This is a genomic window from Acidovorax sp. 1608163, assembly GCF_003669015.1.
Classification (GTDB): Bacteria; Pseudomonadota; Gammaproteobacteria; order Burkholderiales; family Burkholderiaceae_C; genus Acidovorax.
Genome location: NZ_CP033069.1, coordinates 4,952,414 through 5,010,084, shown reverse-complemented (window position 1 = coordinate 5,010,084; position 57,671 = coordinate 4,952,414). Strand labels below are relative to the sequence as shown.

The following is a 57,671-nucleotide window of genomic DNA, read 5'->3' as shown; positions in this document are numbered from 1 at the left end:
TACGCCTTCGCCCCCGCCCTGGGCGTGGCCTGGGTCGAAGCCCACTTCCCCCGCATCTACCTGGACGCCAACCGCGACACGCTGGAACTGGACACCACCCTGCTAGACGCCCCCTGGCCCGACGCCGTGGCCACCGACCCCACCGTGCTGAACAAAGTGCGCCTGGGCAAGGGCCTGATCTGGAAGTTCACAGACGAAGGCGAGGCCATCTACAAACGCCTGCTCACCGTGGACGAGGTGCGCGCCCGCATTGACCGCTGCTGGCGCCCCTACCACGCCGCCGTGGCCCAGGCCATTGACGCAGCCCACGCCCGCCACGGCTACAGCATCCACATCAACTGCCACTCCATGCCCGCCATATCGGCCAGCCACGCCACCGACTTTCCGGGCCTCGTGCACGCCGATTTTGTGGTGGGCGACCGCGACGGCACCACCGCCAGCCCCGCCCTGTCGGCATTGGTGTGCGAGCACCTGCGCGCCTGTGGCTACAGCGTGGAATACAACTACCCCTACAAAGGCGTAGAGCTGGTGCGCCGCTACAGCAACCCCGCCCAGCACCGCCACAGCATCCAGCTGGAGATCAACCGCAAGCTGTACATGGATGAAGACACGCTGGCTGAGCACCCAGAGGGCATGGCACGGCTGCAGGGGGATTTGAAGGCGTTGACGGAGAAGTTGTTGGGGACGGATCCGCGCGGCGGATGACTTGAAAATGCCTGCGCAACAACTCAGTCCGGAATGACCTCAAAGACGATGAACTGATTAGCCTGGGTATTGACCGTAAAGTTGTTGTCTGCCGCCAGCACGATGGTCCGGTGCCCGTTCGGCAAGGTTTTCCCCCAGGTGATGGCTTCAATGTTGTCGAGCTTCACACCCTGGTAGTTGATGGGCATCTCCAGCAGCAGCTTCCGACTCATGGGTGTGTAAGTTGCTGCGCCCGTGAGGCTCACCATGCTGGTCACGTTGGTCGTGCCATCGGTGATTTCGGTGAGCACCAGACGGATGGTGTTGCCAATACCTGAGGCAAAAGCGCGCTCCACCGCGATGAACTTCTTGTTGCCAATGGCGAGGAAGTCCGAGAGGCCATTGTCCGGGCCGAAAGGCGCGCCCGCCGGAGCATCCACCGGAATCTTCGGCAACTGGTACGCATACTGCGCCTTGGCTGAGCCCGTGGCCGGGTCAAGGGCCGTCACACGCACCACGCTGCCCGCCTGCAGGGTGGTGATGGGGCCGTCCTGAATCAGCGCGTCCTCATTGGCCACGAACACGGTGCCATCGGGTGCCACGGTCAACGCTTCAAACAGCTTATTGCTGCGCCCGCCCGTGGTGGTGTTGTCCACGTAGTTGTAGATCGCCGGTGTCTTGAACTCGCGCACAAACTTGCCCGCAGTGGTCATCTCTCGCACAAAAGGCTGGAACAAAGTAGCAGCCGTCGTGCCCCAATTGCCCTCAGACGACCAGTACAGGTTGCCATTGGGTGCCAGGCGAATCGCCTCTGGGTCCACCGTGCGTGCAGTGGCGGGGAAAGAAGATCCATCCTCGCGCTGCATGTACGTCTGGCGGTTGATCTTGACGGTGACAGAGCCGGTGTCGGCATAGTCAATGCTCAGGTTGTAAAAGCGCGGCGTGCCCCGCTCGCCGCCCCGGTCGTCCGAAATGGCCCAGAAACTGCCATCCGTGGCCTGGTCCAGCCCCGAGATACCACCAAATTCCACCCCCTCAAACAGCGTGCCCGTAGGAATGGAGGCTGTGCCGATCAATTTGAGCGAGGCGACGCGGGATTCGCCCGCGTGATTGCCATCGTCGCTACCGCCGCACGCGACCAAGGCGACCGACAGGGCGGTGAAGGCAGAAGCCGCAGCCAAGCGACCCCAGAAGGAGTGGAGTACGGAGCCCATATCAAGTCTTTACACGGTGATGGAGGAAGCCCGGAAGTTTGGGTGGGGAGTGCGTCAAAGGTATGACACCCCAGCCAGCCAAGCAGACACCAGGCGGGTGTTGCTGTGGGGGCCTCTGGGCGGCCAGCCACGGCTTGCCTCCATGCAGCGCCCTAGAATCAGCAAGAAACCACGCCGCACCAGGAGACCTTTTTCATGCGCATCCTTATCGCCGAAGACGACCAAGTGCTGGCCGATGGCCTGCTGCGCACGCTGCGGGCCTCGGGGGCGGTGGTGGACCATGTGGCCAGTGGCAGCGAGGCGGATGCGGCGCTGATGACCAACAACGAGTTTGACCTGCTGATCCTGGACCTGGGCCTGCCCAAGTTGCATGGGCTGGAGGTGCTCAAGAAGCTGCGCGGCCGGGGCTCGGCGCTGCCGGTGCTGATCCTCACGGCGGCCGACAGTGTGGAAGAGCGGGTGAAGGGGCTGGACTACGGCGCGGACGACTACATGGCCAAGCCCTTCAGCCTGCAAGAGCTGGAGGCGCGGGTGCGCGCCCTCACACGCCGGGGCATGGGCGGGGCCAGCAGCGCCATCAAGCACGGGCCGCTGGTGTACGACCAGGCCGGGCGGGTGGCGACGATTGACGGCAAGATGGTGGAGCTGTCGGCCCGCGAGCTGGGCCTGCTGGAGGTGCTGCTGCAGCGCGCCGGCCGCCTGGTGAGCAAGGAGCAGCTGGTGGAGCGCCTGTGCGAGTGGGGCGAAGAGGTGAGCAACAACGCCATCGAGGTCTACATCCACCGCCTGCGCAAGAAGATTGAGAAGGGGCCGATTCGCATTGCTACCGTGCGCGGCCTGGGCTATTGCCTGGAAAAGATTCCGGGCTAGCCGTATCGATTCGGGGCGCATTCACTATGAAATCAATAGCTGCTAGCGCTTATCCATTGGGCGCTAGAGCCTTATTTCACTCAAAACGCCAATCCGCACCGGGGGCGTGGTGAAGATTTTCCAGCGCGAGCAGCGCTCGCTGTTTGGCGAGATCCTCGACTGGATGCTGACGCCGCTGCTGCTGCTGTGGCCGGTGAGCCTGGCACTGACCTGGCTGGTGGCACAGGGCCTGGCCAACAAGCCGTTTGACCGTGCGCTGGAGTACAACGCCCACGCCTTGGCGCAGCTGGTGAGCGTGCAAAAAGACGGCGAAAAGGGAGAGAAGGGCGGCGAGGTGCAGTTCAACCTGCCGCAGCCCGCCAGCGAAATCCTGCGGGCCGATGACTCGGACATCGTCTATTACCAGGTGATGGGGCCGGGGGCGAATTCCTCTCGGGCGAACGCGAGCTGCCCGAGCCCCCGCCGATGAAACCCCCATGTCTGGCGAGGTGCGCCTGCGCGATGCGGAGCTGCGCGGGGTGGAAATCCGCGTGGCCTACATCTGGGTACGGCTGCCGCTGCAGGGCGGCCCGCTGGCGCTGGTGCAGGTGGCCGAAACGCGCGAGAAACGCAGCGTGCTGGCCACCGAAATCATCAAGGGCGTGATGCTGCCTCAGTTCGTCATCTTGCCGCTGGCGGTGCTGCTGGTGTGGCTGGCGCTGGCGCGGGGCATTCAGCCGCTGAACCAGCTGGAGCAGCGCATCCGCGCGCGCAGCCCCGATGACCTCTCGCCACTGGACGACCACGCCGTGCCGCTGGAGGTGGCGCCGCTGGTGTCGTCCGTCAACGACTTGCTCACGCGGCTGAACGAATCGCTGGCCACGCAAAAGCGCTTCCTGGCCGACGCTGCCCACCAGCTCAAGACGCCGCTGGCGGGCCTGCGCATGCAGGCCGACCTGGCGCAGCGCGAAGGCACGAGCACCGAGGAACTCAAACGCTCGCTGCAGCAGATTGGCCGCTCCAGCATCCGCGCCACACACACCGTGAACCAGCTGCTGGCACTGGCGCGGGCCGAGGGCAGCGGCGTGGGCATTGCGCGCCAGCCGTGTGACTTGGCCGAGCTGGCCATTGAGGTGGTGCGCGACTCAGTGCCCCGCGCGCTGGACAAGCACATCGACCTGGGCTACGACGGGGCCGACCCCGGATCGCCCGGCGTGTGGCTGGACGGCAACCCCACGCTGCTCAAGGAGCTGGTGCGCAACCTGGTGGACAACGCGATCAACTACACGCCCTCCACGCCCGACAAGCCCGGCGTGGTCACGGCCCGCGTGCTGGCCGACACCTTTGGCCATGTGCTGATGCTGCAGGTGGAAGACTCGGGCCCCGGCGTGCCCGAGGCCGAGCGCGAGCTGGTCTTCCAGCCCTTTTACCGGGCGCTGGGCAGCGAGGCCGATGGCTCGGGCCTGGGCCTGCCCATCGTGATGGAGATTGCAGCCAAGCACGGCGCCGAAGTGCTGCTGGAAGACGCCCACCCCGGCCAGCAACCGCCGGGGGCGCGGTTCAGCGTGCGGTTTCCGGCGCGCACGGAAGACGCGGGCTGAGGCAGAACATGTGGGCGCGGGCCCGCCGTTTCAGACGACCTTGCGAATGCCCATGAGGGCCATGAACAGGTAGCCGTTGTCGGTGGGTGCGCGGTACACGCCCTGGGCTTCGAGCACGTAGGCGGCCACACCGGCCAGTTCCCAGGCATCGACCACGTCGGCCTTCCACTGCGGCACCACCAGCGGGGCAAAGCCGTTGTCCAGCCCGTACTGGCGCACAGCGCTGATGCGGCCCACCACCTGGGGGTGCAGGCTGAAGTTGGCCCACGACCAGCGCCAGGTGCCGCTGGTGTTGGAGATAGAGCCGATGAACTCCACATCGGCCACCACGGCGGGCACGCCGCCGCTTGAGAAGGTGAGCGTGGCGCTGGCCTGGTCGTAGTCAAAGCGTTCGTGGGTGGACAGGCCGTACGCCTCGGTCAACCGCCCCTGGCGCGTTGCCAGCGCCTGGTGGCACACGGTGACGGTGTCCACCCACAGGGCTTTGACCTCGTCGTCCATGGCCTGCACGCTGGCGGCGCGGGCATCCTGGTAGCAGTGCTGGCACACCAGGCGGATGTTGACCTGCCCCTCGTTCTTCTCGTTCCACTCGCCCTCTTGCTGAAACAGCCGCTCGCACGCGTCGCACCAGGCATCGGGGCAGGGCTCTTCGGCCGTGGGTGGGTTGCAGTGCCAGGTCTGCACGGGCTGCAGCAGCAGGTGGTCACACAGGTAGGCACCTGCCGACGGGCCGTGGGTGTCGCAATGGGGTTCGGTGGCAGCAACGATAGGGGTCGGAGTGGAGGTGGATTCGGTCATCGGAACGGGTTTTCAAGGCGGTCAACGCAGGCCTGCCAGCCACTGCGCGTAGGCGGGGTGCTGCGAGATGGAATTGTGGCCCACACCATCGGCCACCTGCAGCGTGGCCACGCCGGGCGCAAAGCGCGTGTGCAGCAGCCGGGTGCTGGCTTCAGGGATGACTTCGTCGTGCTGCGCCATCAGCACCAGGGTGGGCGCCGTCACGGCAGGGGCGTAGCGGCCCGAATCAAACGGATCGCGCAGCAGCCAGCGCACAGGAAAAAACGGGAATTGCGCGCTGGCAATGCCAAGAATGCTGTCGTAAGGGGTGACCAGCACCAGGCGCTGCACCGGGCGCTGGCTGGCCAAGTGCACGGCCACGCCCGTGCCCAGGCTGCGGCCCACCACGGTGACGTTAGGGTGCTGGACGTGTACGTGGTCGAACAGCGCAGCCGCGTCAGCGAACAGGGCATCTTGTGTGGGCTGGCCGGTGCTGCCGCCATAGCCCCGGTAGTGCAGCAGATACAGCGCATGCCCCGCAAAGGCGGTCTCCAGCTCTGGCAGGCTGGCGGACACATCTTCGGCATTGCCGCCAAAGTACACCAGCGCGGGTGCGCCAGGGCGTGGGCGGTGGGTCACCACCAGTTGAGCCCCCGGCACGGCCAGGCCAAAGCTGGGCACCTGTGGACCCGCGCTGCGCGGCTGAGGGAAGTAGATGAGCGAGCGCTGAAAGCCCCACAGGGCCGCGCACAGGGCCACATACACCAGCGCCCCCACACCCAGGGCCACAGCAAGAGAACGGGGGAAAGAAGGCATGGAGATCGGCTCAAGGGGACGTGAAGAAGACGGAGAGGATCGCACCAGCACCAGCACCAGCACCAGCACCAGCACCAGCACCAGCACCAGCACCAGCACCAGCACCAGCACCAGCACCAGCACCAGCACCAGCACCAGCACCAGCACCAGCACCAACGCCGGACCCGGCGGCGTGGACCACGCCCTGCGCGGTGGTGGCACCGGCGTCGGCAGGCCGCATCACGCCAGCCCGGGCTCCAGCACCACCCGGTTGCGGCCCTGGGCTTTGGCGGCGTACAGGGCCTGGTCGGCACGCTCCAGCGTGTGCGCCAGGGTATCGGCCGGTGGGTGGCGGGCCAGCCCGATGGAGACGGTGATGGCGATGGGATCGCCCCCCTGGGGCAGTGGCACCCGCATGGCCTGCACGGCCAGGCGCACGCGCTCCAGCAGGGCAAGCGCCTCCTCGGCCGGGGTGTCGCACAGCATCAGCACAAATTCTTCTCCGCCCCAACGGGCCAGCACGTCGGTGTCGCGCACGCTGTGGCGCACGGTGTCGGCAAAGGCCCGCAGCACCAGGTCGCCTTTGCCATGGCCGTGGGTGTCGTTGACCACCTTGAAGTGGTCGATGTCCAGTTGCGCCACCAGCAGGGGGTGGCCGGTGCGCAGGCTGCGCCGCTGCTCTAGCTGCATGCGCTCGAACATGGCTCGGCGGTTGAGCAGGCCCGTCAGGTCGTCGTGGGTGGCCAGCTCGCGGATTTGCTCCAGCGCACGGGCGAGTTCGGATTTTTGGCGGCGCAGGTGCTCGCGGGTGCTTTGCACGCGGGTGGTGAGAAAGGTGCTGCTGAGCAACACCACCACCACCATGCCCACGTAGGCCCCGGCCACCACGGGCGGGTAGCCGGGCTCGTCGCGCAACGCAACCACGCCCGAGGCCACGCCAAAGACCACCAGGCCGTACAGCAAGATGCCCAGCATCTGCCGCGTGGTGAGCCCGAAGATGCCAAACATGAGGATGATGGCCAGGATGGGCAAGGTGACGCCCCGCGCAGGCCCGGCGATGACAAAGGCCACGGCGCAGCAGGCGATGGAGTACAGGATTTGCGCCAGCGTGAGGGAGGGGTCTTTGAAGCGGCGCGACCAGCCGCTGCGAATGGCGACGTACACCAGGATGAGGCCGATCACCGAGCACACCGTCCACACCCGCACATGCGCGGCGTTGGCCAGGCCCGCTACGGCCACGGCGTTCATCACCAACAGGCAGCACACCATGAGCAGCGCCGCCAGCCCCGCCATGGCCAGGCGAATGCGCTGGCGCTTGTCGGTGGTCAGCACCCAGTCGGTCCAACGCCGGCAGTACGCGCTCAGATGCAAGTGGTCTCCCCCGCTGTTGTGGTGCATGGCCGCACACCGTGGCGCAGGGCCTTGCAATGTGAGGACGCGCTCGCTATCGCTGTTGTTGGCAAATTCTACGGCGCACAGGCACAACAGCAAGCACTGAATGTGCTGCCGGGCCAGGCGAGCGCCTCCACGCAGCCTCGATACCTGCGCACCAGCGGGCAGGGGGGCGCCCGCCGGGTCCCTGCGTTCAGACCAGTGTGAGTGCGGCCAGGGCCGCCAGGGGGGCGGTTTCGGCCCGCAGCACGCGCGGGCCCAGGGTGGTGGGGGCAAAGCCGTGTTGCACGGCCAGGGCTTCTTCGGCCGCGCTCAGGCCACCTTCGGGGCCCGAGAGAAACCACACCGGCCCCGCCCCTGCGGCCGCCTGCAGCAGGGGGCGGGTGCCTTCACGCAGCGACAGCAGCAGGCGCAGGGCGCTGGGCTGGCCACCAGCGGGCTCAGCCGCAGCAGGCCCAGCGTGGGCGCGCACCCAGGCGGCCAAATCCAGCGCGTCGTGCACCACGGGCACGCGGTTGCGCCCGCATTGCTCGCACGCGGCCACGGCCACGGCCTGCCAGTGGGCAAGCTTTTTGTCGGCGCGCTCGCCCTTGAGCTTGAGCACGCTGCGCTCGGCCACCAGCGGGGTGATGCTGGCCACGCCCAGCTCGGTGGCTTTTTCGACCAGCCAGTCCATGCGCTCGTTGGCGGTGATGCCCGCCAGCAGGTGGATGGCGCGGGGCGCCTCGCGCTCCACCGCATGGTGGGTGCCCACCTGCACGCGCACGTCGCTGCGGCCCATGCGCAGCACGGTGGCCTCAAATTCGCCACCAGGGCCGTCGGCGCCGCCGTGGAACAGGGTGATGCCATCGCCCGGCTGCAGGCGCAGCACCTGCACATGGCGTGCAGCGCCGGGGGGCAGGTCGATTTCGGCACCAGGGGCCAGGTCAGCGGGGCAGTGGAAGCGGGGCATTTGCTACTTAATTGATAGCTGTTTGCGCTTATGAATAAAGCGCTAGAGCCTGTTTTTACATCTACTTTTACATCTACTGCGTACGCGCTTGGCGCGGGGCACAGCCTCGAAACTCTCACAACCCTTTACCAGCGAACGCCGCGCAAGGGTCTATGCCGGCCGCACCGCCCTGCCGCGCTGGCGTTGCCCCCCGCAGCGGGAGCGGGGGAAGGCGCGCAGCGACTCAGGGGGTTTTTACTGCTTTACATGCGCCCGTAAGCGAAGCCGGTGACGGGTGTGGTGCCCTCGATCTCATCCACCAGCTGCAGCAGCGGGCCGAGCTGCCGGTAGCGGTTGGCGGTGGAGCGGATGTAGTGCAGGAAGCGCGGGGCGTCGGCCAGGTACTTGGGCTTGTCGTCGCGCAAGGTGAGGCGGGCAAAGATGCCAGCCACCTTGAGGTGGCGCTGCAGGCCCATCCACTCCACCGCGCGGTAGAACTCGCCAAAGTCCGCACCCCAACCGCTGGCGCTGTTGGCCCCCAGCAGCCCGGCCTTGCGGGCTTTCTCCCAGTAACGCACGGTAACGTCGATGACGAATTCCTCTTCCCAGCTGATGAACGCGTCGCGCAGCAGGCTGGCGATGTCATAGGTGATGGGGCCGTAAACGGCGTCCTGGAAGTCCAGCACCGCCAGCGGGCCGCCTTCTTGCAGCGGCACCATCAGATTGCGGGTCATGAAATCGCGGTGCACAAACACGCTGGGCACGGCCAGGTTGTGCGCCACGATGAGGTTGAAGGCGTTGTCCAGCGTGGCCTGCTGCTTGTCGGTCAGCGCCACGCCCCGGTGGCGGGCCAGGTACCAGTCCGGGAACAGCGACAGCTCGCGGCGCAGCAGGGGTTCGTCGTACACAGGCAGCACGCCGGGGCGCGAGGCTTTTTGCCAGTCCAGCAGCACATCGGCGGCCTGCTGGTACCAAGGCAGCGCCGCCTGGGGGTTTTCGGGCTGCAGCAGCTCGATCAGGGTCTGCTTGCCCAGGTCGGTCAGCAGCATGAAGCCACCCACCTCGTCCCACGCCAGAATTTGCGGCACGTTCAGGCCCGCGCCAGCCATCAGGGCCTGCACCTGCACGAAGGGGCGGCAGTTTTCCTTGTCGGGCGGGGCGTCCATGACGATGCAGCTGGCGCCTTGAGCGGTGTCGATGCGCAGGTAGCGGCGAAAGCTCGCGTCGGCCGAGGCCGGGCGCAGGCTGGCGGGCACCAGCTGGTGGCTGGCCACCAGGGGGGCGAGCCAGGCCTCAAAGGCTTTTTGGCGGGCCGCATCGGGCCAAACCACCGCGCCGGGGGCCGCGGCCCCCGTGGTGTGGGTGGAAGAAACAGGGGATGAGGGGGAAGAGGGGTGGCTCATGGATAATCGGATTTTACAAACCCGCCCCCACCGCCTACCCATGGGCCATCGGCGCGGGTGATTCCATCCGCCCTCGCCCCCTACGCCCCACGTGCCACGCCGCAAGCCCACCACCGTGCAGACCCCCTCCCTCCGGACCCGGCCCGCTACGGCAGCTGCATTGCGGCTGCGCCCCCCCGCGCCCACCGCACTGGCCTACTGCGTGGCGCTGGCCTGGTGCGGCCTGCCCCTGACCGCCCAGGCCCAGGACGCCGCGCCCAGCGCCTGGGATGCCCCCATCACGCTGCGCAAATCCCCCGCGCTGCAAGAGACGATTCCCGAAGCCGTGCGCTCGCAGTTGCCGGTGTTCGTCACGGGCGACCGCATCAGCGGCCAGACCGACTTGAACGCCACCATTGAGGGCAACGCCGAGCTGCGCCGGGGTGACACGGTGATCCGTGCCGACCGACTCGACTACACGGTGCCCGAGGACCTGGCCAAGGCGCGCGGCAATGTGCGCATCAACCGCGCAGGCAACACCTACGAGGGCTCGGCGCTGGACCTGAAGGTGGACGCGTTTGAGGGGTTCTTCACCGAAGCGCGCTACCGCTTCCTGGCCACCCAGGCCCATGGCGAGGCCACGCGCGTGGACTTCATTGACCGCGATCGTGCCCTGGTGCACAGCGCGACCTACACCACCTGCCAGCGCGATGACGAGGCCAGCTGGCGCCCGGCCTGGGTGCTGCGGGCCGACACGATCCGCATCGACAACGAGGAAGAAGTGGGCACGGCCGAAGGCGCGGTGCTCGAATTCCAGGGCGTGCCCATCCTGCCCATTCCGTACATCACCTTCCCGCTGTCGGACAAGCGCAAATCCGGCCTGCTGCCCCCCACCATCGGGCTGGACAGCCGCGACGGCCTGGAATACGCCCAGCCGTACTACTGGAACATTGCCCCCAACCGCGACGCCACCTTGCGCGCAGCGCTGATGAGCAAGCGCGGCGCCAACCTGGGGGGCGAGTTCCGCTACCTGGAGCCCACCTACCAGGGCGCCATCAGCGGCGATGTGATGCCATCGGACAGCCTGCGTGATCGCTCCCGCTGGGGCATCACGGCCAAGCACCAGAGCTCCATTGAATCGAGCATGGGCGGCCTGGGCCTGAACCTGAACCTCAACCGCGTGAGCGACGACAACTATTGGCGCGACTTTGGCCGCGCCTCAGAGCCGCTGCGCCAGCGCCTGCTGCCCAACGACGCCTCGCTGTCCTGGGGCTCGGGCGATATCTCGGCGCAGGTGCGCACGCTCAAGTGGCAAACGCTGCAAGACGCCACCTCGCCCATCGTGCCGCCGTACGACCGCATGCCGCAGCTGAACTGGCGCTACACGCCATCGACCCTGCCTGTGGGGCTGGACGCCAGTGTGGAGCTGGACACCACGCGCTTTGAGGCCGCACGCGCGCTCACGGGCCAGCCCAATGCCGACCGCTCGTACGCCATCGCGCAGATCAGCCGCCCCTTCCTGGCACCGGGCGGCTTCATCACGCCCAAGCTGCAGTTGCACGCCACGCAGTACCAGTTTGACAGTGCGCTGTCCAACGGCTCACGCTCGGCCAGCCGCACGCTGCCCACCTTCAGCCTGGACAGCGGGCTGGTGTTTGAGCGCGATACCAGCTTCTTTGGCCGCTCGTTCCTGCAAACGCTGGAGCCCCGCGCGTTCTACACCTACACGCCGTTCAGCGACCAAAGCCGCCTGCCCGTGTACGACACGGCCGCCAACGACTTCAACTTCGCCACCGTCTACACCGAAAACGCCTACGGCGGCAACGACCGCATTGCCGACAACAACCTGCTGACGCTGGGCATGACCACCCGCCTGCTGGACCCGGACACCGGCGCCGAGAACGTGCGCTTTGGCGTGGCCCAGCGCCTGCGCTTTACCGACCAGAACGTGACGCTGCCAGGCGTGGCCCCGGTGAGCGAGCGGCTGTCGGACGTGCTGGTGGGCGCGGGCATCAACTGGACGCAGCAGTGGGCGTTTGACTCCACCACCCAGTACAACCCCAAGACGCAGCGCTCCATCCGCTCCACCATCAGCGCCCGCTACAGCCCCGGCAACTACCGCACCGTGAGCGCGGCCTACCGTTTCCAGCGCGGCACGAGCGAGCAGGTCGACATTGGCTGGCAGTGGCCGCTGAACGACCTGTGGGGCGACAAGGGCCAGGACCTGGGTGCCGGGCGTGGGCAAGGTGGTGGCCGCTGGTACAGCGTGGCGCGCCTGAACTACAGCATGCAAGACCGCAAGCTGGTGGACACCGTGGTGGGCCTGGAATACGACAGCTGCTGCTGGATTGGCCGCGTGGTGCTGGAGCGCCTGCAAAACAGCACCTCCACCTCCAACACCCGGCTGCTCTTTCAAATCGAATTCGTGGGCTTCTCCCGCCTGAGCCTGGGCTCCAGCCCCCTCGAAACCTTCAAGCAACACGTGCCGCGCTACCAGTACCTGCGAGACCAGGTCGGTACGCCCAGCCGTTTCAGCAACTACGACTAAATCGACACAGCCATGAACCACCGCGTGATGACATTGGCCCTGGCGGCCAGCCTGGCCTGCCTCGCATCCCAAAGCGCTGCGGCGCAAGGGCTGCGCCCCTCCAGCGGCACCAGCAAGGGGCTGGCGCAGCAACCCGCGGCGGCTGCGGCAACGCCTGCCGCCAAACCCGCAGCCAAGCCCACACTGGCGCTGCCCACTCCCTCGGCGGCCGACACCGGCCCACGGTCGGCCGACTACATCGTGGCTATCGTCAACTCCGAGCCCGTCACCAACTACGAAGTGCGCTCGCGCATCGCCCGGGTGGAGCAGCAACTGGCCCAGCAAGGCGGCAACGCCCCCACGCCCCCGCGCGAGCTGATCGCCCGCGAGGTGCTGGAACGCATCATTCTGGAAAAAGCCCAGCTGCAGCTGGCGCGCGAAACCGGCATCCGCGCTGACGACTACGCCGTGAACCAGGCCGAGGCCGCTGTGGCCCAGCAAAACGGGCTCACCGTGAGCGAGTTGCAACGTCGGCTGGTGAGCGAGGGCCTGAACCGCGACCGCTTTCGCGAAGAGCTGCGCAACCAGCTCTTGATGCAGCGCGTGCGCGAGCGCGAAGTGGACGCCAAGGTCAAGGTGAGCGATCTGGACATTGACCAGTTCATCCGCGAACAACAAGGCACCGAAGTGAGTGCCGCCGAGATCAACCTGGCCCACGTGCTGGTGCGCGTGCCCGAAGACGCCAGCCCCGCCGTGGTGGCCGAGCGCCAGGCCCGCGCGCAGCAAGCGGCCGACAAGGCCCGCGCAGGTGAAGACTTTGCCAAGGTGGCCCAGGAATACTCCGACGCGCCCGAAGGCCGCCGCGACGGGGGCCTGCTGGGCCTGCGCCCCACCGACCGATACCCCGAGCTGTTCGTCACCTCGACCCAAGCGCTGGCAGTGGGTGGCATTGCCGGGCCTGTGCGCTCGCCCGCCGGGTTTCACGTCCTGAAGGTGGTGGAGCGCTCTGCGGCAGGCTCTGGCCCCACCGTCGTGCAAACCAACGCGCGCCACATCCTGCTGCGCACCGGCCCCCAGTTGACCGAGGCCGCGGCTGCAGCGCGCCTGAGCGACTACCGCCGCCGCATTCAGGCAGGCCAAGCCGACTTTGCCACGCTGGCGCGCGAGCATTCTCAAGACGGCAGCGCCAAGCAAGGCGGCGACCTGGGCTGGGCCAACCCCGGCCGCTACGTGCCCGAGTTTGAACAGGCCCTGAGCGCCCTGCGCCCCGGCGAAATCAGCGAGCCTCTGGTGTCGCGCTTTGGCGTGCACTTGATCCAGCTGGTGGACCGCCGCGAAGCCAAGCTGAACCAGCGCGAGCAACGCGACATGATGCGCGACGCCGTGCGTGAAAAGAAGCTGGACGAAGCCTACGCCACCTGGGCCCAGGAGCTGCGTGGCCGCGCCTATGTGGAATACCGCGAGCCCCCCCAATGAAGGGCATGAAGCACATCCCGCGCAAGCGCTTCGGACAGCACTTCCTGTCTGACCAGGGCATCATCGAAGGCATCGTCCAGGAAATCGCCCCGCAGCCGGGCGACCCGATGGTGGAAATCGGCCCTGGGCTAGCAGCCCTCACACAGCCCCTGGTCGAGCGCCTGGGCCGCCTCACCGTCATTGAACTGGACCGCGATCTGGCAGCGCGACTGCGCCTGCATGGGCAGCTCGACGTGATCGAGTCGGATGTGCTCAGAGTCGACTTCACGGCCCTGGCCCAGACCTTTCGCGAACGCCTGAACCAACCCGCCCTGCGCCTGCGCGTGGTGGGCAACCTGCCGTACAACATCTCCACCCCCATCCTGTTCCACCTGCTGGAGCACGTGGACGCAATCCGGGACCAGCATTTCATGCTGCAAAAGGAAGTGATCGACCGGATGGTGGCGGGGCCCTCCACCAGCGACTACGGGCGCTTGTCGGTGATGCTGCAGTGGCGTTACGCCATGGAGAACGTGCTGTTCGTGCCCCCCGAGAGCTTTGATCCGCCCCCGCGCGTGGACAGCGCCGTGGTGCGCATGGTGCCGCGCGAGGCCCCTGCCCAGGTCAACGTGAAGCTGCTCGAAGAACTGGTGCAAGTCGCCTTCAGCCAGCGCCGCAAGCTGCTGCGCCACACCCTGGGCCGCTGGCTCGAAGCCCGCCAGTTCACCGGCACCTTCGACACCCAACGCCGCGCCGAAGAAGTGCCTGTGGACGAATACGTGGCACTGGCGCAGGCTTGCTCTTGAGTTGATAGCTGTTAGCGCTTGCGGGACAAGCGGTAGCGGCCAATTTGATCAGTATTGGAAAAGTCTAGGGGCCCAGGCTGGTCGCGCAGCAGGCGCGCCCACCAACATCGCACCGGTCTTGATGCGATGTCAAATCCGTCAGTCAAGCATCAACGGGTGTTAACGAAACAGGCTGGGAGCAGGTCCCGGGCTTCAGTCGCTCGCGCCAATGTCGTCACTCACCTTCGCAACTGGCGCGACCAAGGCAAGAGACACCGCGCAAGGGCCGCCCCGCCGCGCTGGTGTCGTCCCCCTCCTCTCGAATCGCGCCAGCGATTCGAGAGGAGGGGGAAGGCGCAAAGCGCCTCAGGGGGAAGTGCCGAATTCAGGCCGCGCTCAGCCAATAACCAGCATTGAACGGGCTGCTCATGCGCAGCGCCAAGGGGGACACATCGACCAGTTTGTCGGTGGGCATTTTTTCTGCGGGCTCTGCTGCAATCTCGATCCGTTGGACTTTGGGTGCTTCACTGGCCTCGTTCGCCCGTTCTGCTTGGCTGTTGGATGCAGAACGGGCTACAGAAAAGAATAGAAACAGCGGAAGGGTATTTTCCGGTCGCTCCAGTAGTCCGCCGCATCCCGGAAGATATCGAGCAGCTGCTCCCGGGCTTCCTTGTCAAACTTCACGGTGGCCGGAATCTGCTCCAGCACCACGATGAAACCAGGCTGTGGGCCCGATTTGTGCAAGGGGTCTGTCATGCAGTCGTACAGCGCATCGAAGTTCTTGCCAAAGTGCGCCGGGAAGGTGAATTGCCCGGCGATGAGGTCAAGCACGTCCTGCTTGGTCTGTGCGTGGGCCAGGTTGGCATACAGAAAATGGTGGCCCATGGAGGTGGCAGCATCCTGCAGGTCCTGCACGCGGAAGGCGCGAATGGATTGCACGATATTGGCACGCACGCCACGCAGGGGCGTTTCCAGGTCTTTACGAAGTGGCGTCTGCATCTCCGCTACTCTTTCTAAATAAAGTCCACAAACTTCTGGCATTCCGCAGGGCCGGTGCATGCACCTTGCGGGTGGGAGGATTCAAAGGGCATACCGTGCACAGCCAAGATAGGACTGGCACACACGGCATGGAAGGGGTCACTCGACGATTTCGCGGAAACTGGCGTAGTGGTCGCCGGTGTAGTAGCAAGCGTCCGGCGTCCGGGGCTTCTGGCCTCCACACACAATGCGGCGCGCCCCCCGGTTGCGTGCGCCAGGCGTTCTGACGGTGTATTCGCGGTAGTAGCCGCGTTGCTGTGCTGGCAGGATGCGTTCACGGTTGCCAAAGACCGATCCATCTTTGTCGTACGGGAACGGCCCACCCTCCCGGATCAGCGCATAAGTGACCCGCCCCTGGGCAGGCAACTCGGCCAATGCAATGGAGGAAAGAGAACCAGCGGCAGACGGAGTTTGGCGGGCATGGCCCACCACCGGAGCCAACACAAACGCGGCACCCAAAACCCACAAAACCCCTGCTTTGCGAACCTGGGTGGCAAAAGCCTTCAGCATCAACGACACCTTTCAGAAACCACGGGTTAACCCGAAATTTCGAGCCCGTAGTGTGACGCAATACCCCCAAAAAGCAAGCGCCTGCCCAATTATTGGGCAGGCGCTTGGTGTGGGTGGTTGCCAAAAAAGTTGGCAGTTACTATCTTTTGAGGGCTTATCGCGACGCGTTAGCGTCGGCTACCGTCAAAGCCGTCATATTCACAATGCGGCGCACCGTGGTGCTGGCGGTGAGGATGTGCACCGGCTGCGCCGCGCCCAGCAACACAGGGCCAATGGCGATGTTGCCGCCCGCTGCGGTTTTGAGCAGGTTGTAGGAAATATTGGCCGCATCGATGTTGGGCAGCACCAGCAAGTTAGCGTCACCGATCAGGTCGCTGTGCGGCATGATGGCCGCACGGGCCTTGCTGTCCAGGGCCACGTCGCCGTGCATCTCGCCGTCCACTTCCAGCCAGGGCGCCTGCACGCGCAGCAGCTCCAGCGTCTGGCGCATCTTGACGGCGCTGGGCTGGTTGCTGGAGCCAAAGTTGGAGTGCGACAGCAGCGCAGCGCGGGGCTTGATACCAAAGCGCATCATTTCCTCGGCCGCCATCACGGTGATTTCCGCCAGCTGCTCGGCCGTAGGGTCGTAGTTGACGTGGGTATCGACCAGAAACACCTGGCGATCGGGCAGCAGCAGGCCGTTCATGCACGCAAACGTGGTCACGCCAGCGCGCTTGCCAATCACCTGGTCGATGTAATTCAGGTGCAGGTTGGTGTGGCCCCAGGTGCCTGCAATCAGGCCATCGACCTCGCCCTTGTGCAGCAGCATGGCGCCAATCAGCGACAGGCGGCGGCGCATTTCGATCTTGGCAATCGGCACCGTCACGCCCTTGCGCTCGGTCATGCGGTGGTAGGTTTGCCAGAAGTCGCGATAGCGGTGGTCTTGCTCCACGTTCACCACGTCGTAGTCACGCCCTTCCTGCAGGCGCAGGCCGAACTTCTCGATGCGCTCGGCGATCACCGTGGGGCGGCCAATCAGCGTGGGGCGGGCCACGCGCTCATCCACCACGATTTGCGCGGCGCGCAGCACGCGCTCTTCTTCCCCTTCGGCATAGGCCACGCGCTTCTTCGTGGCGCTCTTGGCGGCCGTGAAGATGGGCTTCATCATAGTGCCCGAGGCGTACACAAAGCTTTGCAGCTGGTCGCGGTAGGCATCCATGTCAGCGATGGGGCGCAGGGCCACGCCACTGTCGGCAGCCGCCTGGGCCACGGCGGGCGCAATCATCATCATCAAGCGGGGGTCGAACGGCTTGGGGATGAGGTACTCGGGGCCAAAAGCCAGCTGCTCGCCCACATAGGCCGCAGCCACCACTTCGCTTTGCTCGGCCTGGGCCAGCTCGGCAATGGCGTGCACGGCCGCAATTTCCATCTCCAGGGTGATGGTGGTGGCGCCGCTATCGAGCGCCCCACGGAAGATGTACGGGAAGCACAGGACGTTGTTGACCTGGTTGGGGTAGTCCGTGCGGCCCGTGGCGATGATGGCGTCGTCGCGCACCGCCTTCACGTCTTCGGGCTGGATTTCAGGGTTGGGGTTGGCCAGCGCGAAGATCAAGGGGCGTGCCGCCATCTTCTTGACCATGTCCTGTTTCAGCACGCCGCCTGCCGACAGGCCCAGGAACACGTCCGCGCCCTCGATCACTTCGCTCAGGGTGCGCTGATCGGTCTTCTGAGCGAACTGAATCTTGTCCTCGTCCATCAGCTCGGTGCGGCCTTCGTACACCACACCGGCCAGGTCGGTCACCCAGATGTTTTCGCGGGGGATGCCCAGCTTGACCAGCAGGCCCAGGCAGGCCAGGGCTGCAGCGCCCGCGCCCGAGGTCACCAGCTTCACGCTCTTGGGGTCTTTGCCCGCCACCTTCAGGCCGTTCAAGATGGCTGCGCCCACCACGATGGCCGTGCCGTGCTGGTCGTCATGGAAGACCGGAATCTTCATGCGTTCGCGCAGTTTGCGCTCGATGTAGAAGCAGTCAGGGGCCTTGATGTCTTCGAGGTTGATACCGCCGAAGGTGGGCTCCAGGCTGGCAATGATTTCGACCAGCTTCTCAGGGTCTTTCTCGTTGATTTCGATGTCAAACACATCGATGCCAGAGAACTTCTTGAAGAGGACGCCCTTGCCTTCCATCACCGGCTTGCCCGCCAGCGGGCCGATATCGCCCAGGCCCAGCACAGCGGTGCCGTTGGTCACCACGCCCACCAAGTTGCCACGGCTGGTGTACTTGAAGGCCGCGTTCGGGTCTTTGACGATTTCTTCACAAGGAGCAGCCACACCCGGCGAATAAGCCAACGCCAGATCGTGCTGGTTGACCATCTGCTTGGTGGCTGCGATGGCGATCTTGCCGGGCTTGGGAAACTCGTGGTATTCGAGTGCCGCGCGGCGCAGCTGGGCACGTTTGTCTGGGTTGTTGTTCTGGGCCGTGGTGTTCTCGGGCATGCAGTGTCTCCAGCTTGGGGTAAGGCGAAAGGAACACCGGGCACACGCCCGGCGAAGGCTGTCAGCTTTGTAAGGGTCTGAGATTGTAGGCGCCGTTACGTAAAAACCCTAGTAAGCGGATCTGCTTACTTCTCGGGAACGCATTGTGGCCTGGGTCCGGAGCGATTTTGTCCAATGGCCAATGCGTAAAAGCCATAGGGAATTGCGCTGAGCGCGACTACACCCAACAGGCGCGCTTCTTGCACTAACAGAGCCTATGCCCACCTTAAACACCTCCACTTTGGCAACACCTGCACAGCAGCTGGCACCCGCAGCCCTCACACCTGCAGCCTTCGCAGCCTTTGGCACCGTACTGCAAGCACCACCTGGCACAGGCCGCCTGATCAATGCAGGCACCAGTGAGCGGTTTGACCTGGTGGACGACCTGTGTCTGGGCCAACAAGGCGGGCGGGCACAAATGGCGCTGTTCCGGGCCCAGGCGCGGCAATTTCCCGTCGCGCTGGAAGAGATGGAGCGCCACCAACTGGGCAGCCAGTCGTTCATCCCCTTGGGACGCCGCCGCTTCGTGATCGTGGTGGCCGCCGCAGGCCTGCCCCCACAAGCATCCGATCTGCGCGCTTTTGTAAGCAATGGACTGCAAGGGGTCACCCTGGCGCCAGGTACATGGCACCACGCCTTAATGGCGGTGGATGCGGGCGATTTCCTGGTGGTGGAACGGGCCAGTTCCGCAGCCGACTGCGATACGTGGCTTTTGACCACCCCGCCCTGTTTGCAATGGAGCCCAGAGGACTGAACCGCTGCGATGCGGGCCGTGACAGGTGGCTGGACAAACTCCCCGTTCACCGAACTCAGGCCGCTGCAGCAATCCGCTCCGCCAACCCCACCAGTGATCTATCGCTGCCAGCGGGGCCCAGCAAGGACAGCCCCAACGGCGCTCCATCGCGCTGCGCCATCGGCATGGACAACTGCGGAAAGCCTGCCAGCCCTGCAATGCAGAGCATCTGGATGGCACGGTTGCGGTAGTCCTCCAGGCTGCTCTCGGGTGCAACCCGCAAGGGCGCCACATCGGGCATGGTTGGCATCAGCAACACCCCGTCGGCTCCCAACAAGTCGGCCATATGCTGCTTGAATCGACCGCGAAAGGCACCTGCAGCAGCCACCTGCGCATCGGTCACGGCGCGCGACCACGTAAACCGCTCTGCCACACCAGGCCCCAGGGGTGGGGCAAAGCGCTCGATCAGTGGACCATCCGTCATCCAGGCTTCACGGCCTTGCAGGTAGCGAAAGTTCCAGAACATCGCATCGAACGAATCCAGCGCTACCTCTACGCGGCTGGGCGCCCCCAGCACAGCGGTCACGCGCTGGGTGGCGGCCTGGAACGCATCCACCACACCGGGCGCCAAGAGGCCCCAAACATCGGCAGGCCACAGCACGCGTACCTGGGGCGACAGGGGCGGCACATCTGCCGCCAGCAGCACATCGGCAACGCGGGCAAAGGTGTGCGCATCGCGGGCGAACCAACCGCAAGTGTCCAGGCTGGGGGCCAAGTCCAGAGCGCCTTGCAGGCTGATACGCCCGTGCGTAGGACGCAAGCCATACAGACGGCAGTGGTTGGCCGGGGCACGCACCGACCCCCCGGTGTCTGTGCCCAAGGCAAAGTCACACAGTCCGGAGGACACCGCCGAAGCCGAGCCCGATGAAGAGCCTCCTGTGATGCGTGTGGGCGCAGCACCGTTGATGGGCGCGCCAAAGTGGGCGTTGTTGCCATTCATGGAAAACGCCAGCTCGTCGGTCACCGTTTTGCCGACCACGCGAGCACCTGCGTCCAGCAGTTTTTGCACCGTGGGCGCCGTCTGCGCCTTGATGCCCGACTGGGCCAGCACGAGCGGATTGCCGCCCCCCGTGGGGTAGCCAGCCACATCGAACAAATCCTTGACCCCGAAAGTCAGGCCCGACAGTGGGCCGGAGCCAGCATGGGCCAAAGGCACGTCGGGATAAGGCACAAAGGCATGGGCAGGGTCGTGCAAGGGCATGGCGGCAGTGGCGTTAATGGGTGAACAAAGCGGGAGCGGGGGCTGCGGCATCGAGAGCATCGGTGCGCAGGCAGCGGGCCTGGTGGCCGGGGACGATAGCCACCAGCGGGGGCTGCTGCAATCGACATGCCTCGGCGACCAGTGCACAGCGCTCAGCAAACGCACACCCTGGCGGCAATGCAGACAGGTCCGGCGGAGCCCCGCCAATGGTCTGCAGCGGCAGGCCGCGCGCCATGGCACCGTGGGCGCGGCTTTGCAACAGGGCCCGCGTGTAGGGGTGGCGTGGGTTGCGGATCAGGTCGTGGGCCGTGCCCTCTTCCACAATGCGCCCGGCATACATCACGGCAATGCGGTCGGCCACCTCCACCGCGGCACCAATGTCATGGGTGACAAAGATGACCGAAAGCCCCAAATCACGCTGCAGCTCACGCAACAGCAGCAGGATCTGGATCTGCACCGTGGCATCCAGCGCCGTGGTGGGCTCATCGGCCAACAGCAGCTGCGGGTGGCAGGCCAGGGCCAGGGCGATCATGGCGCGCTGGCGCATGCCGCCCGACATTTCATGGGGGTAAGCCTGCAGACGGCGCTCTGGACTGGGGATGCGCACACGCTCGAACAACGCCAGCGCGCGCTGTTGGGCCTGGGTTGCGGTGGCGGCGGGCTCATGGCGCCGGATGGCCTCCACGATCTGCGCACCCACGGTGTACACCGGGTCCAGCGCCAGCAAAGGCTCCTGGAAGATCATGGAAGTGACCTTGCCCCGGTAGTCCGCCAAAGCCTTGCCCGACAAGGCCAGTACATCCATGCCCGCCACCCGCACTTCACCACCCAGGCGCGTGCGCCGCTCGGGGTGCAAACGCAGCAGCGTGCGCAAGGTGACGCTTTTGCCCGAGCCGGACTCACCAATCAGTGCCACCACTTCGCCCCGGCCCACCTGCAAGCTCACTCCGCTGACGGCCTGCACGGGCTTGCGACCTCCGGTGAAGGTGACACTCAGGTCGCGTAGCACCACCATAGGCTCTTCGTTGGATGTGGACATCATGGTCGGATTTTTCTCTGGATGAGTTCAGCGACGGGACGGCATTGAGGAAGGTCACCAAAGGCGTGCCATGGTTGCCGGGCTTTCATGCCACCTGGCGCAAAGGCAAGGCGTTGGGATGGCCGCTGCCGGATTCGTGTTGCAGGCAGGCCACCATGCGCACGGGCGTGGCCCACGTGCGCTGCGGCACCTGTTGCGCACACACGGGCGCCGCCAGGCCGCAGCGCGGGTGAAACCGGCACCCCGGAGGCGGCTGGATAGGGTTGGGCGGGTCTCCCGCCAAAGGGGCTTCTTCAGTGCGGTGGTCCGGGTCCATCGACGGCATGGACGACAAAAGGGCTGCGGTGTAGGGGTGCGCAGGCTGCTCAAAGAGCGCATCCGAAGGCCCGATCTCTGCCACCTGGCCCAGGTACATCACCATCACCCGGTCACTCATGTAATGCACCACATTCAGGTCGTGGCTGATGAAGACATAGGTCAGGCCAAACTCCGCCTTCAGGTCGGTCAGCAGGTTCAGCACCTGGGCTTCCACCGATTTGTCGAGGGCGGAGACGGCTTCGTCCAGGATCACCATGCGCGGCTGCAAAGCCAGCGCCCGTGCAATGTTCACCCGCTGCCGCTGACCGCCTGAAAGCTCGTGCGGGTAGCGCTCTGCAAAGCGCGTAGGCGCCAGACCCACGCGGTCCAGCAGGTTGCGGGCGCGGGCGACGGCATCGCGCCTTGGCAGTCCGTGCACCTGCGGTCCAAAGGCCACCGAGTCTTCAATGGTCAGGCGCGGGTTCAGCGATGCATAGCTGTCCTGAAACACCATTTGTACCTGCCGCCGAAACTCCTTGAGTGGCAGGTCACGGCTGCCCACCGTGCGGCCGTCAAAAATGACCTCGCCCGCCGTGGGCTCCATCAACTGCATCAATAGCCGCGCCGTGGTGGACTTGCCGCAGCCCGACTCCCCCACCACCCCGAGTGTTTCGCCTTTGATCACCTCAAAGTCCACGCCGTCCACCGCGTGCACCACGCCACCGCCGCGCCCGAACGCGTCCTTCTTGAGCGGGAAGTGCTTGACCAAGCCCCGCACGGTGAGCAACGGCTGCGCAGGTCCGCCGACATCCAGGTTCACATGCATGGCATCAGCCCTTGTTGTCCATGGCCGACCGCAGGCCGTCCGAGAGGATGTTGAACGAGATGGAGGTGATGAAAATCATCAACCCGGGCAGTGCAGCCACCCAGGGCTGCACGTAGATGGCCGTGCGCAAGGTGTTGAGCATGAGGCCCCACTCGGGCTCGGGCGGCTTCACACCCAAGCCCAGAAACGACAGGCCTGAGGCCAGGATCATCGACACCGCAATCAGGCTGGTGGCATACACGAAGATGGGGCCCAGCACATTGCCCAGCACGTGCACCCGCACGATGGTGAAGGCATTGGCCCCCGACGCGCGCGCGGCCTCCACATAGTCGCGGTTGCGCACCTGGGTGGTCACGCTCTCGGCCACGCGCACGATCTGCGGGATGAACACGATGGTCAGCGAGATGAGCGAGTTGACCATGCCCGCGCCCAGCACACCCGACAGCGCAATGGCCAACAGCACCGAGGGGAAGGCATAGAACACATCCACCGTGCGCATGATGGCGGTGTTCACCAGGCCACCGGCATACCCTGCCACGATGCCGATGACCGAGCCGATTACAAACGCACACACCACCGGTGTTATGCCAATGAACAGGGACAGCCGGGCACCCACAATCAAGCGCGAGAGCATGTCGCGCCCCAGCTCGTCGCTGCCCAGCGGAAGGCCCTCGGTGCCGATGGGTTTGAGGCGCTTGAGCATGGACGATGCATACGGGTCAGCGGGCGCAATCCACGGCCCGAACACGGCCAGGGCGATGAGTACCACCACCACCAGGGCCGCCCCCATGGCGACGGGGTCGTGCGTGAAGCGGATGAAGGCCGCCGTCCAGTACCCACGCGATCGCTGCGCTGGCAACGCGCCTGCAGCCAAGGCATCCGGTGACGATGGGGCAGGGGACAAAGAATGGGGTGAAGACGCGGCAGTCAAGATGGTCATGGAGGTCCCTCCTTCAAGCGCGGGCAATGCGCGGATCCAGCAGCGTTTGCAGCATGTCCACCAGCAAGTTGAGCAACACAAAGAACAAGGCCAATACCAGAATGGTTCCCTGCAGCAAAGGCAGGTCGCGCTGGAAGATGGCGGAGTTGAGCAAGAAGCCCGTGCCCGGCCAGGAGAACACGGTCTCGATCAGGATAGAGCCCCCCAACAGGTAGCCCAGTTGCAGCCCCATCACCGCCAGCGCCGTAGGCGCTGCGTTCTTGACCATGTGGCGAAACACACCAAAGTGCGTGAGCCCCTTGGCCCGCAGGCCCACAATGAACTCCTGGTCCAGAATTTCGGCCACCAGGGCACGCACGGTGCGCGCGATGATGCCCATCGGGATCACCGACATCGTGATGGCAGGAAGCACCAGGAACTGCAGGTGCTCCCAGTCCCAGGCCCAGTCGGACGAGCCCCCCGGGCCCGCCCCCGTGGCGGGTAGCCAGGCCAGCTGCGAGCTGAAAACGATCACCATCACCATGCCCAGCCAGTAGTGCGGCACGCTCACCCCCAGCACCGACAGCAGGGACGCCAGCCGGTCTACCCACGAGTGGCGAAAGTACCCCGCCACAAAGCCAAACAGACTGCCCAGCACAAAGCCAATGGCTGTGGCCACCACGGCCAGGCGCAGGGTGTTGGCCACGGCCGTCATCACTTCGCCCGCCACGGCGCGGTTGCTGGCAATCGATACGCCCAGGTCACCGTGCAGTGCGCGCCACACCCACATCGCAAACTGCTCAGGCAGCGATCGGTTAAACCCATACAACTCGCGCAACTGGGCCTGCAGCTCGGCCGAGGCGTCGGGCGGCAAGATAGACACCAGCGGATCGCCAGGGGCCAGGTGCACCAGTAAAAAGCACACCAGCGCCACGCCCAGCATGATAGGCAGGGCATAGACGATGCGGCGCAGCAGATAAGCAACCATGGGACAGTCCTGCAACGGGGTGAAGGGTCAAGCTGCGCGCCCGCAGGGGCTGGGCGCTGGGCGCAGGGCGCAGGGCGCAGGGTGCAGGGTTCGCGCCGGGCTGGCCGGTGTGACCCTGCCCGGACATCAATCCATCGTCATCGTGGCGATGTCAATGAACCAGCTCTTGGGCTGCACCACGTTCTTGACCTTGGCCGACAGGGCACGCGGCCCCACGTCGTGGGCGATCCAGACAAACGGTGCGTCTTCCACGATGTGGGCATGCAACTTGGCCAGGGCAGCGTCACGGGCCTTGTCGTCAAAACTGGTGCGGGCATCGGCCACCAGCTTGTCCACCTCGGCATTGCCGTAGTAACCCCAGTTGTTGGACACCGGCGGGAAGGCCTTGGTGCTCACAAATCGCACCATGGCAAAGAACGGATCCATGGCGGCAAAGCTGATGTTCACGGCGTTCGCGCCATTGGCTGACGGGTCCTTGGCGCCCTTGCGCCAGTTGGTGAACAAGGTGTTCCACTCGATCACGTCGAACTGCACGTCGAAGTAGCACTGCTTGAGGGACTGCTGCGCAAACTCATTCATCGGCAGTGGCTGCATCTGTCCCGATCCCGAGGCCGAGATCTGCACCTTCACCTTGATGGGCTTGGCAGCCGAGTAGCCCGCCTGCGCCATCAAGGCCTGTGCCGCCTTCACGTCGTACTTGATGTCGAACTTGGGGTTGCCCCACCAGGGGTGGCCGGGCGGCACCGTGCCCTTGGGCTCGGCCATCATGCCGCCCAGCAGCTGCTTCATGCCGCCACGGTCAATGCACAGGTTGGCCGCCTGGCGCACACGCTTGTCCAGCCAGGGCGAGCCCTCAGCAAACGACAGCTGCCACGGCCATACGTGGGGCTGGGCGTTGGAGTAAATCTTGAAACCACGCTGCGTGATCTGCGGCATGGCATCGGGCGCAGGCGCCTCGATCCAGTCCACCTGGCCGCCCAGCAACGCGGCCGTGCGGGCATTGGCCTCAGGCATGGGCAACATCACCACCTTGTCGATCTTGGGCGTGCGCTTGGCATCCCAATACGCCTTGTTGGCGGCCAGCTCCAGGCGCTCACGCGCCACAAACCGCGTCACCTTGAAGGGACCCGAACCCGCGGGATCGGCCGCAAAGGCGGTCCACGCAGCCTTGGACTTGTCGGCCGGTGTGGCGCCAGAGGCTGCATCAAACTTCTTCTGCCAATGTGCAGGCGAGGCCATGAACAGATTGGTGAGGTTGATGGGCAGAAAGGCATCGGGCTCGCTGGTTGTCAGCTCTACCGTGAGGTCGTCGATCTTGCGGGCCGAGCGCAGCGTGGGCATGCGCGACGCCGTCACGCCCACCTGGCTGGCGTCAAAGTGCACGGCGTCCTTGTCCAGCACCTTGGCCACATTCCACACCACCGCATCGGCATTGAAGGCCGAGCCATCATGGAATTTGACACCAGGGCGCAGCTTGAAGACCCACTTGGTCTTGTCCTTGGCATCTACCGCCCACGCGGTAGCCAGCCCCTCGATCAGCACGCTCGGTGCATCGGCCTTTGACAAATCCCATTGCGTGAGCGAGTCGTAGATGGGAATGCCGGTGAAGCGGTTGCCCTCAAAGCCCTGGTCAGGCTGCCCCAGCGTGCGCGGAATGTCGGCAGCCGTCATGGCAATGCGCAGCACTTTGTCCTGCGCCACCGCAGCGCTGCCACCCATGAGCGTGAGGGCCGAGAACAGGGCCAACACCAACGCGTTGCGACGCTGGGGGAGAGATTGCGACGTCAGGACATTGCGCATGGATTCACCTTCAAAAGGGGTTGCGGGTTGATGGATGCAACACCCTTCAAGCAATTGATATGCCACGCGAAATACGCCAGCACAGCCCCCGTTGCACCACGCTGCAGCCCTCGCACCCTGGTCCCACCACACTGGTGCGTAAACCGCTGCCTCAGACCCCATCCCCAACGTCCGCGCACCAAAGAAAACGGCCCACAAGGGGCCGTCTCTGCAGGAGCGCGCTGCGCTTCTTAGCGCCTGCTCATCGGCTGCTCGGGAAGCTGAACACCGCGCCTTCGCGCACGCCCGCCGATGGCCAGCGCTGCGTGATGGTCTTGCGCTTGGTATAGAAGCGCACGGCGTCGGGACCGTAGGCGTGCAGGTCGCCGAACAGGCTGCGCTTCCAGCCACCGAAGGAGTGGTAGGCCACCGGCACCGGCAGGGGCACGTTCACGCCCACCATGCCGACCTGGATGTGGTCGGTGAAGTAGCGGGCGGCCTCGCCGTCGCGGGTGAAGATGCAGGTACCGTTACCGTATTCATGGTCGTTGATGAGCTGCATGGCTTCCTGCAGCGTCTTTACGCGCACCACGCCCAGCACGGGGCCGAAGATTTCTTCCTGGTAGATCTTCATGCCGGGTTTGACGTTGTCGAACAGGCAGGCGCCCAGGAAGTAGCCTTCTTCATGGCCCGCCACCTTCACCGAGCGGCCGTCGACCACCAGCGTGGCGCCTTCGGCCACGCCGCTGTCCACATAGGCCTTCACTTTCTCGAAGTGGGGCTTGGTCACCAGCGGGCCCATGTCGTTGCTGTTGTCGGTGCCGGGGCCGACCTTCATCTTGGCGATCTCGGTCTTGAGGCCCGCAATCACGGCATCGCCCACTGCGTCGCCCACGGCCACCAGCAGCGGGATGGCCATGCAGCGTTCGCCGCACGATCCATACGCCGCGCCCATCAGCGCGCTCACGGCGTTGTCCACATCGGCGTCGGGCATCAGCACCGCGTGGTTCTTGGCGCCGCCCAGGGCCTGCACGCGCTTGCCGTGCTTGCAGCCTTCGGCGTAGATGTATTCGGCAATCGGCGTGGAGCCCACAAAGCTCACGGCCTTCACGCGCGGGTCTTGCAGCAGCGTGTCCACGGCCAGCTTGTCGCCGTTGACCACGTTGAGCACGCCCGGTGGCAGGCCCGCCTCCAGCGCGAGCTGGGCGATGAACAGGGTGCTGCTGGGGTCGCGCTCGGAGGGCTTGAGCACGAAGGTGTTGCCGCAGGCCACGGCCATGGGCCACATCCACAGCGGCACCATGGCCGGAAAGTTGAAGGGGGTGATGCCCGCAGTGACGCCCAGCGCCTGGAACTCGCTCCAGCTGTCGATATTGGGGCCCACGTTGCGGCTGTGCTCGCCCTTGAGCAGTTCGGGCGCGTAACTCGCGTATTCCACGTTCTCGATGCCGCGCTGCAGCTCGCCGTGCGCGTCGGCCACCACCTTGCCGTGTTCGGCGGTGATCAGGGCGGCGATCTTGTCGGCGTTCTCTTCGAGCAGCACTTTCAGCTTGCTCATCACCCGTGCGCGCTTGAGTGGCGGTGTGTTGCGCCAGGCGGGGAAGGCGGCCTCTGCGGAGGCGATGGCGGCTTCCACCGTGGCTTTGCTCGCCAGCGCCACGCTGGTGGTCGACTGGCCGGTGGCGGGGTTGAACACAGGCTGCGTGCGCTCTGTGTCGGCAACGAGCTTGCCGTCGATCAGGTGGCCGACGGTGGTGGTGACGTTCTTGTCGTGGTTCATGGTGATTTCAAGTAAAAATTGCCTCCAGCGCTTGCTGAATAAGCGCCAGCAGCTATCAAATTAATAGTACTCAAGCCGCAACAGCCTGGGTCTCCAGCGTGGGCAGCACGTGCCCCAAGGCCCGGTCGATGAACTCCTGCTTTTCGCCCACCGGGGCAAAGTAGTGCAACACCTCGCGCGCGGCGTCCAGCCCCTTGAGGCGCGCGATCAGCCAGGCCACCAGGTACTGCGACGCCATGCACCCGCCCGCCGTGGCCACGTTGCCGCGGGCGGCAAAGGCACGGGGCACCACGTCCACGCCCGACTCCACCACCCAGGGTTTGCTGGTCAGGTCGGTGCAGGCGGGCACACCACCCAGCAGGCCCAGGCGGCCCAGCAGGTAGGTGCCAGAGCACTGCGCCGCCAGCAGCTGGCGTGCGGGGTTGAGCACGCGCAACGGCTCCATCAGCGCTGGGGTGTTGGCCACTTCGCGCGTCTTCATGCCGCTGCCAATCAGCACAGCGTCGGCTTGGGCCAGCTGGCCCAGGTCTTCATGGGCGTCGATGGTCAGCCCGTTCATGGACGTGACGCGCGGAGTGGGGCTTGCGATGCGCACCTGCCAGTCCTTGTCGCCCAGCAGGGCGATACGGTTCAGCATGCCAAACGCCACCAGCGAATCCAGGTCGTTGAAGGCATCGAAAGTGAGGATGGAAATGCGCATGGGCAGGGCCTGGCGGCTTATGCCGTTTCTTGCAGGGAATCGCCCAGCGCGCTGACCATGCGGTCAATCTCAGCCTCGGTGCTGATGAAGGGGGGCGCGAGCTGGATGGTGTCGCCACCGTAGCGCACGTAAAAGCCCTTGTCCCAGCACTTCATGGCGATCTCGTACGGGCGCTTGGCGGGCTCACCGGGCAGCGCGCTGATGGTGATGCCAGCGGCCAGGCCATAGTTGCGAATGTCGGCCACATGCTTGGCGCCCTTGAGTCCATGTACGGCGTTCTCAAAGTAGGGTGCCAGCGCCTTCACGCGGCCGGGCATGTCTTCCTTTTGCAGGATGTCGAGCACCGCGTTGCCCGCCGCGCAGGCCACGGGGTGGGCCGAGTAGGTGTAGCCGTGGGTGAACTCCAGCATGTACTCGGGGCCGCCCTGCGCCATGAAGGTGTCGTAGATCTCCTTTGTGGCAATCACGCCGCCCAGCGGCTGCGCGCCATTGGTGACCTGCTTGGCAAAGTTCAGGATGTCGGGCGTCACGCCAAAAGCCTCGGAGCCCGTCCAGGCGCCGCAGCGGCCAAAGCCTGTGATGACTTCGTCAAAAATCAGCAGGATGTTGTTCTGCGTGCAGATCTCGCGGATGCGTTCCAGGTAGCCCTTGGGCGGAATCACCACACCGGCCGAGCCGGAGAAGGGCTCCACGATCACCGCGGCGATGTTGGAGGCGTCGTGCAGGGCGATCACGTCCAGCAGCTTGTCGGCCAGCGCGCGGCCGTCGGTGTCGGGCATGCCACGAAAGAACGAGCCTGCGGGCGGCTGGGTGTGGGGAATGTGGTCAGCCTCGATACCCTGGCCAAAGGTCTTGCGGTTGCCCACGATGCCGCCCACGGAGATGCCGCCGTAGTTCACGCCGTGGTAGCCCTTTTCGCGGCCAATCAGGCGCGTCTTGCTCGCCTGGCCCTTGGCGCGCCAGTAGGCGCGGGCCATCTTGAGCGAGGTGTCGGCCGACTCGGAGCCCGAGCCGGTGAAGAACACGTAGTCCAGGCCCGCAGGCGTCAGCTCTTTGAGCTTGTTGGCCAGCGCAAACGAGGCGGGGTGGCCGAACTGGAACGCGGGCGAATAGTCGAGCGTGGCGGCGGCGCGGCCAATGGCTTCGGCCACCTCCTTGCGGCCATGGCCCAGGCCCGAGCACCACAGGCCCGAGAGGCCGTCAAAAATCTTGCGCCCTTCGGCGTCGGTGTAATAGGCGCCCTGGCCGCTCACGATCATGCGCGGCTTGGCCTTGAAGTTGCGGTTGCCCGTAAAGGGCATCCAGTGGGCGTCGAGCCAGGCGGCGTCGGTGCGCACAGCGGCTTCGGGATGGGGGTCGATGACGGCGAAGCTCATGGCGTTCTCCTGGCAATGGATAGGGACGGACACAACATTCTCAAAGCGCCATTGTTGGGGGCGGTGTTAATCTCTCAAATGAAGCAATATCCATGTTTACTTGAGGATTTATGCAAGTAAAAACCAGTGCCGCCCTGCCCAAGGCAGCACCCGCCAAACACCGCGCCGTGCTGGGCCAGCTCAGCGACATGGACTTGCGCCTGCTACAGGTGTTCAAGGCCGTGGTGGAGTGCGGCGGCATGTCGGCCGCAGAGCTAGAGCTGAACATCGGCACCAGCACCGTCAGCCGCCACATGAAGGACCTGGAAACGCGACTGGGCCTGACGCTGTGCCGCCGGGGCCGTGCGGGCTTTGCGCTGACGGGGGAAGGGCAGCGCGTGTACGACGAAACCCTGCGCTTGCTCAGCGCGGTGGACGCGTTTCGCAGCAGCATTGACGACATCCACTCGCGCATGGGAGGGCAACTGGCCATTGCGGTGTTTGACAAAACGGCCAGCAACCCCGCGGCACGCATCAGCGAAGCCATCGCGGCGTTCTCCGCCCAGGCGCCGGGCGTGAACCTGCAATTGCATGTGGGCTCAATCAACGCCATTGAGCGCGGCGTGATGGACGGCAGCTACCACGTGGGCATCATCCCCGCCCACCGCAGCTCGCAAAGCCTCACCTACACCGATCTGTTCACCGAAACCATGCTGCTGTATTGCGGCCCTGGGCACCCGCTGTTTGGTGCTCAGCATGCCAGCCTGGACTGGGAGAGCGTGCGCCACCACCCATTTGCCGGGCTGGGCTACCACTCGCCCAATATGGAGTTGAGCCACCGCGCTGAACTCACCCGTGCTGCCACGGGGTTTGACCAGGAGTCGATTGCCACGCTGATCCTGTCGGGGCGGTTTCTGGGTTTTTTGCCTGACCACTACGCAGAAGCCTTTGAGCGCGCGGGCCGCATGCAGGCGGTGCAACCCGACCAGTTTCACTACGAATGCAAGTTCGTGAGCCTGGTGCGCCGCTCACCCGCCCCATCGCGGGCCACCCAGGCGTTTCAGGATTGCCTGGCGCGGGCCCACTTGCCTTGACGCGGCAAGCGTCCGACAATCCTCCCAATTGCAACATTTTGTGAGGCCTTTTTATGGCAAGCCTTTCTTCCATTGGCAACTCTGGCCTGCAAGCAGCCCAGTTGAGGCTGGATGCATCGGCCCACAACGTGGCCAACCTCAACACCCCTGGCTTTCGCCGCCAAGTGGTCGAGCAAACAGAAGCCCCCGGCAGCAACGGGGTGCAAGCCAGCGTGCAACGCGATGGGCAAGTGGGCTCGGCGCTCGAGAAAGACGTGGTGGAGCAAATGTCCGCCACCTACGCTTTCAAAGCCAATGTGCAGGTGATCAAGACCAATGACCAGATGATGGGCGCCTTGCTCAACACCAAGGCATAGGCGCACACCCGCATACGGGTCCGCGCCAAAAGCCTTCTGACGCCCAAAAGCCCAAAACAAAGGGGCTCCATCTTTTCGGATGGAGCCCCTTTTGCATGGCGTGTAGCACTGGCCAGCCTAATTCAATTCGCCGTACTGGGTGCTGCTCAGATCCGGGCTGGGCGCGTCAGAGCCGGGCATTTCGGTGTCGGCAAACCCTGTGGAACTGGACGGTGGCAGCAAAGGCCCCGAGCGCACGGGAACCCCAGGGCGGGTCGCTGCCGCCGGAGCGGCGGTGGGGCTGCTGGCAGCATCGGCCAGTGCACGTTTGAAAGCGGCTACTTCGTCGGCTTCGATGGGCTCGTAGCGCGACGGCGTGGCGCGGGCCAATGGGGCAGGGCCGGTGTTAGACGCGGGGAGCAGCGGCGCAGGCGCTGTGGCACCTGTGGAGGGACGTGCCGCAGCGGTGGGCGTGGCCGGGAAGCGTGCAGCAGGCTCGGCGGGGAACAGCAGCGAAGAAGACGATGCGAGGACTGGCGCGGGCGCAGCGACTGGCACCGGGGCCGGAGCAGACTTGCGCGCCAGATTGGGGGCAGACAAAGAGCCCTGCGGCTGCGTGGGCGTAATGCCTTTTTGGGGCAGCCCCACCGCCACGTGGTCATTGATGCGCCAGTACACCGCTGTCACCACGATGTCGTAGCGGGTTTTGGCCGTCTGGGCGATCAAGGCTTCGATTTCGCTCAGGCGGGTGGTCTCGCCACCGTACTCGCGGGCCAAATCCATCATCACCAAGAACTGGCGGCCTCGCTGGTCCAGCGACAGCACCTTGAACTTGTAGCTGGCCGACAAAACGCCTGCGCGCACCATGGCATCACGCACCACGGTGTAGAGCAGCTCGCGCCGCTCCATGCGTTCGTTTTTGCGGTTGGCTGCGTGCTCTGGGGGGTTGGGCTCCAAAAGCGGCTGTCCTGGTCGCCCAGGCGCCAGAGGCACAGTGGCATCGGCATTCATCAGCCCGGAGGGCTCTGCCCCGCCGCTGCGGGGCTTGGCCTTGGGCGGTGCAGGTTTGCGACTGAACCAACTGAACAGAGACATGGCTTGCTTTCTTCGGAAGGGCGCCCGTAATAAATCCGAATCGAGTGTAACGTGGTGTTTGGGTGCCCAAGGTGCGTAGTGCCCGCAGGCGCACCCAAACAGTGCGCAGTGTCAGGTGGCCGCAACGCGGCGTTTGCGGTTGCCCAGCCGCTTGGCCAGCACCGAGCCCACCGCCATGGTCAGCGCCAAAGCAATAGCAGGCTGGCGGTTGGCCAGCTCGGTAAACCGCAGCGCGTGCAACGCCCAGAGCTTGCAAGGAACACTGGTCTGCACCGTGGCAGAGCGCGGGCGGTGCGAGAAGAAAGCGCCTTCACCCACCACGGAGCCTGGGCCCACAACGGCCAGGCGCAAACGCTCTTTTTCGTCTTGGTAGTGCACGCTCAGGTTGCCGCTCTCGACCAGATACAGGGTGCGGTCTGTGGTGCCCTGGGTGAACACGGTGTGACCCGCTGGAAACACCGTGGGCTGCAAATAAGGTGCGATGGCTTCCCACTGCGTTGGCGACAAAGGGTTGGTCATGGCGTCGTCTGCATTGGCCTGGGCAATGGCGTCAATGAGACCGCGAAGGTCAACTCGGGGGGCTGTGGGCGTTATGGCATTCATGGTGATGCGGAAAGTACCTGCGTTACAGCATGGACACAAGCGCTGCTTACGTCCGTTTACAACAAAGAGCACCCCGCACGCAGCGTCACTTGCCGATGCAGAAGCTCGAAAAAATTACGCCCAACAGATCGTCGGACGAAAACTCGCCAGTGATGGCGCCCAAGGCGTTTTGCGCCAATCTCAACTCCTCGGCCAGCAGATCCAGTGCCGGCGAGGCAATGAGCAATTGGGCCGATGCCTGCTCCAAGTGGCCTTGCACTTGCGCCAAGGCCTGCACATGGCGTGCCCGCGCAATGTAAATGCCTTCAGGAGCCGACTGCCAACCAGCCACTTCCAGCAGTATCCGACGCAATGCATCCAGGCCATCACCCGTACGCGCAGAAATCCTTACCGAGCGTCGGCTCGCTTCGTTCGGTTCATTCGATTTGGCAACGGCTTCGGTGCCCAGGCTGGCGCAATCGGTTTTGTTCCAAACATCGATCACTGGAACGGAGGCCGGGATTTTCTGCTGCATGGAGTCCGCCACCGCAGCATCGGCAGCGCAGTACTCCGGCAGGTAGGCGCGCGACAGGTCGTGCAAAAACAGCACGGCGTCTGCACCCTCGATCTCGGTCCAGGCACGCGCAATGCCGATGCGCTCGACCTCATCGTCACTGTCGCGCAGGCCTGCGGTGTCAATGACGTGCAGCGGCACCCCTTCGATCTGGATGGTTTGCTGCACCTTGTCGCGTGTGGTGCCCGCAATCGGCGTGACGATGGCCAGCTCAGCCCCAGCCAGGGCATTGAGCAGCGAACTCTTGCCCGCATTGGGCTGGCCAGCAATGACCACCTTGATGCCCTCGCGCAGCAGGGCCCCCTGCTGTGCACGCTGCCGCACCTGGGCCAGCGTGGCCTGCAAGCGCTCCAGTTGGCCGCGAGCATCGGCTTTTTCCAGAAAATCGATGTCCTCTTCCGGAAAATCCAGCGTGGCTTCCACCAGCATGCGCAGGTGGATCAGCGCATCGCGCAGCGCGTGGATTTCTTGCGAGAACGCCCCCGTCAACGACCGACTGGCACTGCGCGCTGCCGCTTCGGTGCTGGCATCGATCAGATCGGCAATCGCCTCGGCCTGGGCCAAGTCGATCTTGTCATTCAAAAAAGCGCGCTCAGTGAACTCGCCTGGCTGGGCAACACGCAAGCCTGGGAGCACGGCACCAGCGTGCGCTGCGGGTGCCTGGGCCGCCTGCAAGCAACGCGCCAGCAGCAATTGCAGCACCACGGGACCACCATGGGCCTGCAGCTCCAGCACATCTTCGCCGGTGTAGGAGTGGGGCGCAGGAAAGTACAGCGCCAGCCCTTGGTCAATGGCCTGGCCCTGCGCATCCCGAAAAGGCAGGTAGGTGGCCTCGCGTGGGCGCAGCTCCCGCCCGCACAGCGCCTGCACCAATGGCGCCAGTCCTTTGCCAGAGACTCGGACGATACCCACAGCCCCTCGGCCGGGAGCGGTGGCAATGGCAACGATGGGGTCAACGTGACGGGCAAGCATGGGGAGGCACTTTACACAAGGCAAGGCCATGCCAGCGAGAGGCAACACACCTTGCAAGAATGAAAAAGGCCGCTTGCGCGGCCTTGGAGGGGTTGAGAACGGCTTCTCAGGATCGCAAAGATCACTTGAACTTCGGCAGATTGAACTGCGGTGGAACGCCCATGCGGGTGTTGATGATCCACTGCTGCGCAATCGACAGGATGTTGTTCGTCAGCCAGTACAGCACCAGGCCGGCAGGGAAGAAGAAGAACATCACGCTGAAGATCAGCGGCATGAACCACATCATCTTGGCTTGCATCGGGTCTGGGGGTGCGGGGTTCAGTGCGGTTTGCAGCAAGGAACTGGCCGTCATCAGCAAAGGCAGGATGAAGAACGGGTCTGGCGCCGACAGGTCGTGGATCCAGCCGATCCAGGGCGCGTTGCGCATTTCCACGCTGGACAGCAGCACCCAATACAAGGCGATGAACACCGGGATCTGGATCATGATCGGGAAGCAGCCCCCCATGGGGTTGACCTTCTCTTCGCGGTAGATGCGCATCATCTCCTGCTGCATCTGCTGCGGCTTGTCCTTCAGGCGCTCGCGCAACTCCATGATCTTGGGGTTGATGGCCTTCATCTTGGCCATGCTGGCATAGGCCTTGGCATTGAGCCAGTAGAACGCGATCTTGAGCAGCAGCACCAGCGCCACGATGGACCAGCCCCAGTTGTTCAACAGCGCATGCAGTTGGTCCAGCAGCCAGTACAGGGGCTTGGACAGGATCGCCAGCATGCCGTAGTCCTTGACCAGCTCCAAGCCAGGCGACAGCTCTTTGAGCATGGTTTCGACCTGAGGGCCGGCAAACAGGCGCGCATCCACCGACTTGCTGCTGCCCGGCTCCAGGCTGCCCAGCGAGGCAATCATGCCCACCGAGTACAGGTTGTCGCTCACCTTACGGGTGAACAGATCACGCTGAACGCCGTCGGCCACCAACCAGGCACTGGCAAAGTAGTGCTGCACCATGGCGACATAACCATTGGTCGACTCCTTGGGGATGTCGGCCTTGCCGTTCTCAATTTCCTTGAACTCGATCTTCTGGTACTTCTTGGCCTCGGTGTACACCGCAGGGCCTGTGAAGGTCGAGTAGAACGAGGACTCTCCTGGCGGCTTGTTACCGTCACGCACCAACTGCAGGTACAGCTGAGGCGAGACGGCGGTGCTGCCTGCGTTCACGACTTCGTGCTTGACGGCGATGTCGTAGGCGCCGCGCTTGAGCGTCCAGGTCTTGATCAGCTTGACGCCGCCTTGCTCTGGCGACTCGAAGCGGATGCTCAGCTCGTTCTCGCCATCCTTGAGCGCACGCGGGCCAGGCACCGCCGTCATCACGGTCTTGTGCGTAGGGTAGCTGCCGCCAATCAGGCCGGTTTGTGCGGCATAGACCCGTTGCGTGCTCTCATCGAACAGCACAAAGTTCTTGGTCTTGTCGGTCATGTCCGCGTGCTTGAGCAACTCGGCATGCACGAGCGAACCGCCTTCGCCGTCAAACGTCAGTCGATAGACGTCGGTGGTGACTTCGATTTTTTCGCGCGCCACGGAGGCTGCCGGAGCAGGCGTTCCAGGCACAGCAGCAGCCCCGATGGAGGCCACGGCTGGCGCGGTGGAGCCAGGCACGCTGGCAACCCCGGCTTTGGGTGCCGATGCGCCAGCCGCTGGGGCCGCAGCACCCACGGCCGCTGGCGATGGGAAAAACGTGGCCTTGTTGCCGTTGTGCACTTGCCACTTGTCCCACAGCAAAACCATGGAAAAGCCAAAAATCACCCACAGGATGGTGCGGCGAATGTCGTTCATGAAGACTTCTTTGGTGAGGATGGTTGGGTGTTGGAAGGGTTCAGTCGCGAGAACAACCGCAAGCTGCGCGGCAATTCCTGCGGCACCGGATCATGCCCCCCGTCACACCAGGGGTGGCAGCGTACCAGCCTGCGCAGCGTGAGGTAACTCCCCACGGCAGCGCCATGCTGTTCCAGGGCCTGAAGAGAATACGCCGAGCAGGTGGGCTCAAACCGGCAGGCCGAGCCCAGCCAGGGGCTGAGTATCAACCGATAGCCTTTGACCACACCGATCAGCAGGGCTCGCATCATGGCGCAGCCTCTGGGGCCACAACCGCAGGCTCGGCCTTGGCAGCTGCGCTGGGTGGGCGCTTGGTGGCCTGCCCAAACAATTGCAGCAGTTCGGCGCGCACAGCCTGTTTGAGCTGGTCCGAGGTAGCGCTTACAAACTGCTTGCGATCAAACGCCGTGCGCAAGCGCACCACATGGGCAGCCTGCGGCAATTGGGCCTCAAACGCAGCGCCCACGGTGTAAATCTGGCGCTTGATGGTGTTGCGCGTAACGGCACGGCGCGCCCAACGCTTGGGCACCATGGCCCCTAGCCACACATCGGGCACGACAAACAGGGCCTGCGGCCCTTGCACAGAAAGCAAGGGACCGGGCCCTGAAGGTGACGTGGACGCTGCTGGCGAACTGCCTGCCGCGAGTACCAAGCGGTGCAACGCAAAATGCGCTGTGCGAGAGACAGTGCCTCCCGCCATGGCGGCCTGGAACTGCGGACGGGTTTTCAGCCGTTGCATGCGCGCACCCCGTTGAGGACCTGACGGTACAAACCGGGGAGCAGGCCGGTGGGTGGTTTGGCCTTAGACGGCCAGGCGCTTGCGGCCCTTGGCGCGGCGTGCGTTGATCACAGCGCGGCCACCGCGGGTCTTCATGCGAACGAGGAAGCCGTGGGTGCGGGCGCGGCGGGTCTTGGAAGGTTGGTAAGTACGTTTCATGGTGCTATTCCTTGAGGTTCAGTTCCGGACTGCTGCTCTTGAACCCCCTGAATCCCGCGCCGCCGCACTGCAATTGCAGTGCCATGAGCACAGACCTCTGGGGCAGAAATAACGGCGCGCCGGGTCAAATCGCCCTGAACACATTCAGGGAAACCCAAAATTATCGCAGGCTATTGCGGTTCTGGCAATGCCCTGGCTGTGTAACACCCGGGTGGGCGACCCGGAAGACGCCTGCACAGCCCCGCGCCGCGAGCGCTCAAATGCCTGCGGAACACCTAGCGCGGCAGGCTGCAACAGCCCACCAAGGCCCCCATTCTTACCCAGACTGCAAATTGTGGATAACTCCTTGACAAGCTACAATCCCACCCCTTGCTACGTTCCTCCTATCCACAATAAAAACACCCCTTGAAATGACCGAGGAACCCCAACGCAACCCCAATGCACCCACCGGCTCGGACGCCGGACAAGGCCTGTGGCAGGCCTGTGTGGAACAACTGGCCCAGGACCTTCCAGAACAGCAGTTCAACACCTGGATCAAACCCCTGGTGGCCCAGGTGGCAGAGGACTTCACCAAGGTCACCTTGCTGGTGGCCAACCGCTTCAAACTGGACTGGATTCGCGCCCAATACGCAGGCCGCATTGCGGCGTTGCTCGAGGGACTGTACGGCCAGCCGGTCACGCTGGAGTTGGCCATTGCCCAACGCGAATCGGTCATCCGCACCTATGTGCGCCCAGCCTCGCAGCAGCAGGAACCGCAGCACTCGCAGTCTTCCGGCCAGACGCAAAACCACGGGTCTGCCCAAGGCAACCACTCTGGGCAAGGGCAGGGCAGCAGCACCGGCAGCGACGAGTCCTCGGCAGGCGTGTTTCGCAACCGCCTGAACGCCGCCCTCACGTTTGAAACCCTGGTGGAAGGCACGGCCAACCGCATGGCACGCTCTGCGGCCATGCACGTGGCGGGCATGCCGGGGCACTTGTACAACCCGCTGTTCATCTACGGCGGCGTGGGCTTGGGCAAAACCCACTTGGTGCACGCCGTGGGCAACCGCCTGCTGCAAGACAAGCCCGACGCCAAGATCCTATACATCCACGCCGAACAGTTCGTGTCCGACGTGGTCAAGGCCTACCAGCGCCGCACCTTTGACGAGTTCAAAGAACGCTACCACTCGCTCGATCTGCTGCTGATCGACGATGTGCAGTTCTTCGCCAACAAAGACCGCACCCAGGAAGAGTTCTTCAACGCCTTCGAAGCCCTGCTGGCCAAGAAGAGCCATATCGTGATGACTTCGGACACGTACCCGAAGGGCCTGGCCAACATCCATGAGCGGCTGGTCTCCCGCTTTGACTCGGGCCTCACGGTAGCGATTGAGCCGCCCGAGCTGGAAATGCGCGTGGCCATTTTGATCAACAAAGCCCGCGCTGAAGCCACCGAGATGCCCGAGGAAGTCGCCTTCTTCGTGGCCAAGAACGTGCGCTCCAACGTGCGCGAACTCGAAGGCGCGCTGCGCAAAATCCTGGCGTATTCGCGCTTCAACCAGAAAGAAATCTCGATCCAGCTGGCGCGCGAAGCCCTCAGAGATCTGCTGTCGATTCAGAACCGGCAAATTTCTGTGGAAAACATTCAGAAAACGGTGGCCGACTACTACAAGATCAAGGTCGCCGACATGTACAGCAAGAAGCGCCCGGCCAGCATTGCCCGCCCGCGCCAGATTGCGATGTACCTGGCCAAAGAACTGACGCAAAAAAGCCTTCCAGAAATCGGAGAATTGTTTGGCGGGCGCGACCACACCACGGTTTTGCACGCAGTGCGCAAGATTTCTGGCGAGCGCCAGCAGCTGACCGAGCTGAACCAGCAGCTGCATGTGCTGGAGCAGACTCTTAAAGGCTGATCCCCCGTGCAAACCACGCCCACCACAAACATCTTCAAAGCCCCCGTTCAAGGGCAAAATGGCGTGCTGTGCAGCACGGGGAAGGCGCGAGGAGCGCCGCTGCTGCCCATGCACCGTCCTAAAAACCACAAGAGGTTGATGACATGATCGTCCTGAAGGCAACACAAGACAAGGTTCTCGCGGTACTCCAGTCCGTGGCTGGCATCGTTGAGCGCCGCCACACGCTGCCCATTCTGGCCAACGTGCTGATCCGCAAGACGGGCAATGCGCTGCAACTGACCACCAGCGACCTCGAAATCCAGATCCGCACCACCGCCGAACTGGGCGGTGACACTGGTGACTTCACCACCACCGTGGGCGCGCGCAAGCTCATCGACATCTTGAAGACCATGCCCGGCGACCAGACGGTGAGCCTGGAGTCGAGCCAGTCCAAGCTGATCTTGAAGGGTGGCAAGAGCCGCTTCACGCTGCAAAGCCTGCCCGCTGAAGACTTCCCGCTGGTGCAAGAATCCGCCGCCTTCGGCCCCGTGTTCGCTGTTCCGCAAAAGACGCTGAAGGACCTGCTGGGCCAGGTGTCGTTTGCCATGGCGGTGCAAGACATTCGCTACTACCTCAACGGCATCTTGTTCGTGGCCGAGGGCAAAACCCTGAGCTTGGTGGCCACCGACGGCCACCGCCTGGCCTTTGCCAGCGCCACGCTGGATGTGGAAGTGCCCAAGCAGGAAGTCATCCTGCCGCGCAAGACCGTGATCGAGTTGCAACGCCTGCTCAGCGATGCCGGTGGCGAGAACCAGCCCCACATCGAGATGCAGTTCGCCAACAACCAGGCCAAGTTCACCTTTGGCGGCATGGAGTTCGTGACCAAGCTGGTCGAGGGCAAATTCCCCGACTACAACCGCGTCATCCCCAAGAACCACCACAACAGCGTAACGCTGGGCCGCGCCCCGCTGCTGGCCAGCCTGCAGCGCACGGCCATCATGACCAGCGACAAGTTCAAGGGCGTGCGCCTGAACATCGAACCCGGCACCCTGCGCGTGGCGTCGAACAATGCCGAGCAGGAAGAGGCGGTGGACGAGCTGGACATCGACTACGGCGGCGACACCATCGAGATCGGCTTCAACGTCACCTACCTGATCGATGCCCTGGCCAACATGGGCCAGGACATGGTCAAGATCGACCTGGCCGACGGCAACAGCTCTGCGCTGATGACCATTCCGGACAACGAGTCCTTCAAATACGTCGTCATGCCCATGCGCATATGACGCACACGTGATGGGCATTGCGGCACCTGCGGGTGCCGCAAGCCTTTCACCAACGCACTTTTGCAACAGACTGCAACCCGTTGCAATTACTATCAATTTGATAGCTTCTAGCGCTTAATTTACGTGCCCTAGAAGGTTATTTGACCTGTATTGAACCCTTTTACCAAGTGCGAGACCTCGAGGTCTGCACGGATCCCAAGGCCCACCATGACCGCTGACAACTACCTGCCCGAGCAAGAACCTACCGGCACGGGTGAGCCTGTTCCGCACAAGATCGACACCAACCAGGCTGGCGCCAGCGAAAGCTACGGCGAAGGCTCCATCACCATCCTCGAAGGCCTGGAGGCCGTGCGCAAGCGCCCCGGCATGTACATCGGCGACACGTCCGACGGCACCGGCCTGCACCACCTGGTGTTCGAAGTGGTCGACAACTCCATCGACGAAGCCCTGGCGGGCCACTGCGACGACATCGTCGTCACCATCCACTCCGACAACTCCATCAGCGTGACCGACAACGGCCGCGGCATCCCCACCGGCGTGAAGATGGACGACAAGCACGAGCCCAAGCGCAGTGCGGCCGAAATCGCCCTGACCGAACTGCACGCAGGCGGCAAGTTCAACCAGAACAGCTACAAGGTCTCCGGCGGGCTGCACGGCGTGGGCGTGAGCTGCGTGAACGCGCTCAGCAAATGGCTGCGCCTGACCGTGCGCCGCGAAGGCAAGGTGCACCAGATCGAATTTGCACGCGGCTTTGTGCAAGACCGCCTGCTCGACACCGTGGACGGCTTTGAAGTCAGCCCTATGAAGGTGACCGGCGAGACCGAAAAGCGCGGCACCGAAGTGCACTTCTTGCCCGACACCGAGATCTTCAAAGAGAACTACGACTTCCACTACGAGATCCTGGCCAAGCGCCTGCGCGAACTCTCGTTCCTGAACAACGGCGTGCGCATTCGTTTGAAGGACGAGCGCAGCGGCAAGGAAGACGACTTCTCGGGCGCTGGCGGCGTGCGCGGCTTCGTCGAGTTCATCAACAAGGGCAAGACGGTGCTGCACCCCACGTCGTTTTACGCCGCAGGCGAGCGCCCGGCCGAAACGTATGGCGGCATCCCCGGCACCCACATCGGCGTGGAAGTGGCCATGCAGTGGAACAGTGCGTACACCGAGCAAGTGCTGTGCTTCACCAACAACATCCCCCAGCGTGACGGCGGCACCCACTTGACCGGCCTGCGCGCCGCGATGACCCGCGTCATCAACAAGTACATCGAAGAAAACGAGCTGGCCAAGAAGGCCAAGGTCGAAGTCACTGGCGACGACATGCGCGAAGGCCTGTGCTGCGTGCTGAGCGTGAAGGTGCCCGAGCCCAAGTTCAGCAGCCAGACCAAGGACAAGCTGGTATCGAGCGAAGTGCGCGCCCCCGTGGAAGACATCGTGGGCAAGCTGCTCACCGACTACCTGCAAGAGCGCCCGGCCGACGCCAAGATCATCTGCGGCAAGATCGTGGAAGCCGCCCGCGCCCGCGAAGCCGCCCGCAAAGCCCGCGAAATGACCCGCCGCAAAGGCGTGCTCGACGGCATGGGCCTGCCCGGCAAGCTGGCCGACTGCCAGGAAAAAGACCCCGCCATGTGCGAGATCTACATCGTCGAGGGTGACTCCGCCGGTGGCTCCGCCAAGCAGGGCCGCGACCGTAAGTTCCAGGCCATCCTGCCCCTGCGCGGCAAGATCCTGAACGTGGAAAAAGCCCGCTATGAAAAGCTGCTGACCAGCAACGAAATCCTCACGCTGATCACCGCCCTGGGTACCGGCATCGGCAAGGCGGGCGGCACCACCGGGGGCGATGACTTCGACGTGGCCAAGCTGCGCTACCACCGCATCATCATCATGACCGACGCCGACGTGGACGGCGCCCACATCCGCACCCTGCTGCTCACCTTCTTCTACCGCCAGATGCCCGAGCTGGTCGAGCGCGGCCACATCTACATCGCACAGCCGCCGCTGTACAAGGTGAAGGCCGGCAAGGAAGAGCTGTACCTGAAGGACGCCCCCGCACTCGACGGCTTCTTGCTGCGCATTGCGCTGAACCACGCCAGCGTGACCACCGGCGGCGCCAACCCGCAAACGCTGACCGGCGACACCCTGGCCGAACTGGCCCGCAAGCACCAGATCGCTGAAAGCGTCATCGCCCGCCTGGGCAACTTCATGGACGCCGAAGCCCTGCGCGCCATTGCCGACGGCGTGAGCCTGAAGCTCGACACCGTGGCCGACGCCGAAGCCAGCGCCGTGGCCCTGCAAGCCAAGCTGCGCGAACTCAACACCACCGGCGCCCCCGCCGAAGTGGCTGGCGAATTCGACGCCCGCACCGACAAGCCCCTGCTGCGCATCAGCCGCCGCCACCACGGCAACATCAAGAGCAGCGTTATCACCCAAGATTTCGTGCACGGCGCCGACTACGCCGCCCTGGCCGAAGCCGCCGAAACCTTCCGTGGCCTGCTGGGCGAGGGCGCCAAGGCCCTGCGAGGCGAAGGCGACAAGCAGAAGGAAGAAAAAGTGGGCGACTTCCGCCAGGCCATGAAGTGGCTGATCAGCGAAGCCGAACGCACCACCGCCCGCCAACGCTACAAGGGCCTGGGCGAAATGAACCCCGAACAGCTGTGGGAAACCACCATGGACCCGAACGTGCGCCGCCTGCTGCGCGTGCAGATCGACGATGCGATCGAGGCCGACCGCGTGTTCACGATGCTGATGGGCGATGAGGTGGAGCCGCGCCGGGATTTCATTGAGACGAATGCGCTGCGTGCGGGGAATATTGACGTTTGAGCCTGTAGGTTCTCATTGATCTTGCAAAGATTCCCAGCACTTGCAAATCACAACCGTCCAGCCATGTGCAAGGTGATGGCAGTCCCCGTTATCGGGTTGTCATCATTGGCATAGTTTTGCTGTCGCGCAGCGAGCCTGCAGCAGCTCGGTCTGATTAAGGGGGCCGCTTCGGATTCCCTTAATTTGTCAATTGGTTCATTGATCTCGCCCAATTGCGAGCGTGCAGCGCTCATCACCCCGTGCTTCTCCTCGACGTAAAGCGAACCGCAACTGGCATGCTTTAGAAGCGCTCGGGAATAGAGGCGATTCATTCCGTCTTCCGGTTCCTGACCGGCAGACGCTCTGCTCCGTCCAGACTTGCATAGAGCATTGGCTGGTCCGGCAAAGGCAGTATTCACACTGTGTGATACCCTCATACACCAAAAACATCAACTACCTGATGTTTTTAGTCCACTACCATTCCATAGTTTGTAGCTACTTCGATGATCCGAATACACCTCTCCAGGCTGTTAGGTGAGAACAAGGAAAAAATCGTTGATCTGCAGCGTGCGACTGGTCTATCGCGCAATACGGTAGCAGGGCTGTATAGAGAAACAATAAGCCGCGTGGACCTCGAAACCCTCAACACTATATGCAGACATTACGGCTGCAATGTCGGCGATTTGCTGGAGTACGTCTCTGACGAGGAAACAATCAAGGGAGGGAAGTGAAAACACTCTCTTCCAATTCAAACAAATCTACGCCGTGGTGTGGACAGGGAGAATGATTTGGAAACGCATCCTCTCAGCGAACGAGACATCTGTACCAAGTTCATCACGCCCGCTATCCAGGCCGCTGGATGGCAACAGGCGCAGTTCCGGGAGGAGGTCAGCCTCACGGACGGTCGCGTCATGGTTCGAGGCAGGCTGGCCGCCCGCGTCCGCAACCCCGAGGCAAAGGGCGGGCCGAAGCGCGCCGACTACGTTCTCTACGCGAGACCGAACGTTCCTCTGGCGGTGGTCGAGGCCAAGCAAGCCCGCTTCCCCGTGGGGCAGGGCATGCAGCAGGCGCTGGCTTACGCAGAGATGCTGGACGCTCCCTTCGCGATCAGCAGCAACGGCTCGGCACTCCTGGTGCACGACCGTACGGGCCTGACCTCACCGACCGAGCGTGAGGTGCCCCTCGACGCCTTTCCGACCCACGCTGAACTGTGGGCCGTGTTCCAGCAGTGGAAGGGGCTGGCTGAACCGACCGCCGTCGCGCTGGTGGAACAGCCGTTCTACACGGACGGCAGTGGCCGCGAGCCGCGCTACTACCAGCGTGTCGCCATCAACCGCGCCATCGAGGGCATCGCCAAGGGGCAGCAGCGCGTGCTACTGGTCATGGCCACAGGCACTGGCAAGACCTACACCGCCTTCCAGATCATCTGGCGGCTTTGGAAGGCCAAGGCCAAGAAGCGGATCCTCTTCCTTGCTGACCGGAACATCCTGGTCGACCAGACCATGCAGCAGGACTTCGCCCCGTTCGGCGAGGTCATGCACAAGATCACCAACCGCGAAGTCAAGAAGAACTACGAGATCTACCTTGCGCTCTACCAGGCCGTGACCGGGCGCGAGGAGTGGAAGCAGATCTATCGGCAGTTCCCTGCAGACTTCTTCGACCTGGTGGTCATTGACGAATGCCACCGCGGCAGCGCTGCAGATGACTCGGCCTGGCGAGAGGTGCTGGACTACTTCAGTGCCGCCACACACCTGGGCCTGACCGCTACCCCAAAGGAGACCAAGGCGGTGAGCAACCTCACCTACTTCGGCGATCCGGTTTACACCTACTCGCTGAAGCAAGGCATCGAGGACGGCTTCCTCGCTCCTTATAAGGTTATCCGCATCGCGACCGATGTAGACGCCGTCGGCTACACCCCGGAGAAGGGCAAGGTCGACAAGCTTGGCCAGTCCGTCGAGCAGCGCCAGTACACCACCAAAGACTTCGACCGTAACCTGGTGCTGGAGAAACGCACCCAGCTCGTGGCGCGCAAGGTGTGGGAGTACCTGAAGGCCACGGACCCGATGGCCAAAACCATCGTGTTCTGCGACGACCAAGACCATGCAGAACGCATGCGCCAGGAGCTGGTCAAGATCATCCCTGCCGCCGCCAGCAACCGCCGCTATGTCATGCGCATCACCGGCGATGACAACGAGGGCAAGGCCCATCTGTCGTACTTCATCGACAACGACGAGCCATACCCCGTCATCGCGACTACGTCGAAGCTGCTGACCACGGGGGTTGACGCCAAGACCTGCAAGCTGATCGTGCTGGACCAGAACATCAACTCGATGACAGAGTTCAAGCAGATCATCGGCCGCGGTACGCGCCTGCGCGAGGACTACCAGAAGCTGTACTTCACCATCATGGACTTCAAGGGCGCCACGCGCCTGTTCGCCGATCCGGACTTCGACGGCGAGCCCGTAGTTATTTACGAGCCCAAGGACGATGAGCCTGTGGTCCCGCCTGATGTTCCACCCAGTGCTGGCGAGCCCGATCCTCCGTCCCCTTGGCCCGGCAAGTCTGGTGAGGAGGGCACACGGCCGGGGCTCACCATCGGCGGCGGTGGCGAAGGCCGCGTCAAGTACGTCATCGACGACGTGAATGTGCGCGTCGCGGTCGAGCGCTCGCAGTACCTCGATGCCGAAGGCAAGCTGATCACTGAGGACTACCGCGTTCTGCTCAAGGACGACATCAAGAAGGCCCTGCAGGCTGAGTTCGGAAGCTTGACTGACTTCCTCCGCCGGTGGAACAGCGCAGAGCGCAAGCAGGCTGTGCTGGAGGAGCTGGCGGACCAAGGCGTCCCGCTGGAGGTCTTGCAGCAGGCCGTTCCGAACGGCGCCGAGCTGGATGTGTTCGACTTGGTGGCCCATGTAGCCTTCGACCAGAAGCCGCTAACCCGGCGCGAACGTGCCAACAACGTCAAGAAGCGCGACGTGTTCGGCCAGTACGGTGAACAGGCCCGCGAGGTGCTCGAAGCCTTGCTCGACAAGTTCGCCGACCACGGCGTGCAGGACATCGAAGACGCCAAGGTGCTGGAGCTGCCTCCGTTCGATCAGTTCGGCAGCAAGACCCAAATCCGCCGCGGTATTTTTGGCGGGGTGGACCAATACACACAGGCGGTTCAGGCACTTGAACAAGCCCTGTACGACGCAGAAGACAACAAGAAGCAGGCCTGACCACTAACGGCAGGCGAATAGAACAACAAACCGACATGAACCTCAGCAGCACCATCAAGTCCATCCAAGACATTATGCGCAAGGACGACGGCGTCGACGGCGACGCCCAGCGTTTGGGCCAGCTCACCTGGATGCTCTTCCTCAAGGTCTTTGACCAGCGCGAGCAAGAGTGGGAAGACGACGCCAAAGCCGAGGGAAAAAAATACAAGTCGCCCCTGCCCGACAACCTTCGCTGGCGCAACTGGGCGGCCTACATCACCGATGCTGACGGCAAGAAAAAGCCGCAGATCGCAGCCAGCGAGATCATTGGTTTCGTCAACAACCAGCTGTTCCCCTTGCTCAAAGACCTGAGCATTGCCGGCAATGCGGATGCCAAGTCCAGAGCGAGGTACCAGGTGATCCGCAGCGTCTTTGAAGACGCCAACAACTACATGAAGTCCGGCACCCAGCTACTCGCCGTGATCGAGAAGCTGGAAGAGGCCATTAACTTTGACGACTTCACCGTCCGCGCCAACCTGGGCGATGTGTACGAGCAGTTGCTCAACGACCTGCGCGGCGCCGGCAACGCAGGCGAGTTCTACACGCCACGCGCCATCACCCAATTCATGGCCGATCGCCTGAACCCCAGCCTGGCCCAGCGTGAAACCGTCATGGACCCGGCCTGCGGCACTGGCGGCTTTTTGACCGCGGCCATCGACCACTTCCGCCACCAGATCACCGGCAAATCCGGGACAGCAGACCAGGGCGCCATCGAAGAACTCATCCGCGGCATCGAGAAAAAGCAGCTTCCGCACCTGCTATGCACCACCAACATGCTGCTGCACGGCATCGACGTGCCCAGCCAGATCAAGCGCAAGAACACCCTGGGCGTGGGCTGGAACGAATGGCGCGTGCATGACAAGGTTGACTGCATCATCACCAACCCACCCTTTGGCGGCTATGAAGACGACGGCGTGGGCAGCGACTACCCGGCCGATCTGCGCACCCGTGAGACGGCCGACATGTTCATGGCCCTCATCGTCAAAAAGCTGCTCAAGGAAGAAGGCCGCGCCGCCGTGGTGCTGCCCGACGGCTTTCTGTTTGGCGACGGTATCAAAGGCACGCTCAAGCGCATGCTATTGCGCGACTGCCACCTCCACACCATCGTGCGCCTGCCCAAAGGCGTGTTCGCTCCCTACACCACCATCAAGACCAACCTGCTCTTTTTCACCAAGGGCGAGCAGGTGGACGACGGCACGGAGCGCTTCCACACCGACACCATCTGGTTCTACGAACACCCCTACCCGCCTGGCTACAAGAGCTACAGCAAGACCAAGCCCATCCGGTTTGAAGAGTTCAAACCGCTGCAAGACTGGTGGGGCATTGAGGCCAATGGCTTCGCCGAGCGGGAGGAGAACGAACGTGCCTGGAAGGTCGACTTCAAGGCCAAGCGTGAGCAGGCCGAGGCCGCTGCCCAGCCCCACTGGACCCGCGCCGAGGCGCTGAACAACCAGGCCAGCGCGGTGGAAGGGCAGATGCGCGCCCTGCGCGAATCCATCAAAGGCGTGACCGATCCGCAGCAGCGCAAAGCGGCTGAAGACGATATTGAAACGCTGCGCCCCCAAGCCGAAGGCCTGCGCCTGCAAGCCCGTGACGCCGAGGCCGCTGGCGACCGCATCTACTGGCCCATCTACAACCTGGACCTGAAGAACCCGAACGGCCCAGACGAAGAAACCCACGACCCCGATGTGTTGCTGGAGAAGTACAAGGTCCTGCTCGGCCAGATTCAGGAAACCGAGAACAGCCTCAAGACCGAACTGGCCGGCGCGCTGGCGCACCACTTCAACGCCGAGGGCGATGCGGAGGAGCCCCAGGCATGAGCGGCGCAACGACGGAACCCACCCCCCAGCTGCTGGAGGACACCGCCTTGCCTTCTAAGGAAGTACTGCAGGCCAAGCTCCACGAGGCTATTGCCCTTTCGCGCGCACGGCTGGATAACCGCAGTGGGGACGAGGCCTGATGGACGCACAGCAGTTTCTGGCCGAGTTCGGTCACATCGTGAATGCGCCTGGTGGCGTGAGTCGATTGCGAGAATTGGTCCTCGCGTTGGCGTTCAAAGGTGAACTTTGCTCGCCGTCGCAAAGCCGAGTGGACGATCTTCTGGAAGACATCGAGCGGCAGCGAAATGCGTCCAACGTTGAAACGCGCAAACAACGGCTCGTGCGAACGGGCACAAGCGGTAAGCAATCCGATGGTCCATACGTTCTTCCCGAGAATTGGAGATGGGTGAGCCTCAGCACTGTTGGACGCACATGGGGTCAAAAGAAACCTGAGTCAGATTTTGTCTACATCGACGTGTCATCGATCAACAACAAGGCTGGCACGTTAGCAAGTAGGCTGGAAGTGGTGAGTTCTGGTGCTGCGCCGAGTCGAGCCAGGAAGATCGTCAAGAACGGGACGATCATCTACTCAACTGTGCGTCCTTACTTGCTGAACGTAGCGATCATTGACCGCGAGTTCGATCAAGAGCCGATTGCGAGCACCGCATTTGCCGTAGTGCATCCTTGGGCGGGAATTGCGGCCCGCTACATTTATCTCTATCTACGAAGCCCGTACTTCGTTCGGTACGTTGAGTCGGTTCAGATCGGTATGGCGTATCCGGCGATCAGCGATGAGAAGTTCTACTCGGGTGTAGTGCCACTCCCGCCGACAGAAGAACAAGCCCGCATCGTCGCCAAAGTCGACGAACTGATGGGGCTGTGCGACCGATTAGAAGAGCAGCAGCAAGACCGGCGCAAGCTGCAAAAAATCCTGCGCCAGTCCACCCTTCAGGCCCTCGCCAGCGCGGAAAGCCCGCACGAACTGCAAGAAAGCTGGCAACGCCTGCAAGCCAACTTCGGTCGCCTATTCAGCGAGCCAAGCGATACGAAATCACTCAAGTCTCTCTTGTTGCAGTTGGCCATGCAGGGCCTACTTGTTAACCAAGAAGCAAGCGACACGCATTCGGGAACTCTCCTGCAACAAATCGCCAACGAGAAGGCTCGGCTGATTGCTGCGAAGACGTTGAAGGCCAGCACCGCCATACCTCCGCCTAGTGATGCCGAGTTGCCGTACGCGCTGCCTGCAGGGTGGACCTGGGCGCGGGTAGTCGATCTGGTGGACGTGGGCACAGGAGCCACGCCAACGAAATCAGAGCCAACCTACTACGGCGGAGAAACGCCTTGGTATACCAGCTCTGCGACAAACGAGAAATTCGCTCTCAAGCCCGAGACCTTCATAACTGAGAAGGCTCTGGCAGAGACAAACTGCAAGGTCTTCCCGGCGGGCAGCCTCATCGTCGCGATGTACGGGCAAGGAAAAACGCGAGGCCAAGTGAGTGAGCTGGTTGTCGCTGGCGCAACAAATCAAGCCATCGCCGCGTTGGTGTTTTTCGAGTCGTCCCAACGGACAAAGCGCTTCCTGAAGTACTTCTTTGAAAAGATATACGACGAAGTCCGGTTGCAAGCGGAAGGCGGTCCGCAACCAAACCTCAGCGTTGGAAAGATCAAAGAGATTCTGGTCCCAGTGCCTCCGCTTGAGGAGCAAGAACGGATCGTTGCGCGACTGGATGAGCTATTGGAGCAATGCAATCACTGGGGTTTACAGCTAAGGCAACGGAATGATCTGGGAAGTCAGTTCGCTGCCTTGGCTGTGGCCGACATCACTGGCATTGCACACGAAAGAACCGAGGACGTTGCTGTGAAACCCCCACCGACCGAACTGATCGCGCCGCTGCGTTTGGGCACCTTGCCTGACGTCAAGGACCAAGCGCCGCTGGCCACCTTGCTGGCTCGCCACCAAGGTGAGATGTCGGCTCGTGACCTGTGGCAGCGCTTCGGCGGCGAAATCGATGCGTTCTACGCGCAGCTTAAGACCGAGGTTCTGCACGGCTGGATCACCGAGCCTCCGGTGGCTGAGGTGCGCGCGAAGCCCATTGAAACCGCGGGAGCTTGAGCATGCAGTTGCGCAATCTGGCGATCCCGAACTTCCGCAACCTGCGCGGCCTGGTCATCGACTTCGCCACCCATCTCGAACCTCGACCAGGCGCTGAGAGCACGGTAGCCCTCAGGGCCATCCGCAGTCACGCGCTCATTGGGCAGAACGGCACCGGCAAGTCCAACCTGATCGAGGCGCTGATCACGATTTTTCGCGACGTTGACCTGAACCGTGGGGCCGCGTTCGACTACACGCTGGAATACGAGATCCGCGGGCACGTGGTGCGCATCCAGGCCGATCTGGCCAAGCAGAGCCCGCCATTTGTGTGGGTCGATGGCGATCGTGTTACGCAGGAGTACCTGAACAAAAACGACCCGCCTGACAAGACGCCACGCGACGAGCGCCGCGGCCCGCGCCTGCTGCCCTCGCACGTGTTCGCCTACTACTCGGGGCGCAACGAGCGCATCGAGGCGCTGTTCCAGGACCATCAGAAGCGCTTCAACCGGCTACAGGACATCACCACCGACGAGGTCTTGCCAGAACAGGTGCTGACCAACTTCAAGGGCACCGCAGCCGACATCCGCGCCATTGAGGAAGCCAAGCAGCGCCGCGAGACGAGGATGAAGCAGGCCGGGGACGACCGCCTGCGCCGCCTGTTCTATTGCCGGGGCGGCCATAGCCAGCTGGTGTTGCTGGCCTGCCTGCTGTCGGACGATCCGGTGTTCCAGAAGGTGCTGAAGAACTTGCACATCGAGTCGCTGGAGTCGGCCCTATTCGTTTTGAAGGAGCCTTACCGGCTGCGCGAGAAACGCCGGAATGGCAAGTTCGACGAGACCGAGCTGAACGAAGGCGACCCGCGCTTCTGGTTCTCGCGTGGCAGCGTGGTGAGCGAGTTCCTGGAATACCTGTGGCAAGTGGCCTGGGCGCCCATCGAGCAGGAATTAACCCGGCAGATCGACTTTCGCGGTCGCACCGAGAAACAGCGCCAGCTCTACCTGTATGTGCCCAACCAGGCCAAGCTGCAGGAACTGGGCCGCCTGGTTGGCGGCACCGACAGCTTCTTCCGCTACGCCGAGGGCGCCTACATCGGCGACCTGATCGATGAAGTGCGCATCACCGTCAAGAAACGCGTGGATGGCAAGGATGGACACGACGGCAAGGTCAGCTTCACCCAGCTGTCAGAGGGCGAGCTGCAGATGCTCACCGTGCTGGGCCTGATGCGCATCACCCGCGAAGACCATTGCCTGTTCCTGCTTGATGAGCCGGACACACACTTGAATCCGATTTGGAAGCTGCGTTACTTCGATGACATTGAGGGCGTGCTGGACCGCGAGTCCACCAACACCCTATCCGGTGATCTGGTGCTGAGCTCTTCGACTTATCCGGTGCAGTCGCAGGTTTTGATCACCACCCACGACCCCATGATGATCGGCAGCCTCAAGCGTAAGCAGGTACATATTCTGCGGCGGCAGGCAGATCGAACCGTGGTGGAAGTACCGGACGAACACCCGCAGGGCATGGGTGTGACGGGCTTGCTCAAGAGTGAGCTGTTTGGCCTGTCGTCCACGCTGGACATTGAGACCGAGCGCCGCCTGTTCCGACGCAACGAGCTTTACGTCAAACGGCCCAGAACCGTAGAGGAGGATGCTGAGCTGACTCGCCTGTCGGCCGAGCTGTCGGACCTGGGCTTCTCGACGGCGGACTTCAGGGATCCTGACTACGCGCTATTCGTGCGCAAGATGGCACAGCACCGGAAGTTCCGCAAGCCAACGCTCAGCCCGGAAGAGCAGGCCGAGCAGGAGAAGTTGGCCGACGAAATCATTGACGAGATCCTGCGTGAGGAGGACGGCAAGTGATCTTCATCGAACTGGAGCGCAAGCGGCCGACAGATAGCGATATTCCGGGTTGGACGCCCTGGACGCAGGCCGAGTGGGACGCTTGGCTGGCGAAGTCGGCGCAGCTGGTGACTGACATTGCAGCGTTGCAGGCCGCGGGCAAGCGTGATGACCGTAACGCATTGATCGACGCCAATAGCGCGCATTGGGGAGCGCTGAAGCAGTGGATGCTGGCTCTTTCGGGAGGCAAGTGTTGGTTCTCCGAGGTCCGCGACCTCTACTCGCACTACGACGTGGAGCACTTCCGCCCGAAGAAGGAGGCGAAAGCGTTGGACGGAACTGAACGTGACGGCTACTGGTGGCTGGCCTTCGACTACATGAACTTTCGGGTCTGCGGCAACGTTGGCAATCGAAAGAAGGGCGGTTGGTTCCCCTTGCAGCAGGGATCACTTTGTTCGACGTTCGACGCGCGTTGCGAAGAGTCAGAGACGGCCTACCTGCTGGACCCGATCGACGACGACGATGTCTCGCTCATCGCCTTCGATGAAGAGGGCAAGCTCATCCCCATGCCGGGCAGCTCGCCTTGGGAGCAGCAGCGTGTCACCGAGACCGTGAAGCGCCTGAAGCTCAACGAGCATGTGCCGCTGGCAGAAGCGCGCCGCAGCGTGTGGCAGAAAGTCGATGTCCTCGTCGAGGACTTCCTGGCTGCCAAGGCCAAGTGTGCAGGCGGCAAGAACCCGGCGGCGAAGGCTAAGCTGTTGGAGGTGCGCGCGAAGATTCGCGACTTGACAAATCGGTCAGCCGAGTTGTCGTCAGTCGCACGTTGGTGCATTCAGATGAGAAATGAGCCGCAGCTGTTGAAGCTGGTGGCCTGACCGGGGAGCGGAAGATGCCAATGACCTCGCGGTATGGCGTGTTGGTGAGCAACCGAAACCATTCGTCTTCAGACGACTAGCAAGCGGCTAGGTGTTGATTTCCACGCAGAAGTGACCCACTAACCCCCTGGTGGGTTAGGTTTGCGTGGAAATCAACACGCTGCTAACCAAAACCCGCGCCGTCTGTCACTGTCACGTCAGGCTTCAGAAGCGAAAAACCCGGCTTGCCCCGGCTTCTCCCTCTGAGCGTCAAGTGGTCGAGCCACACAGCCATCAGGGGTCAGTTGGCCTGAAAAATGGGACAGATTGACGTGTTGCTTCTGTTGCTGTCTGGCTATTACACCAACGCGAAGGGAGGTTACCGGAAATGCCGAACTCGACTAGTGATGCGTTCAAGCATCTTGGCGTCTTTCGCTTTTTCTTCGTAGGCGCGGCGCAATTGGAGGTGTGCGCTGAAGCAAACGACCGAGCTCGGCACACGTGCGCTTGGCGCGTGGAAGGTCCGTTCGCTCGACTCGATCTTACCGTCGAAGTCCAGCTCCAATTGCTTCTCGGAATCGCGGGTCATGGGAGGCTCCAGATCTTTTGACACGAGACATCAAGCAACGATCTTGTGTTCCGGCAAACCGCACTATTGTATAGAACGGATCGCGATGCCTTCAAGCGACGAGACAGCTTCCATAGTGACAGCAGTCACCGGTCGCGCGGCTTTCTTTCGCATCATTCCCGTGATGCTGTCCTTACGGTCGTTGCCCTCGAAAAATTTGAGGAAGCGCGACGGCGCGACACCGTCAAATGGAACGATCCGGACTTTCAGAGTGTTTGTCTCCTGCTCAGTTTGGACTTCACCCGGTTCAATAGACACCTATCAAGGTCGAAATTGAACTGGAGAGTGAGAAATGAAGAGAGTGCGATACCCGGCTGAGTTCAAGGCAGAAGCCGTCAAACAGGTGACCGAGCGTGGTCATGGGGTAGTGGATGTAGCCAAGCGATTGGGCATGTCGGACAAAAGCCTGTACCTGTGGGTGCGGCTTGCCAAAGAGCAATCGAGCGCAGGGGGGGCAGAGACAAGCCAGCTCAAGGCCGAGGTATCCCGGCTCAAAGCGGAGCTCAAAAGGGCCAATGAGGAGCGCGACATCCTAAAAAAGGCCGCAACGTACTTTGCCAAGCTGTCCGGGTGAAGTACGCATTCATGGCCGAACATAAAGGCCAGTTCCGGCTCAGCAGCATGTGCCGCGTTCTGCGCGTACAGCGCAGTGGCTATTACGCTTGGAAGGCCAATCCAAAGTCCAAACGCGCCTTAGCCGACGATGTCTTGCTGGCAAGCATTCGGCAATCCTTTGACGACAGCCACGGGATTTATGGAAGCCCACGCATCCTGCGGGACTTGCGAGAGGACGGTATGGCGTGCGGTCAAAAACGTGTAGCACGCCTGATGCGCCAGGCCCAACTGCGCTCAGTGCGTGGTTACAAGCGGCCACGCTACCGAGTCGGTCTTCCTGCGACTGCCGCACCGAACCGGTTGCAACGTGAGTTCACGGTCACGCTACCGAACCAAGTGTGGGTCACCGACATTACCTATATCCGAACCCATGAGGGCTGGTTGTACCTAACGGCCGTAATTGACCTGTACTCGCGCATGGTGGTCGGCTGGGCGATGAACTCCAGCATGGCTACAGAGTTGGTGTTGGATGCGCTCACGATGGCAGTGTGGCGCAGGCGCCCAACGGGTCCAGTGATGATCCATTCCGACCAAGGAAGTCAGTTTGGCAGTGACGACTTCGCCCGCTGGTGCAAGGACAACCAATTGGTGCCAAGCATGAGCCGACGTGGAAACTGTTGGGACAACGCGGTAGCAGAGTCCTTCTTCAGCAGCTTGAAGAAGGAGAGAATCAAACGCCATATCTATGCCACCAGGCAAGACGCCAAGTCAGATGTGTTTGACTACATCGAAGGTTTTTACAATCGAATCCGTCGGCACAGTCACCTAGACCAACTGAGTCCGCTGGCATTCGAACAACTTCGAAACGGAAGTTGAAATATGTCTACGAAACCGGGTGAAGTCCACCTGCAATCCCCTTTCCAGATAACTACTGCAAAGCCAAGATCAAAGGGTGCGATTTCTTTGGCCATCACGGTTAATTTCGCGAATGAAAAATTCAGCGCGACCTGTTGACTGTGCTCGCATGCACAAGAAATACACGCGCGCTGTCAGTGCTTGGCTCCACTAGGCATTTACCGGGACCCATAATTGCTGGCAAAAGGAGAGCGGAACATGCCAGTTGAACTTGGGGTTTGGCGAGTTGATCAAGGACTTCAGGCCGTCCTGCACCAGCCCATGGCTAACGAAAAAAGGCTAGAAGATCTGATCGAGGCGAACATCGCAGTGGTTGCGCCCCATCTCATGGTTATAGGCCGGCAAGTCCAGACCAGCTATGGGAAGTATGTCGATCTTTTAGCAATTGACCGGGCCGGAAACCTCGCAATCATTGAACTCAAGCGCGACATGACACCGCGCGACGTAGTGGCCCAAGTGCTGGACTACGGTTCTTGGGTCATTGGCCTGCAGAGCGATCAGATCGCATCCATCTGGGGCAATTACGTCGAAAAGTACCGCCCCAGCGACAAAGGCATGAGCCTTGATCAGGCGTTTTGCAAACGGTTCGGCTTGAAAGAAATGCTTGATGAGCTAAACACCGAGCACGAGCTGATCATTGTCGCCAGTGCTTTAGATGACAGCACCGAACGGATCGTGGGGTACCTTGCGGGCCACCACGGCATCAATATCAATGCTGTTTTCTTTCGGATGTTCAAAGATGGTGATCGCGAGTACCTTACGCGCGCCTGGCTTCGTGACCCCACGGAAGACGCGTCCGACTCATCCGATGCCCCGGCCAACAGTCATTGGAACGGGGAATACTACGTGTCCTATGCGGGGGAAAATCGCGAGTGGGAAGAGGCTCATAAATATGGCTTTATTGCGGGCGGAGGTGGGACCTGGTACAGCAACACGCTACAGATGTTGTCTCCCGGAAATCGTGTCTGGGTGAACATCCCAGGCACAGGATATGTCGGAGTCGGAGAGGTGACAGGTCCTAGGGTACCTGTAGATGAATTCACGATTAATGAGAACGGCCAAACCAAAAAAATCATAGACACCGATGCTGTCATCGCCACCCGAACCAAGTACGCGGAAAGTCCGGAAAACGCGGAGTACATGGTGCCTGTGAAGTGGATCAAGGCTGTGCCTGTGGCCAACGCCATCAAGGAGAAGGGCTTCTTCGGGAACCAGAACACCGTTGCAAGGCCCACCTCACCCAAATGGGTACATACCGTGGCACGCCTCAAAGAACGTTTCCAGATCGACTAAACATCGCTGGAGACTGTGCTTTGACTGGCTATTATTCCGCTCCGCAAGACTCTCTTTGCGACGATCCCGTACTGACGCTCGCAGATCGGTCCGACGAGTTCGAGGACGCCATACTTGCCTGCTTTCCCTCGACAGGTGTGGTCCTGGCAATTGAGTCCGAACAAAACCAGTTGGCATTGAGCGCATGCCACCTGTGCATTGAGCATTCCAGGGTAGTAAGAACTGCATTTTCCATTGACGCTCCGAGCTCAGCATGCGGAGTTCTTCGCCTCCAATATGAGGCGTTGCTACGGGCTTCGTGGCTCCATTTCTCGGCAACTCCAGCTCAGGTCGAAAAACTAGGCAGGGAACTGACGCCAGAAGCCGAGCTCGCTGCAAAAAATCTCCCGAGTGCTGGAGAGATGCTTACCAAGGTCTTGGCAGCAGCCCCTGCAGGGTTGACTGCACATCTGGTGGAGTTCAATGAGTATTCACGACACGCCTTGAACTCGTATGTCCATAGCGGGATTCACCCTCTTCGCCGGGTACGTGAGGGATTTCCGGTGGAGATGGCGCTGAATCTGATTCGAATCTCCAATGGGCTCATGCACATGGCTTACCGAATGCTTGCAATACTCATGGGATCACAGCGCCGAATGGACAAGGTGACTCATTTGTATAAACAGTTCACGGATTGCTGCCCAATGGCCCCGTCAGGTCAAGCTCCCGGAAAAAGCTAGTTCGCAGGAGCTAGATATTCCGAGGGAAATTGGATAGGGCTCAGGACTTCGCTGCGGCCCTTTTCAATCACCTATGAAGAGTCCACTCCGCTGGTCGATAACAGGCATTAGCAGCATGCCCTAGAGCGTTGATTTCAGCTTAGAAGTGGCAGCCCACCCACTAGACGGCCAGTCCTC

At 62.9% G+C, this 57,671-nt stretch carries 48 protein-coding genes and 1 pseudogene (1 of these 49 cut by a window edge); 23 read left to right on the top strand and 26 right to left on the bottom strand.

The window, feature by feature from the left end:
• A protein-coding gene (locus EAG14_RS22360; protein ID WP_121730196.1) for an N-formylglutamate amidohydrolase crosses the window boundary here: on the top strand, positions 1–705 show its 3' portion. The gene continues 249 nt to the left of window position 1, outside the view; only the last 705 of its 954 coding nucleotides appear in the window; its start codon lies beyond the left edge, outside the window; its stop codon occupies positions 703–705.
• 23 nt (positions 706–728) lie between these two features.
• Here the strand turns inward: EAG14_RS22360 and EAG14_RS22355 are convergent, their stop codons facing one another.
• A complete protein-coding gene (locus tag EAG14_RS22355) occupies positions 729–1,898 on the bottom strand; it encodes an esterase-like activity of phytase family protein (RefSeq protein WP_121730195.1) in 1,170 nt (389 codons plus the stop codon).
• Positions 1,899–2,093: 195 nt separating this feature from the next.
• Here EAG14_RS22355 and EAG14_RS22350 point away from each other — a divergent pair, with 195 nt between their 5' ends.
• The 3 genes and pseudogenes from EAG14_RS22350 (at position 2,094) to EAG14_RS23815 (ending at position 4,348) form a co-directional block, all read left to right on the top strand.
• The gene (locus tag EAG14_RS22350) at positions 2,094–2,768 is read left to right on the top strand and encodes a response regulator transcription factor (protein ID WP_099657225.1); all 675 of its coding nucleotides are present in this window, start codon (positions 2,094–2,096) and stop codon (positions 2,766–2,768) included.
• A 163-nt stretch (positions 2,769–2,931) separates the two neighbouring features.
• Positions 2,932–3,340 (top strand): annotated as a pseudogene (locus tag EAG14_RS23820) (sensor histidine kinase N-terminal domain-containing protein); the annotation flags it as partial.
• A gap of 72 nt (positions 3,341–3,412) precedes the next feature.
• Positions 3,413–4,348 carry a sensor histidine kinase gene (locus EAG14_RS23815; RefSeq protein ID WP_371414434.1) on the top strand — a complete coding sequence of 312 codons (936 nt, stop codon included), beginning with the start codon at positions 3,413–3,415 and terminating at the stop codon, positions 4,346–4,348.
• Positions 4,349–4,378: 30 nt separating this feature from the next.
• Here the strand turns inward: EAG14_RS23815 and EAG14_RS22340 are convergent, their stop codons facing one another.
• The 5 genes from EAG14_RS22340 to EAG14_RS22320 all read right to left on the bottom strand — a co-directional run bounded on the left by EAG14_RS22340 (position 4,379) and on the right by EAG14_RS22320 (position 9,646).
• Complete coding sequence (locus EAG14_RS22340) at positions 4,379–5,146, bottom strand: DUF6882 domain-containing protein (RefSeq protein WP_240456886.1); 768 nt, start codon at positions 5,144–5,146, stop codon at positions 4,379–4,381.
• 21 nt (positions 5,147–5,167) lie between these two features.
• A complete protein-coding gene (locus EAG14_RS22335; protein ID WP_240456885.1) occupies positions 5,168–6,142 on the bottom strand; it encodes an alpha/beta hydrolase in 975 nt (324 codons plus the stop codon).
• A gap of 18 nt (positions 6,143–6,160) precedes the next feature.
• Positions 6,161–7,318 carry a GGDEF domain-containing protein gene (locus tag EAG14_RS22330; RefSeq protein ID WP_371414383.1) on the bottom strand — a complete coding sequence of 386 codons (1,158 nt, stop codon included), beginning with the start codon at positions 7,316–7,318 and terminating at the stop codon, positions 6,161–6,163.
• A 187-nt stretch (positions 7,319–7,505) separates the two neighbouring features.
• Complete coding sequence (locus EAG14_RS22325; protein WP_121730194.1) at positions 7,506–8,264, bottom strand: 16S rRNA (uracil(1498)-N(3))-methyltransferase; 759 nt, start codon at positions 8,262–8,264, stop codon at positions 7,506–7,508.
• 242 nt (positions 8,265–8,506) lie between these two features.
• On the bottom strand, positions 8,507–9,646 hold the full coding sequence (locus EAG14_RS22320; RefSeq protein WP_121730193.1) for an aminoglycoside phosphotransferase family protein: 1,140 nt from the start codon (positions 9,644–9,646) through the stop codon (positions 8,507–8,509).
• A 115-nt stretch (positions 9,647–9,761) separates the two neighbouring features.
• Here EAG14_RS22320 and EAG14_RS22315 point away from each other — a divergent pair, with 115 nt between their 5' ends.
• From EAG14_RS22315 to rsmA, 3 genes are read left to right on the top strand one after another with little or no spacing between them, the layout of a single operon-like run.
• Positions 9,762–12,173 carry an LPS-assembly protein LptD gene (locus EAG14_RS22315; RefSeq protein ID WP_371414382.1) on the top strand — a complete coding sequence of 804 codons (2,412 nt, stop codon included), beginning with the start codon at positions 9,762–9,764 and terminating at the stop codon, positions 12,171–12,173.
• Between the two features lie 12 nt (positions 12,174–12,185).
• Positions 12,186–13,628: a peptidylprolyl isomerase gene (locus EAG14_RS22310; protein WP_121730191.1), complete on the top strand. Its 1,443-nt coding sequence runs from the start codon at positions 12,186–12,188 to the stop codon at positions 13,626–13,628.
• Positions 13,629–13,633: 5 nt separating this feature from the next.
• The gene (gene rsmA, locus EAG14_RS22305; protein ID WP_099658899.1) at positions 13,634–14,413 is read left to right on the top strand and encodes a 16S rRNA (adenine(1518)-N(6)/adenine(1519)-N(6))-dimethyltransferase RsmA; all 780 of its coding nucleotides are present in this window, start codon (positions 13,634–13,636) and stop codon (positions 14,411–14,413) included.
• 552 nt (positions 14,414–14,965) lie between these two features.
• Here rsmA and EAG14_RS22300 read toward each other — a convergent pair.
• From EAG14_RS22300 to EAG14_RS22290, 3 genes are all read right to left on the bottom strand, one after another.
• Complete coding sequence (locus EAG14_RS22300; protein ID WP_099657231.1) at positions 14,966–15,391, bottom strand: barstar family protein; 426 nt, start codon at positions 15,389–15,391, stop codon at positions 14,966–14,968.
• A 138-nt stretch (positions 15,392–15,529) separates the two neighbouring features.
• Entirely contained in the window at positions 15,530–15,940 is a 411-nt protein-coding gene (locus EAG14_RS22295; RefSeq protein WP_121730190.1) for a ribonuclease domain-containing protein, read from the bottom strand.
• A gap of 154 nt (positions 15,941–16,094) precedes the next feature.
• Positions 16,095–18,410: an NADP-dependent malic enzyme gene (locus EAG14_RS22290; RefSeq protein WP_099657233.1), complete on the bottom strand. Its 2,316-nt coding sequence runs from the start codon at positions 18,408–18,410 to the stop codon at positions 16,095–16,097.
• A gap of 256 nt (positions 18,411–18,666) precedes the next feature.
• Between EAG14_RS22290 and EAG14_RS22285 the strand changes: the two genes are divergently transcribed.
• Positions 18,667–19,203, top strand: a complete 537-nt coding sequence (locus EAG14_RS22285) for an ureidoglycolate lyase (protein WP_121730189.1) — start codon at positions 18,667–18,669, stop codon at positions 19,201–19,203.
• A gap of 55 nt (positions 19,204–19,258) precedes the next feature.
• Here the strand turns inward: EAG14_RS22285 and EAG14_RS22280 are convergent, their stop codons facing one another.
• From EAG14_RS22280 to EAG14_RS22240, 9 genes are all read right to left on the bottom strand, one after another.
• Positions 19,259–20,443 (bottom strand): amidase, encoded by a 1,185-nt coding sequence (locus EAG14_RS22280; RefSeq protein WP_121730188.1) that lies wholly within the window; start codon positions 20,441–20,443, stop codon positions 19,259–19,261.
• A gap of 13 nt (positions 20,444–20,456) precedes the next feature.
• Positions 20,457–21,458: an ABC transporter ATP-binding protein gene (locus EAG14_RS22275; protein WP_099658900.1), complete on the bottom strand. Its 1,002-nt coding sequence runs from the start codon at positions 21,456–21,458 to the stop codon at positions 20,457–20,459.
• A gap of 109 nt (positions 21,459–21,567) precedes the next feature.
• Complete coding sequence (locus EAG14_RS22270; RefSeq protein WP_121730187.1) at positions 21,568–22,605, bottom strand: ABC transporter ATP-binding protein; 1,038 nt, start codon at positions 22,603–22,605, stop codon at positions 21,568–21,570.
• A gap of 4 nt (positions 22,606–22,609) precedes the next feature.
• Entirely contained in the window at positions 22,610–23,545 is a 936-nt protein-coding gene (locus EAG14_RS22265; protein WP_162996073.1) for an ABC transporter permease, read from the bottom strand.
• A 13-nt stretch (positions 23,546–23,558) separates the two neighbouring features.
• Entirely contained in the window at positions 23,559–24,512 is a 954-nt protein-coding gene (locus EAG14_RS22260) for an ABC transporter permease (RefSeq protein WP_099657237.1), read from the bottom strand.
• A 126-nt stretch (positions 24,513–24,638) separates the two neighbouring features.
• On the bottom strand, positions 24,639–26,231 hold the full coding sequence (locus EAG14_RS22255; protein ID WP_233205609.1) for an ABC transporter substrate-binding protein: 1,593 nt from the start codon (positions 26,229–26,231) through the stop codon (positions 24,639–24,641).
• A 322-nt stretch (positions 26,232–26,553) separates the two neighbouring features.
• Positions 26,554–28,071 (bottom strand): CoA-acylating methylmalonate-semialdehyde dehydrogenase, encoded by a 1,518-nt coding sequence (locus EAG14_RS22250; RefSeq protein WP_121730186.1) that lies wholly within the window; start codon positions 28,069–28,071, stop codon positions 26,554–26,556.
• A 70-nt stretch (positions 28,072–28,141) separates the two neighbouring features.
• On the bottom strand, positions 28,142–28,771 hold the full coding sequence (locus EAG14_RS22245) for a DJ-1/PfpI family protein (RefSeq protein WP_121730185.1): 630 nt from the start codon (positions 28,769–28,771) through the stop codon (positions 28,142–28,144).
• Between the two features lie 17 nt (positions 28,772–28,788).
• On the bottom strand, positions 28,789–30,147 hold the full coding sequence (locus EAG14_RS22240; RefSeq protein ID WP_099742525.1) for an aspartate aminotransferase family protein: 1,359 nt from the start codon (positions 30,145–30,147) through the stop codon (positions 28,789–28,791).
• A 110-nt stretch (positions 30,148–30,257) separates the two neighbouring features.
• On the opposite strand from EAG14_RS22240, the gene EAG14_RS22235 reads away from it, so the two are divergent.
• Complete coding sequence (locus EAG14_RS22235) at positions 30,258–31,220, top strand: LysR family transcriptional regulator (RefSeq protein WP_121730184.1); 963 nt, start codon at positions 30,258–30,260, stop codon at positions 31,218–31,220.
• A 53-nt stretch (positions 31,221–31,273) separates the two neighbouring features.
• Positions 31,274–31,576: a flagellar basal body protein gene (locus EAG14_RS22230; protein ID WP_099657242.1), complete on the top strand. Its 303-nt coding sequence runs from the start codon at positions 31,274–31,276 to the stop codon at positions 31,574–31,576.
• Between the two features lie 117 nt (positions 31,577–31,693).
• Here the strand turns inward: EAG14_RS22230 and EAG14_RS22225 are convergent, their stop codons facing one another.
• From EAG14_RS22225 to rpmH, 7 genes are all read right to left on the bottom strand, one after another.
• The gene (locus EAG14_RS22225; RefSeq protein ID WP_121730183.1) at positions 31,694–32,650 is read right to left on the bottom strand and encodes a hypothetical protein; all 957 of its coding nucleotides are present in this window, start codon (positions 32,648–32,650) and stop codon (positions 31,694–31,696) included.
• Between the two features lie 111 nt (positions 32,651–32,761).
• Positions 32,762–33,253 carry a Crp/Fnr family transcriptional regulator gene (locus EAG14_RS22220; protein ID WP_099657244.1) on the bottom strand — a complete coding sequence of 164 codons (492 nt, stop codon included), beginning with the start codon at positions 33,251–33,253 and terminating at the stop codon, positions 32,762–32,764.
• 85 nt (positions 33,254–33,338) lie between these two features.
• A complete protein-coding gene (mnmE, locus tag EAG14_RS22215) occupies positions 33,339–34,778 on the bottom strand; it encodes a tRNA uridine-5-carboxymethylaminomethyl(34) synthesis GTPase MnmE (RefSeq protein ID WP_121730182.1) in 1,440 nt (479 codons plus the stop codon).
• Positions 34,779–34,899: 121 nt separating this feature from the next.
• Positions 34,900–36,603: a membrane protein insertase YidC gene (gene yidC, locus EAG14_RS22210; RefSeq protein WP_121730181.1), complete on the bottom strand. Its 1,704-nt coding sequence runs from the start codon at positions 36,601–36,603 to the stop codon at positions 34,900–34,902.
• Positions 36,600–36,893, bottom strand: a complete 294-nt coding sequence (gene yidD / locus EAG14_RS22205) for a membrane protein insertion efficiency factor YidD (protein WP_099742529.1) — start codon at positions 36,891–36,893, stop codon at positions 36,600–36,602. The genes yidC and yidD overlap by 4 nt, the downstream gene beginning before the upstream one ends.
• Entirely contained in the window at positions 36,890–37,381 is a 492-nt protein-coding gene (locus tag EAG14_RS22200; protein WP_121730180.1) for a ribonuclease P protein component, read from the bottom strand. The genes yidD and EAG14_RS22200 overlap by 4 nt, the downstream gene beginning before the upstream one ends.
• A gap of 63 nt (positions 37,382–37,444) precedes the next feature.
• Positions 37,445–37,579: a 50S ribosomal protein L34 gene (gene rpmH, locus EAG14_RS22195; RefSeq protein WP_005798102.1), complete on the bottom strand. Its 135-nt coding sequence runs from the start codon at positions 37,577–37,579 to the stop codon at positions 37,445–37,447.
• A gap of 410 nt (positions 37,580–37,989) precedes the next feature.
• Between rpmH and dnaA the strand changes: the two genes are divergently transcribed.
• From dnaA to EAG14_RS22150, 10 genes are all read left to right on the top strand, one after another.
• Positions 37,990–39,468: a chromosomal replication initiator protein DnaA gene (gene dnaA / locus EAG14_RS22190; RefSeq protein WP_099657249.1), complete on the top strand. Its 1,479-nt coding sequence runs from the start codon at positions 37,990–37,992 to the stop codon at positions 39,466–39,468.
• Positions 39,469–39,611: 143 nt separating this feature from the next.
• Entirely contained in the window at positions 39,612–40,730 is a 1,119-nt protein-coding gene (gene dnaN / locus EAG14_RS22185) for a DNA polymerase III subunit beta (RefSeq protein WP_099742532.1), read from the top strand.
• 207 nt (positions 40,731–40,937) lie between these two features.
• A complete protein-coding gene (gyrB, locus tag EAG14_RS22180; protein ID WP_121730179.1) occupies positions 40,938–43,544 on the top strand; it encodes a DNA topoisomerase (ATP-hydrolyzing) subunit B in 2,607 nt (868 codons plus the stop codon).
• Between the two features lie 482 nt (positions 43,545–44,026).
• Entirely contained in the window at positions 44,027–44,254 is a 228-nt protein-coding gene (locus EAG14_RS22175; protein ID WP_121730178.1) for a helix-turn-helix transcriptional regulator, read from the top strand.
• A gap of 57 nt (positions 44,255–44,311) precedes the next feature.
• Positions 44,312–46,741 carry an EcoAI/FtnUII family type I restriction enzme subunit R gene (gene hsdR / locus EAG14_RS22170; RefSeq protein WP_121730177.1) on the top strand — a complete coding sequence of 810 codons (2,430 nt, stop codon included), beginning with the start codon at positions 44,312–44,314 and terminating at the stop codon, positions 46,739–46,741.
• Positions 46,742–46,776: 35 nt separating this feature from the next.
• Positions 46,777–48,600 carry an N-6 DNA methylase gene (locus EAG14_RS22165; protein WP_121730176.1) on the top strand — a complete coding sequence of 608 codons (1,824 nt, stop codon included), beginning with the start codon at positions 46,777–46,779 and terminating at the stop codon, positions 48,598–48,600.
• Complete coding sequence (locus EAG14_RS23025) at positions 48,597–48,740, top strand: hypothetical protein (protein ID WP_162995857.1); 144 nt, start codon at positions 48,597–48,599, stop codon at positions 48,738–48,740. Before EAG14_RS22165 ends, EAG14_RS23025 begins: the two co-directional genes overlap by 4 nt.
• Entirely contained in the window at positions 48,740–50,713 is a 1,974-nt protein-coding gene (locus EAG14_RS22160; protein WP_121730175.1) for a restriction endonuclease subunit S, read from the top strand. The genes EAG14_RS23025 and EAG14_RS22160 overlap by 1 nt, the downstream gene beginning before the upstream one ends.
• A gap of 2 nt (positions 50,714–50,715) precedes the next feature.
• The gene (locus tag EAG14_RS22155) at positions 50,716–52,551 is read left to right on the top strand and encodes an AAA family ATPase (RefSeq protein ID WP_121730174.1); all 1,836 of its coding nucleotides are present in this window, start codon (positions 50,716–50,718) and stop codon (positions 52,549–52,551) included.
• On the top strand, positions 52,548–53,405 hold the full coding sequence (locus EAG14_RS22150) for a hypothetical protein (protein WP_121730173.1): 858 nt from the start codon (positions 52,548–52,550) through the stop codon (positions 53,403–53,405). The genes EAG14_RS22155 and EAG14_RS22150 overlap by 4 nt, the downstream gene beginning before the upstream one ends.
• Before the next feature lie 358 nt (positions 53,406–53,763).
• Here EAG14_RS22150 and EAG14_RS22145 read toward each other — a convergent pair whose 3' ends face one another.
• Positions 53,764–53,973, bottom strand: a complete 210-nt coding sequence (locus EAG14_RS22145) for a hypothetical protein (protein WP_121730172.1) — start codon at positions 53,971–53,973, stop codon at positions 53,764–53,766.
• 331 nt (positions 53,974–54,304) lie between these two features.
• On the opposite strand from EAG14_RS22145, the gene EAG14_RS22135 reads away from it, so the two are divergent.
• From EAG14_RS22135 to EAG14_RS23810, 3 genes are all read left to right on the top strand, one after another.
• Positions 54,305–55,443 (top strand): IS3 family transposase gene (locus EAG14_RS22135; protein ID WP_371414366.1). Its coding sequence is split into 2 segments (ribosomal slippage): positions 54,305–54,554 and positions 54,554–55,443, totalling 1,140 coding nucleotides; the frame shifts between segments, so codons are not numbered across the junction.
• Between the two features lie 237 nt (positions 55,444–55,680).
• Positions 55,681–56,775: a hypothetical protein gene (locus EAG14_RS22130; RefSeq protein ID WP_162996072.1), complete on the top strand. Its 1,095-nt coding sequence runs from the start codon at positions 55,681–55,683 to the stop codon at positions 56,773–56,775.
• On the top strand, positions 56,727–57,494 hold the full coding sequence (locus EAG14_RS23810) for a hypothetical protein (protein ID WP_371414381.1): 768 nt from the start codon (positions 56,727–56,729) through the stop codon (positions 57,492–57,494). Before EAG14_RS22130 ends, EAG14_RS23810 begins: the two co-directional genes overlap by 49 nt.
• Positions 57,495–57,671: the final 177 nt, after the last annotated feature.

Bases quoted from the DNA above. Each gene is read 5' to 3' on its own strand.
- EAG14_RS22200 (WP_121730180.1), bottom strand. From the start codon at position 37,381: ATGCAACGGCTGAAAACCCGTCCGCAGTTCCAGGCCGCCATGGCGGGA.
- yidC (WP_121730181.1), bottom strand. From the start codon at position 36,603: ATGAACGACATTCGCCGCACCATCCTGTGGGTGATTTTTGGCTTTTCC.
- gyrB (WP_121730179.1), top strand. From the start codon at position 40,938: ATGACCGCTGACAACTACCTGCCCGAGCAAGAACCTACCGGCACGGGT.
- EAG14_RS22250 (WP_121730186.1), bottom strand. From the start codon at position 28,071: ATGAACCACGACAAGAACGTCACCACCACCGTCGGCCACCTGATCGAC.
- EAG14_RS23810 (WP_371414381.1), top strand. From the start codon at position 56,727: ATGGGTACATACCGTGGCACGCCTCAAAGAACGTTTCCAGATCGACTA.
- EAG14_RS23815 (WP_371414434.1), top strand. From the start codon at position 3,413: ATGCTGCCTCAGTTCGTCATCTTGCCGCTGGCGGTGCTGCTGGTGTGG.
- EAG14_RS22130 (WP_162996072.1), top strand. From the start codon at position 55,681: ATGCCAGTTGAACTTGGGGTTTGGCGAGTTGATCAAGGACTTCAGGCC.
- EAG14_RS23025 (WP_162995857.1), top strand. From the start codon at position 48,597: ATGAGCGGCGCAACGACGGAACCCACCCCCCAGCTGCTGGAGGACACC.
- rpmH (WP_005798102.1), bottom strand. From the start codon at position 37,579: ATGAAACGTACTTACCAACCTTCCAAGACCCGCCGCGCCCGCACCCAC.
- EAG14_RS22320 (WP_121730193.1), bottom strand. From the start codon at position 9,646: ATGAGCCACCCCTCTTCCCCCTCATCCCCTGTTTCTTCCACCCACACC.
- EAG14_RS22165 (WP_121730176.1), top strand. From the start codon at position 46,777: ATGAACCTCAGCAGCACCATCAAGTCCATCCAAGACATTATGCGCAAG.
- EAG14_RS22265 (WP_162996073.1), bottom strand. From the start codon at position 23,545: ATGACCATCTTGACTGCCGCGTCTTCACCCCATTCTTTGTCCCCTGCC.
- EAG14_RS22255 (WP_233205609.1), bottom strand. From the start codon at position 26,231: ATGGGTGGCAGCGCTGCGGTGGCGCAGGACAAAGTGCTGCGCATTGCC.
- EAG14_RS22270 (WP_121730187.1), bottom strand. From the start codon at position 22,605: ATGCATGTGAACCTGGATGTCGGCGGACCTGCGCAGCCGTTGCTCACC.
- EAG14_RS22145 (WP_121730172.1), bottom strand. From the start codon at position 53,973: ATGACCCGCGATTCCGAGAAGCAATTGGAGCTGGACTTCGACGGTAAG.
- EAG14_RS22325 (WP_121730194.1), bottom strand. From the start codon at position 8,264: ATGCCCCGCTTCCACTGCCCCGCTGACCTGGCCCCTGGTGCCGAAATC.
- EAG14_RS22350 (WP_099657225.1), top strand. From the start codon at position 2,094: ATGCGCATCCTTATCGCCGAAGACGACCAAGTGCTGGCCGATGGCCTG.
- dnaA (WP_099657249.1), top strand. From the start codon at position 37,990: ATGACCGAGGAACCCCAACGCAACCCCAATGCACCCACCGGCTCGGAC.
- EAG14_RS22275 (WP_099658900.1), bottom strand. From the start codon at position 21,458: ATGGTGGTGCTACGCGACCTGAGTGTCACCTTCACCGGAGGTCGCAAG.
- EAG14_RS22160 (WP_121730175.1), top strand. From the start codon at position 48,740: ATGGACGCACAGCAGTTTCTGGCCGAGTTCGGTCACATCGTGAATGCG.
- EAG14_RS22310 (WP_121730191.1), top strand. From the start codon at position 12,186: ATGAACCACCGCGTGATGACATTGGCCCTGGCGGCCAGCCTGGCCTGC.
- EAG14_RS22340 (WP_240456886.1), bottom strand. From the start codon at position 5,146: ATGACCGAATCCACCTCCACTCCGACCCCTATCGTTGCTGCCACCGAA.
- yidD (WP_099742529.1), bottom strand. From the start codon at position 36,893: ATGATGCGAGCCCTGCTGATCGGTGTGGTCAAAGGCTATCGGTTGATA.
- EAG14_RS22300 (WP_099657231.1), bottom strand. From the start codon at position 15,391: ATGCAGACGCCACTTCGTAAAGACCTGGAAACGCCCCTGCGTGGCGTG.
- EAG14_RS22220 (WP_099657244.1), bottom strand. From the start codon at position 33,253: ATGAATGCCATAACGCCCACAGCCCCCCGAGTTGACCTTCGCGGTCTC.
- EAG14_RS22285 (WP_121730189.1), top strand. From the start codon at position 18,667: ATGCCCACCTTAAACACCTCCACTTTGGCAACACCTGCACAGCAGCTG.
- EAG14_RS22225 (WP_121730183.1), bottom strand. From the start codon at position 32,650: ATGTCTCTGTTCAGTTGGTTCAGTCGCAAACCTGCACCGCCCAAGGCC.
- mnmE (WP_121730182.1), bottom strand. From the start codon at position 34,778: ATGCTTGCCCGTCACGTTGACCCCATCGTTGCCATTGCCACCGCTCCC.
- dnaN (WP_099742532.1), top strand. From the start codon at position 39,612: ATGATCGTCCTGAAGGCAACACAAGACAAGGTTCTCGCGGTACTCCAG.
- EAG14_RS22330 (WP_371414383.1), bottom strand. From the start codon at position 7,318: ATGCACCACAACAGCGGGGGAGACCACTTGCATCTGAGCGCGTACTGC.
- EAG14_RS22240 (WP_099742525.1), bottom strand. From the start codon at position 30,147: ATGAGCTTCGCCGTCATCGACCCCCATCCCGAAGCCGCTGTGCGCACC.
- EAG14_RS22245 (WP_121730185.1), bottom strand. From the start codon at position 28,771: ATGCGCATTTCCATCCTCACTTTCGATGCCTTCAACGACCTGGATTCG.
- EAG14_RS22280 (WP_121730188.1), bottom strand. From the start codon at position 20,443: ATGCCCTTGCACGACCCTGCCCATGCCTTTGTGCCTTATCCCGACGTG.
- EAG14_RS22295 (WP_121730190.1), bottom strand. From the start codon at position 15,940: ATGCTGAAGGCTTTTGCCACCCAGGTTCGCAAAGCAGGGGTTTTGTGG.
- EAG14_RS22260 (WP_099657237.1), bottom strand. From the start codon at position 24,512: ATGGTTGCTTATCTGCTGCGCCGCATCGTCTATGCCCTGCCTATCATG.
- rsmA (WP_099658899.1), top strand. From the start codon at position 13,634: ATGAAGCACATCCCGCGCAAGCGCTTCGGACAGCACTTCCTGTCTGAC.
- EAG14_RS22290 (WP_099657233.1), bottom strand. From the start codon at position 18,410: ATGCCCGAGAACACCACGGCCCAGAACAACAACCCAGACAAACGTGCC.
- EAG14_RS22175 (WP_121730178.1), top strand. From the start codon at position 44,027: ATGATCCGAATACACCTCTCCAGGCTGTTAGGTGAGAACAAGGAAAAA.
- EAG14_RS22230 (WP_099657242.1), top strand. From the start codon at position 31,274: ATGGCAAGCCTTTCTTCCATTGGCAACTCTGGCCTGCAAGCAGCCCAG.
- EAG14_RS22155 (WP_121730174.1), top strand. From the start codon at position 50,716: ATGCAGTTGCGCAATCTGGCGATCCCGAACTTCCGCAACCTGCGCGGC.
- EAG14_RS22235 (WP_121730184.1), top strand. From the start codon at position 30,258: ATGCAAGTAAAAACCAGTGCCGCCCTGCCCAAGGCAGCACCCGCCAAA.
- EAG14_RS22355 (WP_121730195.1), bottom strand. From the start codon at position 1,898: ATGGGCTCCGTACTCCACTCCTTCTGGGGTCGCTTGGCTGCGGCTTCT.